The organism is Streptosporangium sp. NPDC049078, assembly GCF_040648855.1.
Classification (GTDB): domain Bacteria; phylum Actinomycetota; class Actinomycetes; order Streptosporangiales; family Streptosporangiaceae; genus Streptosporangium.
Genome location: NZ_JBEZEL010000005.1, coordinates 292,278 through 349,008, shown reverse-complemented (window position 1 = coordinate 349,008; position 56,731 = coordinate 292,278). Strand labels below are relative to the sequence as shown.

Sequence of the window (56,731 nt, the reverse complement as noted above, 5' to 3'; positions counted from 1 at the left end):
GGGGATGGCCCTCACCCTGACCGGCGTGGGCATCGTGACGATCCGCGGCCTCACCCTGCTGACCCACGGAACCCACCGGTGGTCACTCGCCTCCACGGCGATGGCCTGGGCTCCGGCCGCCGCCGGCCTCGCGGTCTCCTCCGCCGGAGGCCTCTACCTCGTCGCGGCCCTCGGCACCATCACCGGCTGACAGCCCGGCCGCCCATCAGGGTGCCCTCAGAACCGGACCGCGGCGAAAAAGATCGTTCTCAAGGAGCTCTCGGCCGAACGGCTGGACATGACGCGTCCGGCGTTGCTAACTTGCGCCTATGTCCAGCCCCGAGGCATCCAGACGCTAGCCACCGGTCATCCGGTGGCCGGCCACCGTCGTCGCGTTGAGGCTTCGCGGCCAATGAGGCCGCGCTCACCGCCGTCCGCGACCACTGCCACCGGATCGCCATAGCGCAGGCTGTGCTCGACCTGGACCGAGCGTCACCTCCGTGACGTCGGCAGGGTCTCCCGCGCGATGGCCGCACCCCGATCGGACGGTTCCTCTCTCCGACGCCGGCGCGGCCCATCGCCTCCTTATCGATCCACAGTGTGGTCGCGGAGTTTTGTCATGCCATTCGTTGTTCACCTGCTCGGACTGGCGGTCTTCGCCCAGGCCACGTCCGAGTTCATGCTGTCCGGCCTCGTGCCGGGCATCGCACGGGACCTGCACGTGTCCATCCCCGCCGCGGGATTTCTGACCTCGGCGTTCGCGGTGGGGATGGTCGTCGGCGCGCCGCTGATGGCGATCCTGAGCCTGCGCCGGTCGCGACGTCGCTCGCTCCTCACCTTCCTCGTCACCTTCCTGCTCGTCCATGTCCTGGGCGCGGTCACCACCAGCTACGGGGTACTGCTGGTATCCCGGGTCGTCGGGGCGCTGGCGTGCGCCGGGTTCCTCGCGGTGGCCCTGGCGACCGCGATGAGCCTGGTCGCGCCGAACGCCAAAGGACGCGCCACCTCCGTCCTGCTCGGTGGGGTCACCGTCGCCTGTGTCGTGGGCGTTCCCGGCGGCGCGTTGCTGGGGCAGCTGTGGGGGTGGCGCTCGGCGTTCTGGGCGGTGGCAATCCTGTCGGTGCCGGCCATCGTCGCGATCCTGCGGTCGGTGCCCGCCGACGGCCCCGAATCCGACCGCACGAGCGCGCGTGACGAACTGCGCTCGCTGCGCGATCGGCGGCTTGTGGTGATCCTGCTGCTGGGATGCCTCGTGAACGGCGCGACGTTCTGCTCGTTCACCTACCTCGCGCCGCTGGTCACCACCGTCACCGGAATCGAATCCGCATGGGTGCCCGCCATGCTGGCCCTCTTCGGGCTGGGGTCGTTTCTCGGGGTCACCGTCGGTGGCCGGATGGCCGACGTACGACCCGTCGCGCTCCTGGTGAGCGGCGGGGTGGCCCTGCTCGTCGGCTGGACGGTGTTCGCGGTGGCCGCCGGGAGTCCGGTGGCGACGACGGTGCTCGTCTTCGTCCAGGGAACCCTATCGTTCGCCGTCGGGTCGACGTTGATCTCGCAGGCACTCTACGCGGCGGCCGAGGCACCGGCCCTGGCCGGTGGGTTCGCCACGGCGGCGCTCAACGTGGGCGCCGCGCTCGGTCCCTGGTTCGGCGGGATCTCGATCGGCGCGGGACTCGGTTATCGCTCGCCGCTGTGGGTCAGTGCGCTGCTGGTGGCCCTGGCACTCGCCGTCGCCGGTGTCGCCTGGGGGATTCGGCGCGGGGCGGCCGGCTCCCACGAGGAAGTCGTCGCGCCGTAGCCGACCGGGATCGAGGCGGCGCCGGGTCGATCCGATCGTCCGGCGGCGCCGACGGATCAACATGAGGGAAGCCCCCCGGCCTGGCCGGCCGGGGGGCTTCTCATCGGTGTGTCTCATATGCCGCCGAGGACGCTGCGAGAGTCCTCAGTTGCCGGTGGACAGTTTTTCCAGGTCCGATCGGGTGAGCTTGATCGTGTTTTCCCGGAGGGATTCCAGGTTGCCCGCCGCGTCGATCGGATACTTTCCCTGTTCCGAGTTGAGCAGGGCGGCCGGTGAGTTCGGGTAGGTCTCCAGGAACAGGACGTAGGTCCGGCTCCTCTGAAGTGACGAGGCGCCCGCCTCCTCGTACTTCGTGCCGTTGAGGGTGCCCCCGAGTTCTTTGACCTCGATGGTCTCCCCGGGCTTCGCCTCCCCCTTGAAGACCTTCACCACCTGGGCCGGATAGACCGTGGTGACCAGAGGCTCCTCCTGCGGGGCGGCCTCCGTCCCCGCCTTCGGCGCGCCGGCGTTGGGGTTGGAAAGCGGGTCGGTGTTCTGGCTGTCGGGGATTCCCTTCTCCAGGACGGTGCGCGCCGTGTCGCCGAGGCGGACCTCCACGACGAGAAGTGCCTTCTTGTAGAGCTCGGCGGCGCTCTGGTAGGCGGGATAGTCGACGTGATAACTCACCGTGGGCTGCTCGGCGGAGCAGGCGGTGAGAAGAACGGCGGCGAACGCGGCCGCGACGAGTTTTCTTGGAAGCGTCTTCATCCGTCTCACTCCCCACGTTTCCTAGTAGTAGGCGTTAACGTCGCTGACGTCATGCGACTGGGGTGTGGTCATAGTGTTCCTAGGGCGGCCGTGGTTCATTATGGATGTGAGGTCGTTGTGCGCGAGAGAAAGGGCGTGGCCCAGCTCGTGAACGAAGACGCTCGTCACGAAGTTCGAGAAGTTCGAGGCGTCGGCGCTGATCGTGCGCGAGTTGAGCTGGATTTTGAAGTAACTACCGTAGGACGTGTAGAGCCCGTACCAGGTGTTGCTGTAGGACGCCGCGACGATCGTCGACGAGGATCCGGAGGACTTCCCGATGTAGGCGGGGGTGGCGGTCGCGTTCCAGTTGCTCAGCGCCCGGTCCATGGGGCCCTGCCAGGAACTGTTGTAGCTGTACGGGCGGACCGTGAAGTTGGGTGCCGCCATGCCCACGTTGTAGTAGTGCGCGGCGGCCGGGGTGGCGCCGGCGACCACGCAGAGTGTTCCGGTGAGACCGATCGCCAGGATCTGCCCGGCCCGTGGCCTCACCTTTTTCAGAAATACTTTTGACAGCCTCATTGAATCAACTCCGTCCCGTGACGATGAATCGGGTGAACAGGGGAGCAAAAAACGGCCGACCCCGTATCGGCGATCACTCCCACCCGCGTTCACATGATCGAAAAAGTTTCGAAGAAAATCAAGGGATCTCAGGGGTTTCTTCCGGGCGGATTTCGGTGGACGGTTGAGGCCGAAACCTCATGCACGACTACGCTGTGTTTCAGGTCGAACGCGTTTCGAGAAAAGAGGCCGGCGTGCGCCCCGGCGTGCGTGGTCCGTCCGTTCGGAACCGGCCCGCGTGCGCCCCGCGTATGCGGTCGCCCGTTCGGAACCGATCCGCGCGTCCCGCCCCGTGGGGTCCGCCCGTTCGGAACCGACAGGAAAGGGGCCTCGACATCCGCTCTCCGATCCGGCCTCGCCTCTCTCCTCCCGCTCCGCCGCGGACGACCGCTCCAAGGTGCGGGCGTGCCCCCGTCGCGGGTTTTCCGAGGTCCTGGGGGTCGGATAGCGAAGGAATAGGGGGCCGATGCCAGGCTTTCCTACGTTTCGGACATGAGCACTCCGATCTTCGCGCTTTGCGATGAGTACGTCACCCGCTGGGCGGCACTGGACCCGATCGCGACAGGTGCCGAGGGCATCGTGTCCGACTTCGTAGCCGCCACCGACCACAGCCCCGCCGGGAGCGCCGCCCGGGCCGAGATGATCCGTTCGACCCTGAAGCGCCTCGACGAGCTGGTCCCGACCGGTGAGCCGGACGTCAGGGCGGCCACCCACCTGCGGGAGCGGCTGGAGGCCGAGCTCGCCTGGCACGACACGGGCGAGCCGCTGCGCTGGGTGGCGGCGCCGTACGGGCTGCCCTACCGGGTGCGCTCCAGCGTCGTCCTTCTCCCCCACGGCAACGACGACGAATGGCGTGATGTCGCCGCCCGCCTCGCGGCGATCCCGGGGATGCTCGCCGGGTGGCGGGAGAGCCTGGAGACCGGTCTGGCGATGGGGCTGCGGGGCGCCCGCAGGCAGGCGCTGGCCATGGCGGACCAGGCCGACCAGTTCTCCGGCGCCGGCGGGACTCCCCCGGCCCACGACGCCTTCGTCGCCACCTACGGTGAGGGCCCGGTCAAGGAGGAGCTGCTCAGCGCCGCGGCGGCGGCCCACGCCGCGTACGCCGACGCCGGGCGCTACCTGCGCGAGGAGTACGCCCCGAGGGCGGACGAGGCCGACGGGGTGGGCCCCGAGCGCTACGCGGTCGTCGCCAGGATCAGCCTGGGCGCCGACATCGACCTGCGCGAGGCCTACGAGTGGGGCTGGGCCGAGCTGGAGCGCATCGGAGCCGAGACGGCCGCCGAGGTCGAGCGGATCAAGCCCGGGGCGACCATCGAGGAGGCGACCGCGATCCTCAACGAGACCCAGGCCGTCGACTCGCTCGAGGAGTACCAGGCGTGGCTGCAGGAGCGCCACGACCGGGCGATCGAGCAGTTGAACGGCACGCACTTCGACATCCCCGAGCCGCTGCGGCGCATCGTGGCCGAGGTCGACGTGAGCTCCACCTCCGGTGCGGCCTCCTACAACGCGCCCAGCGAGGACCTGTCGCGGCCGGGTCGCACCCTGTGGCCGGTCGGGGGCCGGACCCGCTTCGCCACCTGGAGCGAGCTGACCACGATCTTCCACGAGGGCGTGCCCGGCCACCATCTGCAGTTCGGCGCGATGCGCATGGCCGGCGACACCCTGTCCAGGTTCTCCAAGGTCTCCTGGGTGGACGGCCACGGCGAGGGGTGGGGCCTGTACGCCGAGCGGCTGGCCGACGAGCTCGGCTGGTTCACCGACCCCGGTACCCGGCTGGGCATGCTCAACTGGTCGGCGCTGCGTGCCGCCCGGGTCGTCATCGACCTGGGCGTCCACCTCGACCTTCCGCTGCCCGACGGTTCGTCGTGGACCTTCGAGAAGGCCTGCGAGGTGCTGCGTGAGCAGGGCCGCTGCGAGCCGCATCGGGTCGAGGCGGAGGTGGTGCGCTACTTCGGCTGGCCTTCCCAGGCCATCTCCTACAAGCTGGGCGAACGAGCGTGGGTGCAGGCCCGCGAGGAGGCCAAGCTGCGCCTGGGCGACGCCTTCGACCTGCGTGCCTGGCACACCGCCGCGCTGGAGCTGGGACCTGTCGGCCTGTCCAGTCTCGCGGAGGCTCTGCGCCGCATCTGCTGAGCACCGGCGATCCGGCGCCGATGGTCTCGTGACCGGCCGGCACGACCGGTCACGACCGCCCGGAGAGGTCCCTTCCGGACCTCTCCGGCGGTTCGTCGCTCACGTCTTCGGAGTGCGACGGACCGCTCGGCTCAGGGCACCGACATCCCTTCGCTTTCGACCCGGTCGAGTTCAGGACATTTCGCCCCGGTCGGGTTCAGGACAACGATGCCCTCGCCCCGGGGCGCCCAGGAACTCGGAGCCCTCGACCGTACGGGGCTCAGGACGCCGGTACCCTCCGTGCCCGGCCGGGCAGGCGCGCATGACCGGGCGAAGGAAGGTTCTCCAGCTGGGCGCGCACCCTGGCGGCGATCGCGGGGGGCATCGTGTCCGCCAGTTCGAGCGCCTCCTCGGAGACGCTCCGCGCCGCCTCCTCCTCGTCGACGGCGAGGTACGCCGCGGTGAGCATGACCAGGACGCGCACCTGGTGGAGCGGCGCGTCGATCTTGTGGAACAGGCCGAGGGCCTGGTGGAAGCGGCCGATCGCCTGTTCGGTCTGGTCGCCCGCGAGCGCCAGCTCACCGAGCCCGAGCACGACCCTCGCCTCGGCGAGTCTCTCCCCCGCGGTGCCCGCCACCTCCAGGGCGTTCTGGAGAGTGGTCTCGGCCTCCTGGAGGTCCCCCTGGCGCAGCTTCGTGATGCCCAGGCCGTGCAGGGCGTACGCCTCGCCGGTCGGGTCGCCGATGTTGCGCACGGTCGTGAGCGCCTGCTCGAAGACCTCCGCCGCCGACGCGAACTCCTCCAGCCTGAGGTAGGTCTCGCCCAGCCGGTGCAGGACCTGTGCCTCCACCCTGCGGCTGCCACCGATCCTGCTGAGTTCCAGCGCCTCGCCCAGCAGACGTCTGGCCTCTTCGAGTTCGTCGCAGTCGAGCCTGATCTGGGCCATGCTGTGCAGCACGTAGGCGGAGGCGACCTGGTCGCCGGTGCCGCGGAAGATGCCCAGCGCGCGATCGTAGCGTTCCACCGCGTCGTCGAGCTGGCCGCTCATCCGGTCCAGGAAGGCGATGTTGCGGATGACGAGGGCAACCCCCAGGTCGTCCCCGGCCTCCTCGAACAGCTTGGCCGCCGACTCGAAGTCGCGCCGCGCGTCCCCGAAGCGCTGCTCGGCGATGTAGAGCGACCCTATTGAGTAGAGCATCGCCGCCTGCCCTCGGCGGTCCCCGGCCTGCCGGGTGGCCGCCAGCGCTATCTGGTGGGTCTCCCGCCAGTCGTCGAAGTAGATTCTCGACTCGAACAGGGTGACCGCGCTGATCGCGAGGTCCCAGCACAGCTCGACGAACCCGGCCTGCGCCGCCTGGCGGATGCCCGAGACCAGCGTCAGCCGCTCGCGCTCGTACCAGGGCAGCGGGGCCATGACCAGCTTCTCGACCAGCCGTCCCGGCAGCGGCCAGCGTGGTGCGTCGCTGTGGACCTGCACGTAGTCTCCGCCGTACTCTCGGCGGTGCGCCTCACCGGTCAGGAAGAGCAGGCCACCGAGCACTCTCTGCAGCGCGGCGTTGCGGTCGGCGATCGCCTCCTCGCCGGCGAGACGCTCGCGGGCGAACACGTGGATCAGGTCGTGGAAGCGGTACTGGCTCTGCACGCCGTACCCGGCGTCGGTCGTCTCGACCAGCTGGGCGTCGGCCAGGTCGTCGAGCAGGTCCTGCGCGTCGGAGGGATGGCAGTCGAGCAGCGCGGCGGCGACCCAGCCGGAGAAGTGCCGGGACTCCAGGATGGCGAGGCGCCTGAACAGGCGGCGTGCGTCCTCGCTCACGCTCTCGTACGTCAGCGAGATGCTCGCCCTGATGCCCAGGTCGCCGTGTTTGAGCTCGTCGAGCCTGCGGGTCTCGTCCTCCAGTCGTCCCACGAGCTGGTCGATCGTCCAGTGCGGCCGGGCGGCGAGCCGCGCGCCCGCGATGCGCAGCGCCAGCGGCAGGTGGCCGCAGAGGTCCGCCAGCTCGGCCGCCGACTCCCGCTCCGCCTGCACCCGCTCGATGCCCGCGATTCTGGAGAGCATGTCCACCGACTGCCTGGAGTCGAAGAGCCCGACGTCGAGGTGGGCCGCGCCCGGCAGGCCCGCGAGCCGGCTGCGGCTGGTGATGATCACTGCGGCCTCGGGGTTGCCGGGCAGCAGGGGCAGCACCTGGCTCTCGCTTCTGGCGTCGTCCAGGACGATCAACATCTTGCGCCCGGCGAGCAGCGCGCGGTACATCTCCGCCCGTTCGTCCACCCCGTCCGGGATCGCGTTGCCCGGCACGCCCAGCGCGCGGAGGAAGCGTTCGAGCACCTGCCCGGAACCGATCGGATGGGACTCCCCTCCGTGCAGGTCGGCGAAGAGCTGGCCGTCCTCGTAGCGTCCGGCGACGCTGTGCGAGACGTGCACCGCGATCGTGGACTTGCCGATGCCCGGTTTGCCGACGACGGCGATGACGGGGACGGCGAGCCGCTGGCGGTCCTCCGCGGCGAACGTGAGCTGGCGGCGGATGGCCTCGACCAGCTTGATCCGGCCGGTGAAGTCGGCGATGTCGGTGGGAAGCAGACGGGGAACCGTCCGGCGGGCGGCCGGCGCCTCCTGCGTCTCCGGGTGGCGCTGGGAGGTTTGCTGTTGCTGTTGCTGTTGTTGCTGCTGTTGCTGCCGCCCCGGCGCGTCGATGCTCTCGTCGGAGGTGAGGATGGAGTACTCGAGCTGCTGGAGGCTCTCGTTGGGTTCGATGCCCAGCTCGTCGATCATCGTCTGGCGGGCACGACGATAGACCGTGAGCGCCTCGGCCTGGCGTCCCGAGCGATAGAGCGCGAGCATCAGCAGGCCGCGCAGCCGCTCCCTGAGCGGGTGTTCCTCGACGAGCTCGCTGAGTTCGCCCACCAGCTCGTGGTGCCTGCCCAGTTCCAGTTCGATCTCGACGCAGTCCTCGTTCACCGTGATCCGGCGCTCGCTCAGCCTGCCGACCGCGGCCTGCACGAGCCGGCTCTCCTGGCCGTCGAGGGCGGGCCCTCGCCAGAGGGCGAGCGCGGTCCGATAGTGCCTGACGGCGTCCTCCAGCCGGCGGTCGTCGCGAGCCTGGCGGGCCTGGTTCAGCAGGCCCTCGAAGTTCTGGGAGTCGAGTTCTCCCTCGGCGACTCGCAGCGTGTATCCCTGGGAGTGGGTCGCGATGACGTCGGCTCCGCCATTGGCGGCGAAAAGCCGCCGCAGCGAGGAGATACAGATCTGCACCTGCGCGCGGGACGTGCTGGGAAGATCCTCACCGTAGATCGCGTCCGTCAGCCGTCCAATGGTGACCATTCGGTTGGCCTCCAGCAGGAGGCAGGAGAGGACGACCTGTTGCCGAGGCGCGCCCAGATCCAGGCGGCGCGCGTCGGCGAGGACCTCCAGGGGGCCGAGGATTCGATACTCCACCGAATCTCCTTGCAGAATCGCGGCCTGACCAGGAATTCTCCGCACGGTTGGTGTAAGGGAGACATCAGGGATCTAACCGCTGCCTTAAAGCAGGCAACAATAGACTCAACCCCCACCTCTCCGCGATCTTCGGACATATAACCCGGCGATCACGGCGAGCAATTTTATATGCATGAAACGTGTTCTGTCCGGGATCATACAACGTCACTGATGGGAGAACCAGTGGGGTTTGTGAAGGTCTGGCCCAACTTGCGACTAACGTGCGGGTTTGTGACATGAACAAGCGGCCGGGCCCTGGAAGGCTCCGACCGCTCCGGTGAACTCCCACCGCCGGCGACCCCGCCGGGTGGGGGTGTGCTTCAGCCCCAGGGGGTGTTGCTGGCGAGCACGGTGGTCTTCGCGGCCCCGTCGGCGACCGAGGGGACGACGGCGGCGAGACCGAGGCATCCGAGAACCGCGATGGCGGAGACGATGATCCGGAGGGTGTTGATGCTCGCGAATTCCCGCATTTCCTGTACCTCTTCTTCGTGTCTCGCAGGCCGTTCACTGCTGTCCGCCTGTCTGCTTCAAAACGTAAACAGCCCCCCTATCCACGCCTTATCCGATCTCTTCTGATCCGATATCCGGCGCAAAGATAGGCTCGGGTAGCCGATGGATAGCGGGCCGAAAGCGGACGGATAGCACTCCCATGGAGCCTGATAGGGCCGAGGTCGCGCGATACGGGTCACGCGGCCCCGAACCAGAAGATGGGTATCCTCACCATGAGCATCGCCACGCAGGCACTTGACGGCGTCTACGGCCGATCCGCGGCCGGTGTCCGAGCTCGCCTGGAGCGCGCCTCGGGTAACGGCTGGGAGCCGGTATCCGAGGGCGAGACCGACATCGACGGAAATGTTAAAGAATGGGTGGACGAATTCATGGAGCGCGGGCTCTATCGTCTCATCCTCGCCACCGACCACTATTTCGCCGGGCTCGGCATGACCACCTCCTACCCGGAGATAACGGTCATGTTCAGAATGCACGACGATCGCATGCCTTATCAGGTCCAGGTCGTGCTGGCTCCACACTCGTACTCGACGTGCTTCGGCGTCCGCGGGTGAGTCCGCGAGCGGCGGAGTCCGTCCTCCCAAGGGAAGCGAACATGCCCGTTCAACAATTGGCGAAAGCCGGCCCCCACAACCCCGGGCAGGACGAGGGCACCCCCTCGGTCATCGCCCGATGCCTGAGCAACTTCCGCCTGGAGGTCGACGGGCAGGCCGTCTCACACTGGCGGGCCGGCAAGTCGCGGGCCCTGTTTCAGTACATGCTGGTCAACCGTGAGCGGTTCGTCCACAGGGACCGGTTGCGCGAGGTGCTGTGGCCGGAGCGGGAGGGCCACCCCTCCAGCTCGCTCAAGGTCGCCGTGCACGGCGTGCGACGGGTGCTCAACGAGTTCGAGGGGAGGGACGGCTTCTCCCTGCTCCACCAGGACCACGGGTACGTGCTGCGGACGAACAGCGCGTGGGTGGACATCGAGGAGTTCCAGCGTGCCTTCGACCGAGGCCGGAGCGCGTGGGTGGCCAAGGACTACGACACCGCGATCGCGTGGTTCCAGCGGACCGCCGACCTGTACGTCGGGGACTTCCTCTCCGGCGAGACCGGCGGCTGGATCAACGAGCAGCGGCAGTGGATGCGCGCGACCGCCCTGCGTGCCCTGACCTCGCTGCGCACCGAGGCTCTGGAGCGCGAGGACTGGCCGGCCGCGATGCACTGGTGCCGCAGGGCCCTCGACGTCGATCCCCACCACGAGACCACCTACCAGACCCTGATGATGATGCACGGCGAGCTCGGCGAGCTCGGCCGCGTCCTGAGCTGGTACGAGGTGTGCCGCCACCGGTTGCGCACCGACCTCGACGTGGAGCCGAGCGAGCGCACCGAGCGGCTGCTGGCCACGCTCATGCGCGGCCGGAGCCGGCCGCCCCTGACAGGTCAGCACCGGTGAAGATGCCCGCGACCTCCCTTGACCGGGGGCCCGATCTGGAACGCCTGCGCGCGGCGGTCGGCGAGTTCGCCCGCTACGACGCGGCCGACAGGTCATGGGAACGGCTGCTGCTGGCGACCGGGCCGCGGGTCGACCCCGCGCTCGCGGCCCATCGCCGGGCACTGCTCGCCTGGTTGAACGCGTGGGGGTGCCGGCTGCGCTATCCGCGTGACGGCGAGCCCGATGTCTTCGGCGCGGAGACCGCGGCCTGGTGGGAGCGCTGGAGGGAGCACCTGCCCGGCCAGGACGCCACGCTCGCGACGCTGGGCGACCCGGAGATCGACGTGCTGGGCGGGTGTTACGCGGATCTGTCGGCGATGCGGGCGACTCCGGGGGCCAGACCCCGTTCCCTGGGGCCGACCGCCGCGACCAAGATGCTGCACGCCCTGCGCCCGGGGGCGCTGATGCCCTGGGACGCGGCCATCGCCGAGGCCCTGCACGGGGCGCGTACGGCGGACGCCTACCGTGCGCACCTGCGGATGGGCCGGGACTGGGCACGGCGTCTGCTCGAGGAGGCGGGTCTCGGCGAGCGGGAGCTGGCGGTGGAGCTGGGCCGCCCCGGGCGTCCGCTCGCGAAGATGCTGGACGACTACTGCTATCTCGCGTTCACCGCGGCGACCTGACAGTCCTCGCCGCGACCGGCGAACCCGCCACACGGCCGCGGAGACGAGCGACCCCACCGGGCTCCTCTGCACCGCGGCGCTCACGACCGGCGACCCCGCCGGATGGCCGCCGAGACAGGCGCCCCCACCGGGCTCCCCCTCACCGCGGCGCTCACGACCGGCGATCCCGCCGGATCCCGTCTTCGGAGCGGCGGGGACGCGACCCGCACGGGCCGCGTCCCCGCGCTCAACGCAGCGACCTGACCAGGCTTCGCGCGGCCGTGCGGCTCGCGGCGAGCACGGTCTTGCCCGCGCCGCCGCTCCCTCCGGTGAAGGTGTAGACGCCCTTGGCCAGGGGACGCAGTGACAACCCTCCCGTGGGGTGGTAGCACTCGACCGCGGTGACGGCCTTGACCGACCCGTCGGCCGGCCGGTATCCGATCCTGGCCTCGGCGACGTCGAGGATCCTGCTGGTGAGCACGGGGTCGGTCGGTACGGTTCCAGGGGTGATGTCCCATCTGTCGGTCGGCAGCCCGAGCAGGACCCGCCCCTCGGCGTAGGACCTGCCGTACAACCCGGACGTCTCGTCGACGAACGCGTTGGGTCCCCTGCCCGAGGTGGGGCCGAGCACGTACTGGATCACCTTGGTGCGCAGCCCCGCGTCCGACAGGCCCGTACGGGCGAGAAGGCTCTGGGTCCACGCCCCGGCGGCCACCACGACGGCGTCGAACCTGGCCGGGCTGCCCTCGGCGGGGCGGACCTCGGCCTCGGCGGTGATGCCCTCCACCTGCCCGTCGGTGACGAAGGCGCCCGACCTGGCGAGCTCCACCAGGAGCCGGTCGCGGAAGGCGTTCGGGGAGAGGTATCCGGCGCGCTTCTCGACGACGGCCACGCTCCCCTCCGGTAGTTCGCGGAACGTGCCGCGGCTGCTGAGCTCCTCACCGCTGACCAGGGAGATCGAGCCGGGCAGGCGGCTGCGTACCAGCTCGACCAGGCCCTCGGTGCCCGGCCCGAGGCCGGGCAGCAGGTACACCGAGCCGGTCTCCCGGTAGGAGGCCCATTCCCGCAGCTCCCGGTTCGAGTGGAGCTCGGCCAGGCTGTCGGCGGCCTCCAGGCACAGGGCGGGGTCGGGCTCGAAGGCCCTGGTCAGGCCCCCGGAGGCGGCGCTGGCGTCGGCCCTCCTGTGCGGTTCTCCGGTGTAGAGGTGGACGGAGCTGCCCCTGACGACCTCGCACAGGCGCCAGGCGAGCATCGCCCCGGCGATCCCACCGCCCACGACGGCGATTCTGATCATGTAACTCCTCCGTTCATGTCGCCGAGGCGGTCGCGGTGCGCGACTCGTCGGCCTTGTTCGGGTCCCGCATGCCGATCAGGCCCGCCACGGTCGCGATCGCGGAGAGCAGGGCGGCCCACAGCCACACCGAGCGCCCCACCTGGAACCACACCAGGGTGCCGATCACCGGCCCGATCGCGGTACCGAGCCCGAAGACGCTCTGCATGGCGCCGATGTAGCGTCCGCGGAGCCGCTCGGGGCCGGCCAGGGCGGGGTAGGCGAACGTGGTGGGTCCGCCGATGATCTCCGAGAGCGTCCAGACCAGGGTGCCGAGCATGAACCAGATCGGGAGCGGGGAGATCGCGTAGATGGCGTAGCCGACCGAGACGAGACCGAGGCCGAGCAGCGCGGTCAGCCGGATCGGCCACTTCTGCACGACCTTCGTCATCGCCAGCTCGCAGGTGATGACGATCAGGCCGTTCAGCGAGACGGCCGCGCCGTACCACCACAGGCTGAGGCCGGCCGCGGAGATGTCCAGCGGGAGGGTGGCCGTGTACTGGCAGTAGACGATGGAGGTGAGCAGCATCGCGAGCAGGTAGACGCTGTAGCGCCAGTCGGCGAAGACCGCGAGGTAGCCGGAACGGCCCTCCATCGCCCCCGCCTCCGCCGCCTTCGCCGCCTCGGCCTGCCTGGCCGCGACGCGCACGGCCTTCGGCGCGCGCCGGGGCAGCGCGAACATCACGATGCCGCCGAAGATCAGTGCCGCGGCGGCCTCTCCCCAGAAGAGCGCGTTGTAGGAGACGGCGAGCAGCGCGGCGCCGATGAGCGGGGCGGCGGTCATGCCGAGGTTCAGGCCGAGCCGGTACATCGCCGTGATCATCACGACCCGGTGTCTCGGGGTGAGCTCGGTGAGCATCGTCTGGGCCGCGGGCCGGTAGAACTGGCCGACCGTGCTGACCATGAAGACGGCGGCCAGCAGCAGGGCGTAGGTCGGGGCGTAGAGGATGGACACGATCAGCAGGGCCGAGCCGCCCATGCTGATCAGGGTGACCGCCCGGGCGCCGAGCCGGTCGGAGAGCGAGCCTCCGGCCAGCGAGCCCACCACCGCGCCGGCACCGTACACGCCCAGCGCGAGCCCCGCCTGGGTGGCGGAGAAGCCCCGGTCGGTCAGGAACAGCACCAGGTAGATCTGGATGAACGCGGCCAGCCTGCTGATGAAGCCGCCGAAAAGGAGTGCCTTGACGGCGCGCGGGGCCTCTCGCAGGGTGACGAACACCCCGTCGTCCTGCTTGCGCGGGGGTGTCCCGGACAGTTCGTTCTCGTTCTCGATAACGGCGGTCATGCGGCTGCCTTCACCTTCAGGTGTGCCTCGGCGGCGTCCAGCGCGGCCCGGCACTCGTCGACGGTCGGGGATAGCGCGGTGGCGTAGGCGATACGCCCCCACAGGGTGCCCTTGGGCGGTGGTGAGACGGTCGCGCCCGCGGCGACCACCGGGATCGCCCGGTCGATCTCCGCGGGCAGGCCGGTCTCGTCGAACTCGATCGACTCGATCGTGGTGTCGTCCTCGGCGACGTAGAAGAAGCGCACGCCGCCGACGAGCTTGCGCTCGGGGGCGATGTCGGGGGTGCGGCCACAGGCCACCGCCGCGGCGGCGAGGCCGGGGTCGATCCCGGTCGTGATCATCCCGAGGTAGGGGATCATGTCCCCGCCGAGGCGCGCGTTCACCTCGATGACGCGCAGTCCCCTGGAGGAGAGCTTGACCTCGGTGTGGGTGAAGCCGTCGGTGAACCCGAGCGCGGTGTGCGTGTCCTGCAGGACGCGGCAGAACTCGGGGTCCTGCAGCAGCTCGTCCTGGGCGTCGACGAAGTGGCCCACCTCCTCGCAGTAGGGCTCGTAGCCGAGGACCTTCCTGCCGAGGAAGAGCGGGGTCACCACACCGTTCTGGACGACGGCGTCGACGCTGACCTCGGGGCCGTCCGCGAACTCCTCGACCAGGACGGGGATCTCGAACGTCGCGCCACCGGGGACCCTCAGGTCGTGGACGAAGGCGAACCGCTCCGCCAGTTCCTCCGGGTCCTCGACCTTGATGACGCCCAGGCTGCCGCCGAGGCCGCGCGGCTTGAGGATGGCCGGGTAGCCGACCGTCTCGGCGGCGCGCAGGGCCTCGTCGAGCGTGGAGACCGCGAGCGACCTGGGCTGCGGGACGCCGAGCGCGTCGAGCGCGACGCGGGTGAGGTGCTTGTCGCGGCAGCGGCGCACCATCTCGGGGTCGCCGCCCGGCAGGCCGAGGGCCTCCGAGACGTGCGAGGCGGCCAGGATCGTCGCCTCGTCCCAGCAGAGCACCCCGTGCACGGGCTCGCGGGCGGCGAGCTCCAGCGCGGCGGCCGCCAGCGCGGGGCCGTCGGCCAGGTCGGCGACGACGGTCCAGCCGGTGACGTACTCCCGCTCCCAACCGGGCTCCGCGGTCACCATGAGGTGGACGCGGTACTCGGTGGCGATGGAGCGCAGCAGGTATTCGCGGTAGTGCCGCATTCCCGTCGCGACCACGAGGAGCAGCGGCCTGGTGTCGGTGATCATGTCACGCCTCCTTGGCGGTGGTCACGAGCTGTCTGTCGGCGCCGTCGGCGCCGTCGGTGCCCTGCAGGGTGTCGAAGAACTCCTCGCGGACGGCCTCGCCCTCGGTGGGGGCGATCCTGGCCGCCGCGAAGCGCAGCAGGGGCGGCGCCATCATCGAGGTCACGACCGCGACCAGGACGATGACCGTGTAGGACGCCGTGGTGAGCACGCCCAGGCGGAGGCCCACCATCGCGATGATCACTTCGATCACGCCGCGGGAGTTGAGGCCCGCGCCGAGCGCGAGGGCCTCCCAGCGGGTTCTGCGGGCGATGCGCGCCCCGAGGTAGGCGCCGCCGAACTTGGCGGCGATGGCGACGGCGAGCACCACGATCCCGGCCACCAGCACGACCGGGTTGGCCAGTTCCGTCAGGTCCATCCGCAGGCCCGCCGTCGCGAAGAAGATGGGTGCGAGCACCGCGGCGACGAGCGTCTGCAGGGGCGCCAGCCTGGCGACCTTCAGATCAGGAGAGGAGCCGACGAGCGCGCCGCAGACGAAGGCGCCGAGGATGGCCTCGAAGCCCATCGCCTGGGTGGCGGCGGCCGAGAGCAGGATCATGATCGTCACCGCGGCGATCGTGGTGACGCTCCCGCCCCTGTCCGCGAGGCGCAGCACCTTGGCGACCACCCTGCGGCCGAGCAGGACCGACACGACCACGAGCCCGACGAGCAGCGCGATCGCGGTGAGCGCGGCCTGCCCGGTGCGCGCCCCGGCGGTGGCGAGCGCGGAGACCACCGAGAGCAGGAACCAGCCGACCACGTCGTCGATGACGGCGCTGCTCAGGATGAGCTGGCCGATGTCGCGGTGCAGCAGGCGCATCTCCATCAGCACCTTGGCGATGACGGGGATGGCGCTGACGCAGAGCGCGACGCCGAGGAAGAGGGCGAAGACGGTGTGGTCGACGCCTTCGGCGATCATCTCGGAGGGGGCGAGGAACCCGATCCCGACGCCGAGGACGAGCGGGACGGTCAGTCCCGCACCGCTGATCACGGCGGCGGTCTTCCCCTGCCGGCGGATGAAGCCCAGGTCGAGGTGCATGCCCGTCAGGCCCACCAGCAGCAGGACGCCGACCTGGCCGACCGCGTCGATCATGTGGAATCTGGCCGGGTCGGTGGGCAGCAGCCAGGCGGAGAACTCGGGGGCGACGTTGGCGAGCAGCGAGGGCCCGACCAGGATTCCCGCGCTGAGCTCACCGAGCAGGGCGGGCAGGCCCAGCCGGACGGAGAGACGCCCCAGGACGGTGGCCAGCCCCAGGAGCAGCCCGAGCTGCAGCAGGAGGATCATGAGGTTCTCGGCGGGGATGACGGCGACGGGAGCCATGGCGATCGGCGCGGCGATCGGCGCGGGGATCGGCATGGGGATCAGTCACCGTTCTCGACGTAGTACCAGTTCTCCGGGCTGATCATCCCGAAGGGGTTGATCGGCTCGAAGCCGCGGAGGTTGTTGGCGACCTCGAACAGCCGCAGCGAGAAGTTGGGGATGAAGATGACGGGGACCTGCTCGGCGATGTAGTCCTGGTACTCGTAGAGCGCGGCGGGGTCGTCGCTGGTCAGGGTGCGGTCGATGAGCTCGTCGGCCTTCGGGTCGGTGTAGTGGCCGAAGTTGCCGCCGGCGTCGGTCCGGAAGAGGATCTCGCCGCTCGGGTAGTGGTAGACCCAGCCGCCGCCCCAGGTGCTCAGCTCCCACAGGCAGGGACTGTCGGGTCCGACGACGCAGGGGGCGTCCTCGGCGACCAGGACCGAGCCGTAGACCTCCTGCAGCCGCAGCTCGATGCCGGCCTTGACCGCGTCGTCACGGAACTGCTCCATCAGCCGGGTGAGCGCGGGACGGCCCTCGGCGTACCTCAGCGAGAAGCTGAGCTTGGTTCCGCCGGGGATGCCCTCCCCGGCCTGGCCGGGGCCGGTGCCGGGGTTGACGCAGACGGCCGGCGTCGTGCTGGTGTCCCAGCCGTTCGCCTCCAGCAGCTCGCGGGCCCGCTCGGCGTCGAAGGGCAGGATCGGCGCGCCCTGCAGGGTGGGCGAGACCAGGTCGCTCACCGGGTAGCGGGGCACCGGCCCGTCCTGCCGGTAGGCGTAGCCGTGGTAGATGTCGCGGGCCGCCCGGTCCTGGTCGAGCGCGTGCTGCATCGCCTGCCTGATGTAGGTCTGGGCGAGCATCTTCCCCGCGACGGTCGGGTTGTTGTAGTTGAGCGGGATGTAGCGGATACAGAAGGCCGCCTGCGGGACCAGCGTGTAGTTCTCACCCAGTGGGTTGGGGCCGCCCTTGGTGGGGTCGTCGGTCGGCTCGGTGCTGAAGCTCAGCGGGAGGTAGCCGACCTGGATGCCGTCGGGTCCGTCCGGTCCCTCCAGCAGTTTCTGGTACTCCTCCCCGTCGGACATGAAGGGGATCTGCCGGAACTCGTCCAGGTGCGGCTTGTTCGGCCCGGAGTAGTGCTCGTTGGGGACGAAGGTGACGACGCCCTCCATGGTGTAGCTCTTCAGCCGCCACGGGCCGCTGACCACGCTCCACACCGGGCTCGTCGCCCAGTGCACCCGGTCGGAGTTGTCCTCCTCGATGACGCCGCCGTTCTCGCCCATCAGGAAGTCGTAGACCGCGGCGACGTTCTCCAGGCTGTACGAGGCGTCGGAGGGCCCCTCGGCGGTGCGGTCCCAGGCCTTGGGCATCGGGGTGATGGTGCTGAGCTGGTTCATCAGCACCCAGCGCTTGGAGTAGACCTTGTCGAAGGTGAAGTAGACCTTGTCCTCGGCGAGCTTGCCGTAGGAGACGAGGTTGTCGGGGAAGCAGCCCGGCACGTACTCGCCGTAGCGCTCGCCCTTGACCGCCATCATGTTCACCCAGAACAGCACGTTGTCCGCGCAGATCGTCTCGCCGTTGGACCATTTCCAGGGCTTGACGGTGACGGTGACGGTGAGACCGTCCTCGCTCCACTGCGGGGGCTCGCCGATGCTGAGGTCGTAGTCGACCTCGGGGGTGCCGTGGGTGCCGAAGAAGTAGAGCGGCCGGTACATCAGGATCTGGAACTCGAGCAGGTTGCGGGTGCCGAAGCGCTCGGGCGGGGTGAAGGGGAAGATGATCGAGGGGGGGAATCCGGGGGCGCAGGCCCAGGTCACCGTGCCGCCCTTGACGGGCCGCTCCACGTTCGGACGGGCGATGGTGTTCAGGGTCATGATCAGCTCTCAGTCCTCTGGTGGGGCAGGGCGAAGGTCTCGGGGTCGATCTCTTCGAGCAGCGACACACCGCTGCTCGCGTGGGCTCCGTAGCGCTCCCACGTCTCGTGGAGCAGGACGCGGCCGTCCGGGAGGAGTTCGGGGGTGCTGCGGCAGTGGCCCGACACGACGGCGCCGGTGTCGAGGACCATGGTGTAGGCGAAGTCGAGGGTGCCGTCGGGGGCGCAGAGCCCGGTGAGGGTCCCCCGGCGGGCGTGGCCGCCGGAGAACTCGCCCCACAGCAGGTCGCCGTCCTGGCGGTACAGGGCGATCGGGTGCTCCTCCCCCGCCGGGACGCCGCCGGTGGTGAAGCGGCGTCCGTTGTAGTCGATCATGAGCGGGCCGCCCGGAGTTCGAGGGTGCAGCACTTGGCGCTGCCGCCGGACTTCAGCAGCTCGGAGAGCTCGACGCCGATGGGCTCGTAGCCGCGCTCGCGCAGTTCGCCCATCAGGTGGGTGGCCGCGGGCGGCAGCAGGACGTGGCGGCCGTCGGAGACGGCGTTCAGCCCGAACACCTCGGCGTCGGCCTCGTTGGCGATGATCGCGTCGGGGTACAGGACGCGCAGCACGCCCTGGCTCTCCCTGGAGAAGGCCCCCGGGTAGTACATGATCTGGTCGCGGTCGAGCACCGCGAGCGCGGTGTCGAGGTGGTAGAAGCGCGGGTCGACCAGTCTCAGCCCCGCCACGGGCATCCCGAAGAACCTCTCCGCCTCGCGGTGCGAGCGGATGTCGGTGCGAAAGCCGGTGCCGGCCAGCAGGTACCGTCCCGCGTGCAGGTAGTCGCCCTCGCCCTCGTTGACGAAGACGGCCTCGCGGGTCTGGTAGCCGCGGGCGCGGAACCACTCCAGGTAGGCGGGGCCTTCGGCGGCCCGCTCCTCGTGACGGAACCTGGCCGACAGCACCTTGCCGTCGATGACCGTCGCGCCGTTGGCGGCGAAGACCATGTCGGGGTTGCCGGGCAGCGGTTCGATGAACTCCACCTGGTGTCCCAGGGCGCGGAAGGCGCGCAGCAGGCCGTCCCACTGGAGCCTCGCCAGCGCGCCGTCGACCGGTTTGCCAGGGTTCATCCAGGGGTTGATGGAGTAGACGACGTCGAAGTGGGTGGGAGGGCACATCAGGTAGCGGCGGGTGCGGGCGACCCTCAGGGTCCGCTGCGGCGCCTCCTCGGCCAGCTGTGTCATGACGCTTCTCCGTCCTGGACGAACGTGACGTTGATCTTGGAGGCGTAGTCGAGCATCGTCTCCCTGGCGTCCTCCAGGGAGGTGCCGGTGGTGCCCAGGAAGCCGAGGATGCTGTTGCCCTCCGGCGGGCGCCGGACGACGTCCCCGGGCTTGGCGGTGATCTTGAGGAAGAAGACCCGCTCGGACTCGGAGACCTCCTCCGGCACGTCGATCGCGGCGATCTTGCCGGCGTCGCACATCAGGCACATCGCGGTGATGTGGACACCGGTCGGCCGGTAGTGGCGCACCCTCGGCGCCGCGCCGCGGGCCACGTCCATCACGGCGCGGATCGGGTTGTGCGCGGCGGTGATCCCGGCGATGAGGTCCAGCCCGCCGCCACCGGGCCTGATCGCGATCTCCAGCAGGTACGGCTCGCCCTGGTGGAAGCGCACCTCGGCGTGCAGCACGCTGCGGCGCAGCCCCTGGGAGTGAGCGCCGGCCCTGACCACGCGGTGGACCGCGTTCACCTGCTCGGGGGTGAGGGCGGTCGGCCCGTGGTGCACGTCGTCGTCGAAGGTGCCTCCCTCGACGGTGATGCGGTCCACGATGGAGCCGAGGTAGACCTCGCCGTCCCAGGCCACCGCCTCGATGAGGAACTCGTCGCCGTCGAGGAACGCCTCGACGAGCAGGCCGTGCGGGCCGAGATCGAGGCCGTGCGCCTCCATCTCGAACCACGACATCCCCTCGATGCCCTCCAGCGCCTGCGGGAACAGCTCCGCCATCTCCTCGGCGTCGTCGACCTTGAACACGAAGTTGCTCGCGGCACCCAGGGTGGGCTTGAGGATGACCGGGTAGCCGAAGTCGCCGGCCGCGCCGAGCGCGGCCTCCAGGTCGGTGACGAAGCGGAAACCGGGGTGCGGAGCGTCGTATTTGCGGTGCGCCTCGCGCATCAGCAGCTTGTTGCGGCTGGTCCTGGCCGCCTCGACGCCCACGCCCGGCAGTCCGAGCGCCTCGGCGACGGCCGCGACCGTGGTCACGGCCGACTCCGAGAAGGTGATGATCCCGTCGAAGCGCTCCTGCTCGTGCCACTCCTTGGCCTCGGTGATGAGGTCGTCGATGTTCTGGGAGCCCACGACGCGGTAGCGGTCCTCCGGCCAGAAGTCCGGGGTGCCGATGCCGTTGAGGACGTAGAGTTCGGCGCCGTAGTCCTGAACCTGCTGGTAGCGGGAGTGGTAGTAGGTGGCGTTCTGGCGTGCTTCCATGGCGAGGAGTTTCATCGGGGGCTCCCGGGCAGTCGCGGTAGCGTGAAGGCGTCGATCGTCTCCGCGGAGGTGTCGAGGGTGAGCTCGACACCGGCCGCCTCGGCCTCGGCCGCGACGTCGATGAGGACGGGGGCGGCGCAGGAGAGGAAGGCGCGCACCTCCATCAGGAGGTCGCCGGGCTCGTCGCGCTCGGCGGTCAGCAGCCTCGCGAGCTGGGTGACGATGTTGTCCGCCGCCCGGGTGAGGCTGAACGAGGTGAGGTCGTAGCAGAGCCGGAACCTCTCGACGACCACCGCGGCCCGGCGGCGTCCGGCGTCGGTGACCTTCAGCTCCTCCCCCGGGTCGGTGACGAGGGCGTCGAGGCGGTCGGCGAGCGCGTTCCACGGCTCGCGCAACCTGCGGGAGGTGACCTTGTCGAGCCCCTCCCTGGTGAAGTTGGCCCGCTGGTCCTCGGGGCAGGTCAGGGCGAGGTAGAACCGGACGAGGTCGCGCGGCACCTCGGCGACCAGGTCGGCGCCGCGGATGAGGTGGTTGCGGCTGGTGGAGAACTTCTCGTTCTCCAGCTCATAGAACTCGTTGCAGATGTTGGTGTCGGGGGTGATGTAGCGGTCGCCGTGGGCGAGCAGCATGACCAGGTCGACCATGCCCCAGAAGTAGACGTTGTCGAATCCGTGGAAGTAGACGAGGCTGTTGCCGCTCTCGGCGAGCCATGCCTGGTCGACGGGGCCCGCCGGCTCGCCGGCCGCCTTCCAGGTGCTGTAGATCGAGGCGGGCATCGCCTCGACCCACGGGTAGAGGATCTGGCCGGGCGTCTCGGCGAAGGGGGCGTCGATCCCCCAGCCCGGCGAGGGCACCGTGATCGGGATCTCGGGGAGCGGCCTGGCCAGGATCTCGCGGATGAGCTGCTTGCTGTGTCCCCTCCAGGTGCTCTCGCGGGCGGCGTAGTAGGCGGTGAGCTCCTCCCGGTAGTTCTCGATGGGCAGGACCAGGACGGTGACCTCGCGCGAGGTCACCGGGTCGGCGGGGTCGAGGACCGAGCGCGGGTCGCCCAGGTCGTCGAAGTGGTTGGGGTGGCCGCAGCCCTCGCACGACCCGCCGCAGCTCTCGGTCAGGCAGGCCGGGCACTCGCCCTTGACCAGCCCGTCGAACAGGTAGGTGCCCGCGTTCTCCGCGTACGGCATGCGCACGGTCCGCGTCTCGAACCGGCCCTGCTCGTGCAGGGCGGTGACGAAGTCGAGCACGGTACGCCGGTAGACGTCGTCGATGGGCGGCATCGGGGCGAGCGAGATGCCCATCGCCTCGACCGACCGCTGGATGCGGGCGGTGGACGTCGCGCACAGCTCGGCGGGCGTGGTGCCGTGCTTGTGAGCGGTCGAGATCATGTACGACTGGCTGTCGTCGGTGCAGGTGTTGTAGTTGACCCCGCGGCCTTCGGCCCGCAGGTAGCGGGCGTAGACGTCTCCGGCGACGTAGGGACCCGCCATGTGACCGACGTGCAGGTCACCGTTCGGCGTCGGCGTCGCGGCGATGACGATCGTCTCCGTCATCTCTCCTCCTGGTGGCGGTTCTCGAACGTGCGGGTCATGTCGTGGTCCCACCAGATGCCGTACATCTCGAAGCTGGCGGTGCCGTCGTTGACGACCCGGTGGTCGGTGCCGGGCGGGAAGTAGACGACGTCTCCGGCGGAGAAGGGGCTGCTCTCGCCCTCGCTCTCCAGAACGGCCTCGCCGGAGACGGCGATGAAGATCTCGTATTCGTGGTGGGCGTGCCGGGTCGAGGCGGTTCCCGGTTCGATGACGCACCAGGCGCCTTCGAAGGGGGCGTTCAGCGTCTCCCAGGGCAGCAGCCGCTTGGCGAGCAGCCCGTTGTCCTGGCGCAGGTGGGCGGGGTCAAAGGTACGGAGGTCCACGGGGGTTCTCCTCGAAGGTTTCCGAGAGGCTCGGCAGGGGTCAGGAGGCGATCGGGAGGGCGAACGGCGTGAGGAGCTCGGCGGCGGCGTTGTTGCCCTGGATGTCGTAGACGATCTCCTCCGCCCGGTTGGCCAGCGTGCTGAGCAGGGAGTCGGCGATGCCGTGCGTGTCCTCGTTCACGCCCTGCAGGTAGCAGGCGGCGCCCGAGCCGGTGGGCAGGGACAGCTTGTAGAAGCGATCGACGCCGATCTCGCCGAGGCCGGCCTTGGTGGCGAGGTCGCGGATCAGCGTGGGCATCCGGCGGTCGAAGCCGGTGCCGAGCAGCAGGACGTCGCAGGTCAGCTCGTCGTGGTCGCCGCTCTTCCTGTCCCGGAGGGTGAGGACGATCTCGTCGCCCTCGATCCTGGCCCGGGAGATCTCGGCCATCGTGATCATCCGGATCCTCTCCTGTCCGGCGAGGCGCTCCAGGTAGATCTGCCGGTAGAGGTTTTCGAGCAGGCCCGGCGACAGCCCGGCGTAGTTGGTGCGGTGCATCTCGCCGAGGAGCTGGCGTCGTGCCTCGGGACGCGACCGGTGGAACTCGTCGACGAAGGAGGCGTAGAAGAGCTCGTTGGTGAACTTGCTGCTCTCGTAGCCGGTGAGGCCGATGGAGCGCATGATCATCGTGCACTGGGCGTTGGGCATGCTCTGGTGGGTGGCCCACAGCATCTCGGCCGCGCTCTGCGCGCCGCCGATGACCGCGACCCGGTGCGGGGCGTCGTGGTCGATCTCGGTGATCACCTGGCTGTACTCGGTGCTGTGGATGATCCGCTCGCGGGGGAGCTCGTCGAACACCTCGGGGATGTGGGCGTCACGGCCCGCGCCGACCACCAGGGTGCGGCAGCCGATGGTCGATCCGTCGGCGAGCCGGACGATCCACCGTTCGACGCCGCCGTCCTCGGCCATGACCGGCTCGACCGCCACGCAGCGCCGGCCGTACTCGATGCGCACCTGGGCGAGCGACTCCGCCACCCAGAGCAGGTAGTTCGAGATCTCCGTCCTGTACGGGGTGAAACTGCCCAGATTGACGAATTCACTGAGCCTTCCCACGGAGTGCAGGTGGTTCACGAAGGAGAATCTGCTCTGCGGGTTTCTCAACGTGACCAGGTCCTTGAGAAAGGAGACCTGGCTCTGGGCCCAGGGCAGCAGCATTCCCCGATGCCAGACCACGTTCTCGTGCTGTTCTATGATCAGCGTTCTTGTGGCCAGTTCCGGAGCGAGCTCTTCGAGGGCCACGGCGAGGGCGAGGTTGGACGGCCCTGCGCCGAGAGCGAGTAACTCGACTTCCTGGTGCTTCACGATGGTCGCCTCCCGGACGACTTCTCGGGCTCGGTGCCCGTGACGAATGGTTTTCTGGGTTTCTCCTGGTCGGCTCACTGCCAGCCGGCGCCGCCCGCCGGGGTGCGGGCCGCGGTGTGGGCCGAGGTGGCCGCGAGGCCGGCCCTCATCCCGGGCACGGCCGCGGCGACGAGAAGGGCGGTGAGAGAGTGGGCGCCGAGTGCGGGGGCTATGCGACGGACCGTGGTGCTCATTGTTCTTCTTTCCTTTCGACCGGCGATTCTCGGCGCCCTTTTTCTGTTTCGCGGGCGATCTCCGAATTTCATTTCCGGATATTTCCCGCTTCGTTCTGACACTTCGATTCTTGGGCGATCGCGGTTGGTTGCGGAAGCCCTGGAGCCTGTCAGCGCGCTGCAATGGCAGGACGCTGACAGGCCTCCTCGTCGAAGGACTCAAGACGCCCGAGCGCGAGGTCGAGGTCGGTGCCGCAGGCCACCAGCGACCACCCGGAGAGTTCGGGAACGCCGTGCAGGGCACGCAGGCACAGCCGGGCCGCGGCGCTCTCGGCCTCGTCGAGGGTGGGCCTGCGGATGAAGAGACCGAGATGGATTCCGGCGGGATGCTGCTCGCTGTAGATGTGCTCTATCCCGTCGGCGGGCTCCGCCAGCACCAGAAGAAGGTGGCGGAGTTCACGCGCGGGCATCCACCCGCCGTCCGGGGCCAGGTGGCCTTCGATCTGGGGGGCACGCAGGCGCGCGTTGATGAGATACATGAATCGACCGTGGTTCGCGCGTGGCGAATCCACCAGGTGTTTCCCCTGTCAGGTCCATGGCGTGGCAGCATCATGCCAGCGCGCCCCGCTCCCGCGGCCCGGCGCCGGCGTCCCCGCACGGCGTCCCCGCGGACCCCGCGCACCGCCCCGGCAGGCCCCTCGGAGGACGCCCCGCCACACCCCGCGCCCGAAGGGCGATCCCGGCGGACCGGCACGCCCCGGCGGGGGCGGGGCGATCGCGTAACCCGGTCATCACTGCGCCCGGCTACTTTTCAGGCTGTGATCGTCGTGGGTCCCGCCCACCGGATCGTGTCTCGGTCATGCTCGAACCGTGGAGGAGTCGTGCTCATGCTGCTTGGCATCGGGTCCGCCGAGGAAACCGTCTACCGCACCATTCTGGAGAACCCCTCCTTCGGGGTGACCGAGCTGAGCCTGGAGCTGGGATGGCCGGTCCACCGGATCCGCGCCACCCTGGACGAACTGGCCAAGTTGTCACTCCTGCGCCCATCTTGGGAGGAGCCGGACGTGCTGCGCCTGGTCCGCCCGGAGGTGGGACTCTCCGCGCTGCTGGCCAGGGAGGAGGCCGCGCTGCTGGCCAAGCAGCAGGAGATCGAGCGGAGCCGGACGGCCGTCGCCCAGATGATCGCCGCCTACGGCGACCACCACCCGGCGCGCTCGGACGGCGACTCCGAGGCGCTCGTCGGCATCGACACGATCCGCGGCAGGATCGAGGAGCTGGTCGGCGGGTGCCGGCAGGAACTGCTCGGATTCGAGCCCAAGAGCGCCCAGACCCCGGAGAACATCCTGGCGAGCCGCCCGCTGGACGAGGCTCTGCTCGACCGTGGTGTGGCGATCCGCATCATCTACCCCGACAGTGTCCGCAACGACCAGGCGACCACCGGATACGCGACCTGGCTCACCGGTAACGGCGGCCAGGTCCGCACCACCCCCGGGCTCCCGCTTCGCATGCTCATCTTCGACCGCCGGACGGCCCTGCTGCCGACGGACCCGGCGGACAGCAGCGTCGGAGCGGTTCTGCTGCGCGGGGCGGGCGTGGTCGCCGCCCTGGTCGCCCTGTTCGAGCAGACCTGGGGGACCGCCGGCCCGCTGGGCGAGGAGCGCAGGCGCGACGAGAAGGGCCTCAGCGACCAGGAGCGCGAGGTGCTCCGCCTGCTCTCGACGGGGCTGACCGACGAGGCGGTGGCCCGCAGGCTCGACGTCTCGGTGCGCACCCTGCGGCGCGTCACCGCCGAACTGATGGAACGGCTCGGGGCTCGCAGCCGGTTCCAGGCCGGGTGCCTCGCGGCGGCCAAGGGATGGCTGCCGTCCTGCCCGTGACGGCGCGGGCCGGCCGTACGGCGATCGATCAGGGTTCGTAGGCACGCGAGCGGGGCCACCAGCCCGGCACCGCCGCACGGTATCTCTCGTAGTCGGCGCCGAACGCGCGGCGCAGGGTCGGCTCCTCGTACCAGCGGACGAACGCGACGACCGGCACGGCCACGGCGACGGCGTACAGCAGCAGGACGGGGCGGCCCAGGAGCAGCGCCTGCCCGCAGATGACCGCGAGGACCGACACGTACATCGGATTGCGGACGTGGGCGTACAGCCCGCCGACGACCAGGTGCTCGGTGGGCGCGATCGGGGCGGGGGTGCCGAGACCTTCCACGACGAACCGGACGAACGCCCTGACCAGCACCGCGGTCCCGGCGAGAACGAGTGCCGCGCCCGCCAGGCGCAGCGGCACCGCGCCCCGGAGCGGCGCCGCGCGCAGGAGGTCCCCCTCCTCCCAGCGGGTGATCCACCAGGGCAGGAACCCCGCGACGGTTCCCGGCGCCAAGGCGAAGAAGATCGTGGTCCCGACCGCGGCGGATGTCCTGCGCATGGCGTCACGCTCCCTTGCCGTGGCCGCCGCAGAGGTCCCGGCCTCGCCGTACGGCAGCTAATTCACTACGCGTTGAGTTTAAGATCGCACCGGAAGGGACGTCAACGCCCGGTAGGCCCCCACTGCCCTCTGGGTGAAATATGCCCGAAAGGGAAGGTTCGTGTGGGGTACGGCCTCACGGAGGAAATGCGTTAACCCCGTGCACGTAGGCTGTCCCGGGCCCACAGGGGGCGTACACATGGGGGAAGACAGTGATTCCGTTACCGGCCGGCACCGGTGTGCCGTCGCGAGCGCTCCTGCCCGGAGGGATCGCGCCGCAGGTCAGGACGTTGCTGGACATCCTCGACCAGACCACGCGACGGCACCCCCACGCGCTCGCCCTGGACGACGGCAAGACCCGTCTCGACTACACCGGGCTGCGGGCCGAGGCGAACCGGATGGCCCTGGAGCTGCGGGCGGCCGGGATCGGGCGCGGGGACCGGGTCGGGGTGCGGATCCCCTCGGGCACCGTCGGCCTGTACGTCGCGATCGTCGCCGTGCTCACCGCCGGGGCCGCCTATGTGCCGGTGGACGCCGACGACCCCGACGAGCGGGCTGACCTGGTCTTCGGCGAGGCGAATGTCCGCGCCGTCATCGGCGACGGCGGGAAGATCTCCCCCTACGGCGACCCGTACGAGCACCTGGGCGCCCCCTCCTCCGGTGACGGCGCGGCGCACCCGGCCGGCCGCGACGGGCACCCCGGTGAACCCTCCGCCGAGCAGGGTGTCGAATGTGAGATTCACCACCCTCACGGCCCCGAACACCTCACGCCCGAGCCCCGGCGCACCGGCGGCTCCGAACTCGACTACGCGGCCGAGTTGCACGGCGGGGGCCCGTACCGCGGGCGCGGCGCGGACGCGACGGGCGGGAGAGCGGGCGAGGAGCGAAGGCGGGTCGGCGAGCGCCCCGGCCCCGAGGACGACGCGTGGATCATCTTCACCTCCGGCTCCACCGGCAGGCCCAAGGGGGTGGCGGTGACCCACCGCAGCGCCGCGGCGTTCGTGGACGCCGAGGCGCGGCTGTTCCTCGCGAAAGAGCCGATCGGCCCCGGTGACCGGGTGCTGGCGGGGCTGTCGGTGGCGTTCGACGCCTCCTGCGAGGAGATGTGGCTCGCCTGGCGTCACGGCGGCTGCCTGGTGGCGGCGCCGCGCGCGCTGGTGCGCACCGGCATGGACCTGGGGCCGTGGCTGCTGGACATGGGCATCACGGTGGTGTCGACCGTACCGACGCTGGCGGCGCTCTGGCCCGTCGAGACGCTCGACGACGTACGGCTGCTGATCTTCGGCGGCGAGGCGTGTCCCCCGGAGCTGGCCGAGCGGCTGGCCGTGCCGGGCCGCGAGGTGTGGAACACCTACGGCCCGACCGAGGCGACGGTGGTGGCGTGCGCGGCGCCGCTCACCGGCGAGGGCCCGGTGCGGATCGGGTTGCCGCTGACGGGCTGGGACCTCGCCGTCGTCGGCAAGGACGGCGAGCCGGTGGCGATGGGAGAGACCGGAGAGCTGGTCATCGGCGGGGTCGGGCTCGCCAGATACCTGGATCCGGTCAAGGACGCGGAGAAGTACGCGCCGCTCACCTCGCTCGGCTGGGAGCGCGCCTATCGCAGCGGCGACCTGGTGAGGGCGGAGCCGGAAGGGCTCGTCTTCGTCGGGCGGGCCGACGAGCAGATCAAGCTCGGCGGGCGCAGGATCGAGCTGGGCGAGGTGGACGCGGCGCTGCAGGCGCTGCCCGGGGTCGCCGGGGCGGCCTCGGCGGTCCGCACGACCGGCGGCGGACACCAGTTGCTCGTCGGCTACGTCGTGCCCGGTGAGGAGTTCGACCGGCAAGACGCCAGAGACCGCCTCCGCCACTCCCTGCCCGCCGCGCTCGTCCCCAGGATCGCCCTCGTGGACGAGCTCCCGACCCGCACCTCCGGGAAGATCGACAGGGACGCGCTGCCCTGGCCGCTGCCCGGCAGACCGGGAACGCCGGAGACACCGGACGCCGGGGTGCCGGACGTCGACCCGTGGGTGACCGAGTGCTGGACGGACATCCTGGGCGGCGTCGAGGGCGACTTCTTCGCCGAGGGCGGCACCAGCCTCGCGGCGGCGCGGCTGGTCTCGGCACTGCGGACCCGCTACCCGGCGGTCACCGTCGGCGACGTCTACGACCACCCGACGCTGGCCGGGCTCGGCAGGCACCTGTCGGCGCTCGACGCGCCGGAGATCGTGACCACCGACCGGATCGTCACGCCGATGCCGCGCCGCGCCGCGATCGCGCAGGCGGCGCTCACCGTGCCGCTGCTCAGCGTCGGCGCGCTGCGCTGGGTGGTGGCGCTCGCCGCGCTGAACAACCTGGCCGGATCTCCCTGGGCTCCCGCCGTCTCGTGGTGGTGGGTGCTCGCTGGCGTGCTGCTGTTCGTCAGCCCCGCCGGGCGGATCGCGCTCGCCGCGGGCGGCGCCAGGCTGCTGCTGCGCGGTCTTGAGCCCGGCACATACCCCAGGGGCGGCGGCACGCACCTGCGGCTGTGGTTCGCCGAGCGGCTCTCCGAGCGGCTCGGCGTGGGCGAGGTCTCCACCGCCCCGTGGCTCACCCACTACGCGCGGGCGCTCGGCGCCCAGGTCGGCGACGACGTGGACCTGCACTCGATGCCGCCGATCACCGGAATGCTCAAACTGGGCAGGTACGCGGCCGTCGAGCCCGAGGTCGACCTGAACGGCTACTGGATCGACGGCGACCAGGTGCGCGTCGGCGAGATCAAGATCGGCGCCTCCGCCACGGTCGGTGCCCGCACCACCCTGTTCCCCGGCACGAAGATCGGCAAGAACGCCCAGGTGGCGCCCGGTTCGGCGGTGGCGGGCTCGGTGCCCTCCGGGGAGCGCTGGGCGGGCGTGCCCGCGAGCCGGACGGGCAAGGCCCGTCCCGCGGCCGTCGACCGCCCCCCGCGCTCATGGCCCTGGGCGACGGCGTACGGGCTGTCCGCGCTGGTCCTGAGCCTCTTCCCGGTGATCGCCGCGCTGCCGGGCCTCGCCGTCCTGCTGCGCGACGGCGCACCCTCCCTCGCCTCCGTCCTGTACGGGGTGCCGCTCGCCACCCTCGCCTCGGCGGCCACCCTCGCCCTGCTCACCGTGGCCTCGGTGCGGCTGCTCTCGGTCGGCCTGCACGCCGGGCAGCACCCGGTGCACAGCCGCCAGGCCTGGCAGGCGTGGGCGACGGGCCTGCTCATGTCGATGGCGCGGGTCTGGCTGTTCCCGCTGTACGCGAGCATGGTCACCCCCGCCTGGCTGCGCGCCCTGGGGATGAGGGTCGGCCGTGACGTGGAGCTGTCGACGGTGCTGGCGCTGCCGTCGATGACCTCGGTCGGCGACGGCGCCTTCCTCGCCGACGACACGATGGTCGCGCCGTACGAGCTGGAGGGCGGGCGGCTGCGGGTCGGCCACGTGCGGATCGGCAAGCGCGCGTTCCTCGGCAACTCGGGGATGACCGCGCCGGGGCGCAAGGTGCCCAAGGACGGGCTGGTCGCGGTGCTGTCCGCGGCGCCGAAGAAGGCCAAGGCGGGCTCGTCGTACCTGGGGATGCCTCCGGTGGAGCTGCGCAGGGCGGCCGAGGAGGGCGACCGGAGCCGCACCTACGACCCGCCGCCGAGGCTGAGGTTCGCCCGCGCCGCGGTCGAGGTGTGCCGCGTGGTGCCGCTGATGTGCACGGTCGCCGTGGCCGTGCTCGTCGCGGCGGCCGTGGAGTGGCTGGCCGGGGCGTACGGCTTCGCGGCGGCGGCGGCCCTGTCGGGCGTGGCGGTGCTGGGCGGCGGGGTGCTCGCCGCGGCGACGGCGACCGTGGCCAAGTGGGTCCTGGTGGGCAGGATCGCGGTGGGCGACCGGCCGCTGTGGAGCTCGTTCGTGTGGCGCAACGAGCTGGCCGACACCTTCGTGGAGGTGCTCGCCGCACCCTGGTTCGCCCGGCACTGGCTGGGGACGGCGCCGCTGAACCTGTGGCTGCGCTCCCTGGGGGCGCGGGTGGGCAGGGGCGTGTGGTGCGAGACCTACTGGCTGCCGGAGGTCGACCTGGTCAGCCTGGGTGACGGGGTGTCGGTGAACCGGGGATGCGTGTTGCAGACACACCTGTTCCACGACCGCGTGATGAGCATCGATACTGTCGTCATGCGGGACGGATCCACACTCGGCCCCCACGGGGTGGTCCTGCCCGCGGCGACGATCGGGGAGAACACCACGGTCGGACCGGCGTCCCTGGTGATGCGCGGCGAGTCCGTGCCCGCCGGGACCCGCTGGTTCGGCAACCCGATCGCGGCCTGGGCCCGGCGAGGATAGCGCGCGAACAGAGGAAGCCGGTGTGGCTTTGAGCACGACCTCCACCCTCCAGCTGTACTTCCCCACGCACGGCGACGACGGCTACCGGGTGGAGCACTACGACCTCACCCTCGACTACCGGGTGGGCCCCAACCGCCTGGGCGGGGTGGCCAGGATCTCCGCGGTGGCGCTGCGGCCGCTCACCCGGGTCGCCTTCGACCTCGGCGCCCTGCGGGTGAGCGGTGTGCTGGTCGACGGCGCGCCGGTGCGTTTCACCCACCGCGGCGGCAAGCTCCACCTGTCGCCCCCCGGGCTGCGCCCCGGCCGGTTCACCGTCGAGATCCGCTACGCGGGCACCCCCCGCCCTGTGAGCAGCCACTGGGGCGGGCTCGGCTGGGAGCAGCTCACCGACGGCGTCATCGTGGCCGGCCAGCCGATCGGGGCGCCCTCGTGGTTCCCGTGCAACGACCGGCCGGACGACAAGGCCACCTACCGGATCTCGGTCACCACCGCCCCGGTGTACCAGGTGGTCGCCAACGGCGAGCTCGTCTCCAAACGCCGGGCGGCCTCGACGACCACGTGGGTGTACGAGCAGGCCGAGCCGATGTCCTCCTACCTGGCGAGCGTGCAGATCGGCCGCTACCAGCAGGCCGAGGCCGGTCCGGGGACGCGGCTGGTCTTCCCCGCCGGATACGCCACGCGGGTGCGCCACGACTTCGGGCGCCAGGAGCGGATGATGGAGGTCTTCGGCGAGCGGTTCGGCCCCTACCCGTTCGGCTCCTACACCGTGGTGGTCGTGGACGACGAACTGGAGATCCCGGTCGAGGCGCAGGGCATGTCGATCTTCGGGGTGAACCACGTGGACGGCAGACGAAGCGAGGAGCGGCTGGTGGCGCACGAGCTGGCCCACCAGTGGTTCGGCAACAGCCTCACGGTGGCCGACTGGAGCGGCATCTGGCTGCACGAGGGGTTCGCCTCGTACGCGGAGTGGATCTGGTCGGAGAGTTCCGGCGGCCTGTCGTCCGACGACCACGCGCAACGCTGGCACCGCCGCCTCTCCGCGCTCCCGCAGGACTTCACGCTGGCCGACCCGGGTCCCCGGCGGCTGTTCGACGACCGCGTCTACAAACGCGGCGCCCTCACCCTGCACGCGCTCCGGCGCACCGTCGGCGACGACTCCTTCTTCGCGCTGCTCAGGGAGTGGACGGCCGGGCACCGCCACGGGACCGTCACCACCGACGCCTTCACCGCGCTCGCCGCGCGCCGCGCGACGCGGCCGCTGGACGACCTGTTCGCCGGCTGGCTGCACGGCCGCCCCCTGCCCGCCCTCCCCTGAACCTTCACGCATCGGACGACTCGATGGCCCTGATGGAAGATCCCTCCTCCCGCACGCGCCTGCTCGCCGCGTTCGCCGCCGTGGCGACCGTCGCCGCCGGGCTCACCGTCCGCGCGGTCACCGGCGGCTGGTTCGGCAAGTACGCGGGCGACGCCCTCTACACCGTGCTCGTCCACGCGCTGGTGGTGCTGGTGTGGCCCCGGATCACGCCGGTGCGGGCCGCGATCGGCGCGCTGGCGTTCAGCTGGGCGGTCGAGCTGGCCCAGCTGACGCCCGTTCCCGCCGCGCTCTCCGAGGTGAGCGTCGTGGCCAGGCTGGTGCTCGGCAGCACGTTCGGCGCGGCCGACCTCGTGGCGTACGCGGCCGGTGCCCTGCTCGCCGCGTCGGCCCACGCCCTGGCCCGGCGCCGTTCCCGGCGTCGGCGGGAGCGGGCGTCCGCGGTGCCCTGAGCATCGCCGCGCGGATCGTATGATTCTCACAATCATGCCTGAAGGACACACCATTCATCGCCTCGCCCGAGAGCACCGGCGGGCGTTCGGCGGGCGGGCCGTGCACGCGGAGAGCCCTCAGGGACGGTTCGCCGCCGGAGCCCTGCGGATCGACGGGCGGGTGCTCACCGAGGCCGACGCCCACGGCAAGCACCTGCTGCTGGGTTTCGACGACGAGCGGTGGCTCCACGTCCACCTGGGCATCTACGGCAAGTACGCCTTCGGCCCGGTCCCCGTGCCCGCCCCGACGGGGATGGTGCGCCTGCGCCTGAGCAACACGGGCGAGTACGCCGACCTGCGCGGCCCCAACACCTGCGAGCTGCTCGACCCCGAGGGAAAGGCCGCGCTGCACGCCAGGCTCGGGCCGGACCCGCTGCGCGCGGACGCCGACCCGGAGATCGCCTGGCGGCGGATCAGCCGCAGCCGCGTCTCCGTCGGGGTCCTGCTGATGGACCAGTCGGTCGTCGCGGGGGTGGGCAACATCTACCGCGCCGAGGCGCTGTTCCGCCAGGGGGTCGACCCGTCGCGGCCCGGCCGCGACCTCACCCACGACCGGTGGGAGGCGATCTGGGCGGATCTGGTGCTTCTGATGGCCGACGGCGTCCGGGTGGGCCACATCGACACGGTCAGGCCCGAGCACACGCCGCAGGCGATGGGCCGCCCGCCCCGCGTCGACGGCCACGGCGGCGAGGTCTACGTCTACCGGCGCTCCGGCATGCCCTGCTTCCTGTGCGGCACCGAGGTCCGCACGAGGGTGCTCGCCGGGCGCAACCTCTTCTGGTGCCCTGCCTGCCAGGTCGGCTGACCTCCTCCTCGGTGGGGAGGTGCGCCGCGCGGGCCGCTGACGAGCGCGGGCGTCGGAGAATCCGGAGGATCCCGGAGGATCCCGGGGTGAGGCGCCGGGAAGCGCCTCACATCAGGGTTCTGGCCGTCCAGAGTTCGGGGAAGATCTCCCGTCGCATGCTCCGCTCCAGCCAGCTCAGGCCGCTCGACCCGCCGGAGCCCGGCTTGGCGCCCATCGAGCGGCGCACCGCCATCAGGTGCCGGTAGCGCCACTCGGAGAACTGCTCGGCCAGGTCGGTCAGCGCCTCGGCCAGCGGGGCGAGCGGACCGCCGTACACCTCGACCCAGACCGCCTCGACCTCGGGAACGGGCTCGTGCTCGGTGGCGAGGTCGCGATCGAGCACCGCACGGGGGACGGCGTGGCCCGCACGGGCGAGGAAGGCGAGGACCGAGTCGTAGAGGCTCGGCCGGTGCAGGGCCTCCACGAGCTCCTCGTACGCCTCGGGGTTGCGGCGGTGCGGCCGGATGAGCGCCTCGGACTTGTTGCCGAGCAGGAACTCCACGTGGCGGTAGAGGGCCGACTGGAAGCCGGACCCCTCGCCGAGCGCGTCGCGGAAGGAGTTGAACTGCGCGGGGGTCAGCCAGCTCAGCGCGGCCCAGGCGGCGTTGAGCGCCTCGAAGTGCCGTACGGTGCGTTTGATCGTCGAGATCGCGGCGTCGGCGTCGTCCTCGTCGAGCTGCCGCTGGGCGAGGTGCCACTCGGTGCGGAGCAGTCCGAAATAGAGTTCCATCACCTGGGTGGTGACCAGGAACGGCAGTTCCTCCGGAACGTCGGTGAGGGTGCGCTGGATACCGCGCAGGGCGGCGGTGCCCACGTAGTCGTCGTAGGGCGTGCCCTCTTCGAAGCCCAGCGTCGGCAGCCCTTCGTTGGCCTCGGCGCGCGCCTTACGGTCCTGCTCTGTGAGCTGCTTGATGCCGGTCATCACTCCTCCTCCGCCTGATACCTCCATGGTGGTCTGTATCGGTCTGTACGGAAATAATGGAAGAAAGGTGATTATTGGACTGAGCCTTCGGAACGTAAGGCATCGGGCAGATCAAGTTACGACGTGACGGAGCGTGACCGTGGACGCGATGGATTGGGCGCTGCTGGCCGAGTTGCAGGACGACGCGCGCCTGTCGTACAGCGAGCTCTCGCGCCGGGTGCACCTGTCCGCTCCGGCGGTGGCGGAGCGGGTGCGGCGGCTGGAGGAGACCGGGGTGATCACCGGCTACCACGCCCGGGTGGACGCGGCGCTGGCCGGGCGCGGGGTGGCCGCGCTGATCAGGATGTCGTGCTACGGGCCCCGCTGCGTGCTCCGCGACGATCAGGCGCTCGCCTGGCCGGAGATCCTGGAGGTGCACCGGGTGACCGGTGACGCCTGCTGCCTGCTGCGGGTGGCCGCCTCCTCGATGACGGCCTTCGAGGAGATGATCGACCGGCTCGCCCCCTACGGCCACCCGTCGAGCATGATGGTGCTGTCCAGCCCGGTCCCCTGGCGCCCGCTCTCCTCGCTCTGACGGGCCTCCGACGGGCCCCTGAGGGGCCTCTGGCGGGATGGACCGCGGGTGGTTCCGCCTGGTCGGGCGACTCGGCTCGGTGAACCTTCGCCGGTCGGCGCCGACCTTCTTCCTGCCGGGCTGCCGGGCTTCCTGCCGGGCTGCCGGGGGGACCTTTCAGGAGTCCTTCGACCGGCGAAGGCGCGTCAGGAGGGGGTGCTGTGCTCGGCGACCGCCCCGGCGGTGGCCCGCCAGATCGGTGAGGCGGGGTCGATGACGTCAAAATGATCGCCCGACATTTCGAGATATGTCACTTGATCGCCCGCCGCCTGGGCGGCTCGCGCGTAGCGGCGGCTGAAGTCCACCAGGTCCAGGTCGTCCCCGCCGCCCTGCACGATGAGCTGGGGCACTCCCACCGGAAGCCGTTCCAGCGGCCCAGAACTCCGATAGACGTCGGGCACCTCGGCGAGGGATCCGCCGAGCGCGGCGGCGACCGCGCCGGTGCCCGTGTGCCTGCGATCCCCCTCGGCCAGGTCGAGCACCCCCGCCAGGGAGACGGCCAGGGTGATCCGGTGGTCGTCTGCGGCGGCGCGCAGCGCGAGCTGTCCGCCCGCCGAGTGGCCGATCACCACGAGCGGGCCGTTCGCGTTCTCCGCCGCGAGGGCGACGCCCCGGGCGACGTCCTCGGTGGTCGCGTCCCAGCCGTGCAGGTCGGGGCGGCGGTATTCGAGGTTCCAGGCGACGAACCCGCGCTCGGCGAGGTCGACGGCGAGCGCGTCCATCAGGTCCGCACCCCAGACCGAACGCCAGAAACCACCGTGCAGCAGCACCGCGGTAGGCACCTGTTCGCCGCTCTCCCCCGGCGCCGCGAGGGCCTGCCCGTCGCCTCCGTACGGGGAGCGCACCTCCGACCACTGGTCGGGGTGGTCGCCGTAGGCGATCCTGCGCGCGGGCCGGCGCAGGCGATGGACGGCGTGCCTGATCGCCCAGGTCAGTCCCCAGATCCCCCGCCCGTGCATGTGGGTGCCCGACACGGCCCGGGTGGCTCCGGTGGCGCCCGCGCCACCGGTGGCCCCCGTGCCGCCCGTGGGGACCGCGCCGTCCGCGGTCCCGGTGCCCGCCTCGGCCGCCGGAAGGGGCGCGTCGGCCTTCGCCGGGTGGGGCCTCATCGTCAGGTCGAGCCAGACCGCGTCGGGACGCTCGGAAGCCAGGCGGCGGGCCTCCGGATCCGGGCCCGGCAGGACCACCAGGACGTCCCGCGACTCCAGCGCCGCCCGGAAGCCGGGCACGTCCGGGGTCGCCGACACCGTACCGCCGACACCGAGCGCCGCGAACTCCCGATCGGCCACCTCGGTGAGCAGGCGGAGGTCCGCGACCACACCGGGGCCGATGAGCACGATCACACGCGGATTCGGAGGAAGCATCCGCCCATTGTGCCGCATTACACCCCATTTACGGCTAGGGGATATATGCCTTTATCAGTAGTTTCTCGGCGTCGTCCAGGTAGGCCTCCAGTGCCTGCTCGGCCTCGGCCACCCGTCCGGCCTCCATGAGCTCCACCAGCTCCATGTTGCGGACCACGAAAGGCTCGTGGAAGGCGCGGGGGTTCTTCATGACGTGGAAGACCAGGCGGAGCTCGGCCAGCAGCTGACGCATCACCTCGTCCAGGCGCGGGCTGCCGTTCAGGGCGGCGAGGTTCTGGTGGAAGCGGATGTTGGCCGTCCCGACGTCCTGCCAGCGCCCCTCGCCGGCGGCACGGGACGCCTCGGCGACGGCCTCCCTGATGACGGCGAGAGTCTCCCGGGTGGCGTGCGCGCTGTTTCGCACGGCGGCGCCCTCGATCACCCTGCGCATCCGGTAGAGGTCGGCGACGTCCTCCGCCGACAGCACGCGCACGAACACACCCCGGTTGAGCCGATGCTCCAGCAGGCGCTCGTGACCGAGCAGCCGGAACGCCTCGCGCAGGGTGTTGCGCGAGACTTCGAGCGCCGCGCCGATGCTCTCCTCGGACAGGCGCTGACCTGGGACGAAGAGTCCTTCGGCGATCCGGTCACGGAGGATGTCGGCGACCACCTCCGCCGCACTGCTGCGCCCGAGACGACCGCGATCGCGTTGTAGCGCTGCGGTGACGTTTTCCACGCCCCCAAGAAATCATCAAACAAACCTATTGTCGAATTGTTGAACGATTCTTATGTTGATGGGGACCGCAACACGAAGCGAACTCACGGGACCTCCCCCGACGAGAAGCTAAGGAGCACATGCGATGGCAAGCTCCCAGACCAGACGGGTCATCGTGGCCGGGCTGGTCGGCACCTCCCTGGAGTGGTACGACTTCTTCCTCTACGGTTCGGCCGCGGCTTTGGTCTTCAACAGGCTCTTCTTCCCCACCTTCGAGCCGCTCACCGGCACGCTGCTCGCGTTCCTCACCTACGCGATCGGGTTCGTCGCGCGGCCGCTCGGCGGCATCGTGTTCGGCCACTTCGGCGACCGGGCCGGCCGCAAGAACGTACTGGTGGTCACCCTGCTGCTGATGGGCGTCGCCACCTTCCTGATCGGCCTGCTGCCCGGCTACGCCACCATCGGCGTGGCCGCCCCGCTGCTGCTCGTCACCCTGCGCTTCCTGCAGGGGCTCGGCCTGGGCGGCGAGTGGGGCGGAGCCGTCCTGATGTCCATCGAGCACGGCGACTCCCGCCGTCGCGGGTTCAACGCGAGCTGGCCGCAGGTCGGCGTACCCGCGGGAAACCTGCTGGCGGCGGGCGTGCTCGGGGTGATGTCCGCGGCGCTTCCCGAGGAGGCGTTCCTGTCGTGGGGATGGCGGGTGCCGTTCCTGCTGTCGGGCGCGCTCGTCGTCGTGGGCCTGTGGATCCGCCTGCGGATCGTGGAGTCCCCGCTGTTCGCCCAGGTCGAGCGGGCGGGCGCGAAGGCACGGATGCCGCTGCTCGAGGTGCTGCGCACGCACCCGCGCGCGCTGATCTCCGCGGGCCTCGCGCGCATCGGCGTGGACGTCGCCTTCTACATCTTCGTGACCTATGTCCTGGCCTACGTCACCGGTCCCCTCGCACTCGAACGCGGGGTCGCGCTGAACGCGGTGCTGATCGGCTCCGCCTTCCAGCTCTTCCTGATCCCGCTGTTCGGCGCGCTCTCCGATCGGGTCGGCCGCCGCCCGGTCTACCTGGCGGGCGTGATCGGGGCCGCGATCTGGGTGTTCGCCTTCTTCCCCCTGCTCGACACCAGGTCCTTCCCGCTGATCGTGCTGGCCTCCGTCGTCGCCCTCGCCTGCCACGCGGCGATGTACGGGCCGCAGGCGGCCTTCATCGCCGAGCTGTTCAGCACCCGCCTGCGCTACAGCGGCGCGTCCATGGGTTACCAGGTCGCCGGGATCTTCGGGGGCGCCCTCGCCCCGATCATCGCGTTGTCGCTTTTCGACCGGTTCGGCGGCACCCTCGCCATCTCGCTCTACGTGGTCGCCGCGCTCGCCGTCACCGCCGTGGGCCTCGCCATCGCGCCCGGGACCCACACCGACCTCCCCGGAACCCCCGACCTCGGCGGAGCCCAGGGCGGGGATTCCGGCGCCACCGGCGACGGCGTTCCGGGAACGCGCACGGGGACCGCTTCCCGGGACGCCTGAGCCCTCTCGCGGCCACCGCCCCTCCGCGGTGGCCGCGACCTTCTCCGAAGCAGGGGAACCACCCGGTGAATTCGCCGCGATTCACCGAACTCGCCGACCCGCCGGCTCGTTGTAACCCCATACAGGCCTATCGGAGTACGTCAGAACCACCAGAGCCCGCCACGAGGGGAAGCCGGGCGGGCCGGTGGCAGGGGACGGCCATCCCCGGCCACCGCCCTCCGGTGCCCTCCCCGCGAAAAAGGAGGATCGACATGTCCGTCGAAGACGGCGTCGCTCCCCGCGAAGTGAAGCGGACCCCCACGCGAGGCCGACCGCACGGGAGCCGGCCCGTGTCCGATTCCGGACACGGGCGAGACCGTGTCGCCTGAGTCATGGCACAGGAATCCTGGCCCTGGGCACATACGGAGCCATGCGTATAAGATCACTAAAATGATGGTATGTCCGCTTACCGGAAAGATCTCTAGCCGTAGGCGCTCCGAGACGTTAGCGTCTGCGCATGCGCCACGTTGAGATCTCGGGCAAGAGACTCCGGCTCAGGGAAATCACCATCGATGACGTGGACGCCCTGCACGCCGTCTACGGTGACCCGACGGCCACCGAGCACCTGCCGTTCGACCCCCGCACGCGCGAGGAGGTCGAGGAAACGATCATCGAGGCGATCAAGGCCGCGGAGGTCGAACCTCGGCGTCTCTACGTGCTGGCGGTGACCGACCTCGACAACAGCGAGGCCTTCGGCGTCGCCCGACTGCACATCGAGGCCGACCACCCGCACAGCGCGGAGATCGGCCTCGGGCTCCGTCCCGACCACTGGGGCCGGGGCATCGGCACCGACCTGATCCGGCTGATCCTGACGTTCGGCTTCCGCGATCTGCGCCTGCACCGCATCTGGGGCGCCCGCTCCCCCGCCAACACCGCCGCCCAACTCGCGATGCTGGTCGCCGGGATGGTCGAGGAGGGCAGGATCAGGCACCACGTGCGGGCCCGCGGGGTCTGGCGCGACTCCATCGTGCACTCGGCGCTGGAGGACGAGTGGGAGGGGCACCGTGACGTCTGACCTGACGGGTTTCCCGGCCGCGCACCGCCCGCCCACCCACCATGAACCGGTCACCCGCCGGCGCGCCGGTCGTGACCCGGTCGCACGCCGGACATGAGCTCACCCCGTACCGGCCGCGAGCCGGTCGCATACCGGCTGTGAGCTGGGCGCACGCCCGGTCACCGACCCGCCCGGGGGCGGGTTCCCCACCCCTTTCCACAAATGTTGTGACGGAAATGCTGCCGTTTCCGGTCACGGGAAGTGTCAAATGCCCCTAGAGTCCGCGCATGTGAGCGAGAGTCCCATCCTCCCCGTACGAGGGCGCCCGGTACGGCCCTCCGGAAGGCACCGCAGGCCCGTGCCCTCCCAGCTCCCGCCCGAGGCGCCGGCGCTCGTGCTGGCCGCGCTCGGCGACGCCTCCGGCACCGCCGCGGAACTCGCGGCCCTCATCCGAGGGGACAATCCACAGATCCAGGTCCGGTTGGCCGCGCTCGGCGAGGACGGCAAAGGACTGACCTCCGAGCTGGAGGCGGCGGCGAGGGAGCGTCCCGAGGACGCGACGGCCGCCATCGTGGTTCCGCTGCTGACCGGCCCGCACCCGGTCGCCGACCAGCTGATCTCCGCGGCGGTCGCCGCCGGCAAGGTCCCGGTGACGGTCACCGACCCCCTGGGGCCGCACCCGCTGCTCGCCGAGGCCCTGCACATCCGCCTGTCGGAGCGAAGCCTGGCGCGGGCCGACCGGATGCGGCTGCTCAACGTCTCCAGCCCGGTCGACGCGGTCATCCTCGCCACCGTCGGCGGCGAGATCGCGGCGGCGGAGGCACAGCCGACGGCGGTGCTGCTGGCCTCGCGGCTCACCCTGCCCGTCCTGGTCGCCTCCCTCGACAGCGCGCCCACCGTGGCGGACGCGGCCGGGCGGCTTCGCGGCATCGGCGCCCAGCGCATCGCCGTCTCACCCTGCCTGCTGGGCCCTGAGGCGCCTCCAGGGCTCGCGAACGCGGCCGCGGAGGAGGTCGGAGCCGAGTGCGCCGAGGTTCTCGGCGCGCACGATCTGATCGCGGACCTGGCCGCCCGCGCCTACGGGAGCATCCTGTCGGCGGATTGATCGACCCGGTGTGATGGATTCCCTCTGTCGATTATTGACCCGCGTAATCGTCAGAGGGAATAGATCACACTGTCGGGCATCGACCCGCGCAATCGTCAGAGGGGATAGATCATGCTGTTCGGAAAAGAGCATGTGGCGAGATATCAGGCGACCGACGGCGCCGAGGGACACGAGTGGCAGGGCACCACGACCCTGATCCTCACCACCGTCGGCCGCAAGTCCGGCGAGCGGCGCTCCACCCCGCTCATCTACCAGCGTCACGGCGACGACCTCCTCGTGGTCGCCTCCAAGGGGGGCGCCGACGATCCGCCGCTGTGGTACCTCAACCTCCAGGCGGATCCCGAGGTCGAGGTCCAGGTGCTGGGCGACCGGTTCAAGGCCAGGGCACGCACCGCCACTCCGGAGGAGAAACCGGAGATGTGGTCGATCATGGCCGCGGCCTGGCCCGCCTACGACGAGTACCAGACGAAGACCGAGAGGGAGATCCCGGTGGTCGTGCTGGAGCGTGCCGCGGCCTGACGGGCACCGCGTGACCGGGAAGGGCCGGGCGGGTCCCGTGGGCGACCTGGACCGGCCTTCCCTCCGTACGCGGGCCGGGACCGGGGTGAGGGCGGGTCAGACCTCCAGCCAGACGTAGCCCGCGAACCTGCCGGTCGTCCCCTCCCCACGATGGGAGAACAGGTCGGGGCTCTCGATGGTGCAGCGGGTGTCGTGGGTGATCTCCCCGACACCCGCCTTGCCCAGTTGCGAGGTGATCGCGGCCCGCAGGTCGAGGGCCGGGGTGTCCTGGCGGGTGATCGACCACGCCTCGGGAAGCATCACCGCGACCTCATCACGCATGTCCGCGGGGACCTCGTAGCAGGTGCCGCAGGCCATCGGGCCGATCAGCGCGGTCATCCTCGCCGGGTCCGCTCCGCGTTCGGCCATCTCCTCGACCAGGGCCGTGACGACGCCGGACATGGTGCCGACCCGGCCCGAGTGCGCGGCGCCGACCAGTCCGGCCTCCGGCTCGGCCAGCAGGACGGGCGCGCAGTCGGCGCAGAGCGCGGCCAGGCCGAGGCCGGGAACGTCGGTACAGACCCCGTCCAGCGGCGGCGGGTCGTCGCCGAAGGGTTCCCTGACATATTGGACATCGGCGCTGTGGACCTGCCGCATGAACACGACCCGCTCCAGGCCGAACTCGGCGGCCGTCCGCGCCCTGTTCTCCGCGACCGCGTCCGGCTCGTCGCCGCACATGCCTCCGAGATTGCGACTGCGGTACGGACCGGTGCTGACACCACCGTGACGATCGGTGATCCTCATCTGAAAGTTCACGGGCCGACCTTACCCGCCCAGGAACCTGACCCCCGGGACGTTCGTTTCACAGAGACACAGATCCCCCTACAGATTGCGAACGTCATGGCTCAGGTTGTGTACGACCGCAAGGAGCAGTACCAGCAGATCGAGAGCGGCCTCATGCCCGGCGAGCAGATCATCGCCGTCTACGACGCCATCGGTACGGGCACCGGTTTCCTGGGGCTCACCGACAAGCGGGTGATCGTGCAGGACAAGTCGTTCGTCGGCAAGAAGATCGCCATCACGAGCATCCCCTACGACAAGGTCTCCGCGGTGAGCGTGGTGAGCAACAAGTCGATCGCGGGCTCGTTCTTCTCCTCGGGGGCCATCGCGATCCACGTGGGCACCCACACCTACGAGGTGGAGTTCCGGGGCGACAACAAGGCGCATCACGTGCACAACGTGATCCTGCACTTCATCACCGCCTAGGACCCCACCTCGTCACCGCCGGAGACCACCGGGGAACCACCGGGGGAGACCACCGCCGTAGACTCCGCCCCGCGAGGGACCGTCACCCGGCGCAGGCCCGCGCCTACCGGCGGGCGACCTGCCGGTAGAGCTCCATCGTCCGCTCGGCGATGCGCTCCCAGGAGAAGTGCTCCACCGCGCGGATCCTGCCCGCCTCGCCCATCCTGGTGGCGAGGGCGGGGTCGGCGAGCAGCCGGTTGACCCGCTCGGCGAGGTCGGCGGCGAAGGCGTCGGGGTCGTGCGGGGTGCCGTCGGCGGCCTGGTCGATCGGGACCAGCAGACCGGTCGAGCCGTCGGCCACGACCTCGGGGATGCCGCCGGTGGCGGTGGCCACGACGGCGGTCTCGCAGGCCATCGCCTCCAGGTTGACGATGCCCATCGGCTCGTAGACGGAGGGGCAGACGAACACGGTGGCGTGGGTGAGGATCTGGATCACCTCGGGGCGGGGAAGCATCTCCGAGATCCACACGACGCCCTCGCGGTCGAGTCCGCGCACGAGCGCGGTCACCTCGGCGGCGATCTCGGGAGTGTCGGGGGCTCCCGCGCAGAGCACCAGCTGGGCGTCGGGGTGGAAGTCGCGTGCCGCGTGGAGCAGGTGCACGAGACCCTTCTGCCGGGTGATGCGCCCCACGAAGACGACGTAGGGCCTGCTCGGGTCGATGCCGTGCCGCTCCAGGACGTCGGTGTCCCGGTCGGGGGCGTACTCGCCGGTGTCGATCCCGTTGTGGATCACGGTGACCCTCTCCGGCGTAATCTCCGGATAGCTCGCCAGCACGTCGCGGCGCATCCCCTCGGAGACCGCGATGATCGCGTCGGCGCTCGCCAGCGCGCCGCGCTCGGCCCACGACGACAGCGTGTAACCGCCGCCCAGCTGCTCGGCCTTCCACGGCCGCAGCGGCTCCAGGCTGTGCGTGGTCACCACGTGGGGTGTCCCGTACAGCATCTTGGCGACGTGGCCGGCGAAGTTGGCGTACCAGGTGTGGCTGTGTACCAGGTCGGCGCCCTCACACCCGGCGGCCATCTCCAGGTCGACGCCGAGCACCTGCAGCGCGGCGTTGGCCGTCTCCAGCCCGCCCGGCACCCGGTAGGCCGCGACGCCCTCCTCCGGTCGTGACGCTCCGAAGCAGCGGACCCGGGTGTCGGCGAGCCTGCGCAACTCCCGGGCGAGGTATTCGACGTGAACTCCCGCCCCTCCGTAGACGTCGGGGGGGTATTCACGGGTCAGCAGATCCACTCGCATGCGATCAGCCTAGTGTTTCATCCCTGTTCATCAGGTTAAGGTCCACCTATGAGAGTCCTCGCGATCGTGCTCGCCGGTGGAGAAGGTAAGAGGCTCATGCCTCTGACAGCTGATCGAGCGAAGCCTGCGGTGCCTTTCGGGGGGATATACCGGCTCGTCGACTTCGTACTGTCCAATCTCGCCAACGGCCACTATCTCCAGATCGTTGTGCTGACGCAGTACAAGAACCACAGTCTCGACCGGCACATCTCCCGGACATGGCGCCTGTCGGCGATGCTCGGCAACTACGTCACCCCGGTCCCCGCCCAGCAGCGCCTCGGGCCGCACTGGTTCTCCGGTTCCGCCGACGCGCTGTTCCAGAATCTGAACCTCATCTACGACGAGATGCCCGACCACGTCATCGTGTTCGGCGCCGACCACATCTATCGCATGGACCCGCAGCAGATGGTGCGTCAGCACATCGAGAGCGGAGCCGAGGTGACCGTGGCCGCGATCCGGCAGCCGCTCTCGCTCGCCGACCAGTTCGGAGTCATCGAGACCGACCCCGCCGGACGCAAGATCACGGCCTTCCGCGAGAAGCCGAAGGACGCGGTGGGCCTGCCCGACGCGCCCGACCAGGTCTACGCCTCGATGGGCAACTACGTCTTCAAGACCCAGTCGATGATCGACGCGCTGAGGGAGGACGCGCTCGACCCGACCAGCAAGCACGACCTGGGTGGCAACATCATCCCGATGATGGTGAAGTCGGGCAGCGCGGAGGTGTACGACTTCGCCGACAACATCGTGCCCGGCTCCACCGAGCGCGACCGGGGCTACTGGAGGGACGTCGGAACGCTCGACGCCTACTACGAGGCCCACATGGATCTCATCTCGGCGCATCCGGTCTTCAACCTCTACAACAGCCGCTGGCCCATCTACACCGGCCACGATCCGCTCCCCCCGGCCAAGTTCGTGCACAACGACGGCGACCGGGTGGGCAGGGCGATCGACTCCCTCGTCTCCGCGGGCGCGATCGTCTCCGGCGGGCTCGCCGAGCGTTCCATCCTCTCCCCCGGCGTGGTGCTGCACTCCCACTCCCAGGTCGAGGACTCGGTCCTGATGGGCAACGTGAAGGTGGGCCGCGGCGCCATCGTCCGCAAGGCCATCATCGACAAGAACGTGATCATCCCGGACGGCGCCAGGATCGGCTTCGACCTGGAGTACGACCGCAGCCGCTTCGCGGTGACCAACGGCGGCATCGTCGTCATCGGCAAGAACGAGATCGTCGAGCGCTGACCTCTTCACCGGACACCGGCACGACCCGCGTCACCGGACGTCGGCGGCCTCGTCGAGGCCGCCGACGACGTGCGGACGCACGTCGTGGCCTTCGTCCGCGAGCCGGCCGCCGTAACGGGGGCCGGCTGCGCCGCAGGCTCCGGCGGAGCTCCCCGAAACAGAACAAACCGGACGCCCCGGCCCGCCCGTCGTCTCAGACCGGATCCGGCTGGTCTCCGCCCCGCTGGGCGAAGCCGTCCCGCTCGCCGGCGTCCCCGCCCAGGCCGCGTGACATGAGCCCCGCGCCCATCAGACCGGTGAGCGTCCCGGGAACGGTCGCGGACGGGGGTGGGGTCTCGACCCGGAAGCGGGGCAGCGCCTCGGGATACCTGTCGCGGACGAAGGCCACCATGTGCTCGCGCATGTCGCACTTGAGATCCCAGGCGCTGGCGGAGTCGGCGGCGCTCATCAGCGCGCGCAGCTCAAGCAGCCCGTTGGGAAGGGTGTCGGTGACCTGCAGGGTCCAGTCCTTCTGGTCCCAGAGCGGGTGTTCGCGCAGGGCCCGGTAGAGCTCGGCGCGCAGCTCGTCCACCGGCACCGACCAGTCGACCCGGATCATCACGTGACCGATCACCCGGCTGCTGTGCCGGGTCCAGTTCTCGAACGGGTTCGCCGTGAAGTAGGAGACCGGCAGGACGAGCCGTCGCTCGTCCCACAGCCGCAACACCACGTAGGTCAGGCTGAGCTCCTCGATCCGCCCCCACTCCCCCTTCACCACCACGACGTCGTCCAGGCGGAGCGCGTCACTGAAGGCCAGCTGGAGCCCGGCGAGCATGTTTCCCAGGGTCGACTGGGCTGCGATGCCGACGACGACCCCGGCGATACCGGCCGAGGCGAGAAGTCCGGCTCCCAGCGCCCGCACCTGCGGGAAGGTGAAGAGCATCGCGCCCAGAGCGAGCACGATGATCACCGCGGAGGCGACCCTGCGGACCAGGGTGATCTGGGTGCGGATGCGGCGGGCCCTGCGGTTGGCCTCGCCCTCGACGGCGATCAGACGTTCCAGCACCACGTCGGTGACCGCGTAGGCGGCCTGAATGACCAGCCAGGTGGCACACCCGATCATCGCCAGGCTGAGAGCGCGGTCGATCACCTGGCTGAGCGCGCCCTCCACCATCTCAGGTTCGTAGATGGTGTGGGCCGTCGCCACGGCGGCCGTGGCGAATCCCGGCCAGGCGCAGCGGTGCACGAGCGGACCGGCGAGAACCCACTTCTCGCCGATCAGCCGCGAGCGCAACACCCGTCGCACCACCTCCACCGCCACGACGGCGGCGACGATGGAAACGATCATGATGATCCAGCTGGACACGTGAGGCGTCCCCCTCGACGTCTTTCTGCCTCGTCGTTCTCTTTTCCGGACCAACAGCTAATCAGAAGGATTCGTCGAACGTGACATTCCCTTCGACGGCTACCTGGTAGGCGGAAACCCGGCGTTCGAAGAAGTTGGCCAGCTCCTGCACGTCCTGCAACTCCATGAACGCGAACGGGTTGGCCGTGCCGTACCTGACGGGCATCCTGAGCCTGACCAGGCGCTGGTCGGCCACGTACTCCAGATAGCGGCGCATCTGGTCCACGCTCATCCCGAGCAGGCCGTCACCGCACAGGTCGGCCGCGAAGGCCAGCTCCGCCGCGACCGCCTCCTCGATCATCCGGGTGACCTGTTCGACGAGCTTGTCGTCGAACAGGTCGGGCTCCTCGGCCCGTACGGTCTCCACGACGCCGAAGGCGAACTCCATGTGCATGGACTCGTCGCGGAAGACCCAGTTCGTCCCGGTGGCCAGGCCGCCGAGCAGGCCCCGGGAGCGGAACCAGTAGACGTAGGCGAAGGCCCCGTAGAAGAACAGCCCCTCGATGCACGCCGCGAAGCAGATCAGGTTGAGCAGGAACGCCCGCCGGTCCTCCCTCGTCTCCAGCCGGGTCAGCCCGCCGAGCGAGTCGATCCAGCGGAAGCAGAACTCCGCCTTGTCGCGGATCGAGGGGATGTGCTCGACCGCGGCGAACGCCTTGACCCGCTCGTCGGGATCGGGCAGGTAGGTGTCCAGCAGGGTGAGGTAGAACTGGACGTGCACCGCCTCCTCGAACAGCTGCCTGCTGAGATACAGGCGCGCCTCGGGGGCGTTGAGGTGCTGGTAGAGGTTGAGGACGAGGTTGTTGGCCACGATCGAGTCGCCGGTGGCGAAGAAGGCCACGAGACGGTTGATCAGGTGACGCTCCTCGGGCGTCATCCTCGCCAGGTCCGCCAGGTCGGAGGTGAGGTCCACCTCCTCGACCGTCCAGGTGTTGCGGATCGCGGCCCGGTAGCGCTCGTAGAACTCCGGGTAGCGCATCGGCCGCAGGGTGAGATCCATGCCGGGGTCGAGCAACATCGGAAGAATCGCCTTTCTGAAGGCTGCTGAGGACTGCTGAGGGTTGTCGACGGACCGGACGGCTACTGGCAGGCGTCGCAGTACTCGGGGTTCTCCAGGGAGCAGGCGACGGCCTCGGACACGACTTCGGACACGACTTCGGACACCGCCCCGGGCTCGGCCGCGGCCCGTTCCGCCGGGGCCGCCACGGTGGCCTGCGCGATCCGGGTGGCCGGGCGCGAGCGCAGGTAGTAGGTGGTCTTCAGGCCCGACTTCCACGCGTAGGCGTACATCGAGGAGAGCTTGCCGATGGTCGGCGTGGCCATGAAGAGGTTCAGCGACTGCGACTGGTCGATGTACGGGGTGCGCGCGGCGGCCAGGTCGATCAGCGCCTTCTGCGGCAGCTCCCAGGCGATCCGGTAGAGCAGCCGCAGGTCGGCGGGGATCTCGGGGATGTCCTGGACCGAGCCGTCGGCGCGCTTGATCGCGTCGCGGATCGGCGCCGTCCACAGGCCGCGGGCCTGGAGGTCGCGGACGAGATAGCGGTTGACCTGCAGGAACTCCCCCGAGAGGGTCTCGCGCTTGAAGACGTTGGAGACCTGCGGCTCGATGCACTCGTAGCAACCGGCGATGGAGGCGATCGTGGCCGTCGGCGCGATCGCGATCATCAGCGAGTTGCGCAGGCCGGTCTCCGCGATCCGCCCCCTGAGCTCCGTCCACGCGGCCGACGTCGCGGCCCCGTAGTGGTCGGGGTGCAGCACCCCGGCGGCGGCCCTGGTCTCCTCGTACGAGGGATGGCGGCCACGCTCGACGGCCAGGTCCGAGGAGGTCCGGTAGGCGGCGAGCGCGATCTCCTCGGAGATCCGGGTGGACAGCTCCAGCGCGCGCGGCGAGTCGAACGGCAGCCGCAGCGCGAACAGCACGTCGGCCAGGCCCATCAGGCCGAGCCCGATCGGACGCCACCGCCGGTTGGCCGCCTCCGCCTCGGGAGTCGGGTAGAAACCCAGGTCGATGGTCCGGTCGAGGAACCGCACCGCGGTACGGACCGTCGCGCGCAGCCGCGCCCAGTCGATCCCGCCCTCGAGGTCCCCTGACAGGTGGGCGGCGAGGTTGATCGAGCCGAGGTTGCAGACGGCGGTCTCGGCGTCGCCGGTGACCTCCAGGATCTCGGTGCAGAGGTTCGACAGGTGGATGACGTTCTCGGGCCTCGCCGTCTGGTTGGAGGTACGGTTCGCCGCGTCCTTGAAGGTCATCCAGCCGTTGCCGGTCTGGGCGAGCGTGCGCATCATCCGCCCGTACAGGGTGCGGGCGGGGATCCGCCGGGTGAAGCGGCCCTCGGCCTCGGCCACCCGGTAGGCGTCGTCGAACGCGGCGCCGTACAGGTCGGTGAGGTGCGGGACCTCCTTGGGGTCGAACAGCGACCAGAGGCCGTCGGCCTCGACCCGGCGCATGAACTCGTCGGGGATCCAGTTGGCCAGGTTCAGGTTGTGCGTGCGGCGGGCCTCCTCGCCGGTGTTGTCGCGCAGTTCCAGGAACTCCTCGACGTCGGCGTGCCAGGGCTCCAGGTAGACGCAGGCCGCGCCCTTGCGGCGGCCTCCCTGGTTCACCGCGGCGACGCTGGAGTCGAGCGTGCGCAGCCAGGGCACGATGCCGTTGGAGTGTCCGTTGGTGCCCCGGATCAGCGAGCCCCGCGAGCGGACCCTGGTCCAGGCGATCCCGATGCCCCCCGCGTACTTCGACAGCCGCGCGACCTGCCCGTAGCGCTCGTAGATGGACTCCAGCTCGTCGCGGGGCGAGTCGAGCAGGAAGCACGAGGAGAGCTGGGGCCTGCGCGAGCCCGAGTTGAACAGCGTGGGCGAACTGGGCAGGTAGGACAGGGTGGCCATGAGCGCGTACAGCTCGGCGGCCTCCTCGACGGTCTCGGCCAGGCCGCAGGCCACCCGCAGGAAGAAGTGCTGCGGGCGCTCCAGGACCTTGCGGGTCCTCGGGTGGCGCAGCAGGTAGCGGTCGTAGACGGTGCGCAGCCCGAAGTACTCGAACCTGGCGTCCGCCTCCGGATCGACCAGCGCGTCCAGGACCGCGGCGTGGGCGGACACGAACCTCGCGAGCCCGTCGGCGACCAGCCCCGCCTCGTGGGTCGCGGCGACGGACTCGGAGAAGGCGCGGACGCCGTGCTCGGCGGCCTCGTCGGCGATCAGCTCGGCCAGCATCGCGGCGGCGACCCTGGAGTTCTCGGGATCGGTGATCACCCGGGCGGCGGCCTCGTCGATGGCCAGCCTGCGGGCGTCCGTGGCGCTCCCGACGCTCCCGGCGCCGTCGTCGCCCGTCGCGGCCACCGCGGCGCTCCGCGCGTTCCCGGTGTTCCCGGTGTTTCCCGTGCCGCCATGGCCCGACGCGGTCACCACCGCGCCTTCGACGCCGCTGTCGCCCGTCGCGGTCGCCGCCGTGCTCCCCGTCGCGGTCTCCGCCAATGCCTGTGTCACCTGGTGCCCCTCGCTCGATCGGACTCGCCCCAGGCTCCGCCGGATGGCACGCGTCCGCGAGCGATCCCGGGCACGCCGGATCGCCTCGTTCCGCGGGCCCTCCCACGAGGCCCTGGACATTCACGTCACCGGCAGGTCTTCGGACTCACGGGCGCGACGCGCATGCCTACCGGCCGTCGCTTCCCAGGTATGGATCACCCAGTGCTCAATGACGGCTTTCGTTCCCGTTCACCGCTGCGGGGCAGTCCCGGAATCTCACCGGGTTCCCTCTTGCCTCGCCCCCTGCGGGGCGAACCAGCAACGAGCAGGATCCTACATCTAGGGGCGCCTGACGCAACTACCCCAACAGGTTGTGTCGGAGGACTTCAGTAGCCCGAGCTCGTGAAGCACACCGCGGGTGCGGGCCGTCTCGGTGGCGAGCCACTGGCGAAAGTCGTCGCCGCTGAGATAGACCCGGCTCCAGCCGTGGGCCGCACACAGGGAGCGCCAGCGTGGCGCGGCGTCGAGCCTGTCGCACAGGGCGATCGCGGCGTCCCTGTCCTCCGGGCTCATGTCCTTGGGCCCCAGCAGGCCGCACCAGTCGCTGTACTCCAGCCGGACGTCGACCTCTCTGAGCGTCGGCGCGTCGATCCCGTCGATCCTGTCGCCGGAGGAGACCGCCAGGGGCCGCATACGGCCCGCGGCGATCTCGGAGCGCAGAGCACGCGCCGATCCCAGCAGGGCCGCCACCTGGCCCGCCTGGAGCGCCTCCACGGCGTCCTCGGGGGTAAGGTATCCGGCATACTCCAGCAGCCGGGTGTCCACCCCGAGGCACTTGCCGATCATGCCGTAGAGCACGTGCTCGGAGCCCCCTTCCGACCGGCCGCCGACCGCGAGCCCCGCCGGGTTCCGGCGCAACCCCGCGGCGAAGTCCTCGAAGGTCAGCAGGCGGGAGTCGGCGGGGACGACCAGGACCGCCCAGTCGCCGACCAGGCGGGCGATGGGGGTGGCGGCGTTCACCACGGCGACGGTGTTGGCGATCTCCGCGGCCGCCACCATCGGCATCGCGGTGACGAGCAGCCTGCCCTCTCGCGCGAAGGGGCCGCCGAAGGCACCGAAGGCGCCGAACGCGTCGCGAGGGGCGGAGCCCAGGGCGCCGCCCCGCTCGACGGCCATCGCGGTGCGCGCCAGTCCCGCCTGGACCGCGACGGTCGCCAGCCTGCCCGCGATCCTGTCCCAGCCGTGGCCGTCGGCGGTCGGTTCGAGGAGGAGCAGGCGCTTCACCACCGAGCCGGCGTCGTTCGCGCCGCACCCCGCGGCGAGCAGCACCCCCGCCGCCAGCGCGAAAAACCCCCTACGGCGCATAAGCGCCCCTTCCCCCAAGAACCCCCCATACCACAGGTTAGTACTCCATCACTATCTGTGACGAGACGGGGGGAGGGAAAGGGCGCGGGGCTCACTCCACCGTGACGCTCTTGGCCAGGTTCCTGGGCTTGTCGACGTCGCGGCCCAGGGCCACCGCCGCGTGGTAGGCGAAGAGCTGCAGCGGGATCGAGAGCAGGATCGGGTCCAGCTCGGTCTCGTTCTTGGGCACCACGACGCAGTCGTCGGCGAGCTTGGGGTCGGCGTCGCGGTGGCCCACCATGAGCACCCGGCCGCCCCGGGCGCGGATCTCACCCAGCGTGGTGAGGTTCTTGTCCAGCAGCTCGTCGTCGGGAACGATCGCCACCGTCGGCATGTCCGGGCCGATCAGCGCCAGCGGCCCGTGCTTCAGCTCGCTCGCCGGATAGGCCTCGGCGTGCACGTACGAGATCTCCTTGAGCTTCTGCGCGCCCTCGCGGGCCACCGGATAACCCCTCACCCGGCCCACGAACATCATGCTCGGCGACTCGGCGTACTTGCCCGCCAGTTCCTTGATCTGCGACTCCAGCGCCAGGATCTCCTTGATCTGGTCCGGCAGCCTGCGCAGGCCGTCGCAGATCCTGCGGCCGTCGGCGGGAGACAGGTCGCGCACCCGGCCCAGGTGCAGCGCGAGCAGCGCGAAGGCCACGGCGGTCGAGGTGAACGCCTTGGTGCTCGCCACCGAGACCTCGGGGCCCGCGTGCAGGTAGACACCGCCGTCGCACTCGCGGGCGATCGCGCTGCCCACCGTGTTGACGATGCCCAGCACCCGGCCGCCCTTGCGCTTGAGCTCCTGCACGGCGGCGAGGGTGTCGTAGGTCTCGCCCGACTGGCTGATCGCCACGTAGAGGGTGTCGGCCTCCACCACCGGGCTGCGGTAGCGGAACTCGCTCGCCGGCTCCGCGTCGGCGGGGATGCGCGCCAGCTCCTCGATGAGCTGCGCGCCGATCTGGCCAGAGTAGTACGCGGAACCGCAGCCGATGATCTTCACTCGGCGGAACGAGCGGCTCTCCCGCGCGTCCATGTTGAGACCGCCCAGGTGGGCGATGTGGAAGCGGTCGTCCAGCCGCCCGCGCAGCGTCCTGGCCACCGTGTCGGGCTGCTCGGAGATCTCCTTGAGCAGGTAGTGCTCGTAGCCGCCGGTGTCGTAGTGCCCGGCCTCCCAGTCGACGGTCAGCGTCTCCTTGGCCGTCTCCCGCGCGTCGCTGGCGAAGGTGTTGAACCCGTCGGCCCGCAGCACGGCGATCTCGCCGTCCTCCAGGTGCACCACCTGGCGCGTGTAGCGAACCAGCGCGGCCACGTCGGAGGCGGCGAACATCTCCTTCTCGCCGATGCCCAGCACGATGGGGCTGCCGTTGCGCGCCACGACCACCTCGCCGGGACGCTCGGAGTCGATCACCGCGATCCCGTACGTGCCGACGACCCGCTTGAGCGCGGTCCGCACGGCCTCCTCCAGCGAGTCGGCCTCCTTGACCGTGCGGGCGATCAGGTGCGACAGCACCTCGGTGTCGGTCTCCGACAGGAAGATCGCGCCGTCGGCCTCCAGCTTGGCGCGCAGCTCGTCGGCGTTCTCGATGATGCCGTTGTGCACGACGGCGATGCGCTCGTCGGTGGACAGGTGCGGGTGGGCGTTGACGTCGCTGGGCGCGCCGTGGGTGGCCCAGCGGGTGTGACCGATGCCCAGGCCGCCCTTGAACCGCGAGGGCACGACCGCCGCCAGGTCGGCCACCCGGCCCTTGACCTTGCGCATCCTGAGGCCCTTGTTGGAGATCACCACACCGGCCGAGTCGTAGCCCCGGTACTCAAGACGCTGCAGGCCCTCCAGCAGGATGGGCGCCGCGTCCTTGGGCCCTACATAGGCCACGATTCCGCACATGTAACCGCTCCTTATCCATGAACATCGCTAAACGATCGAGGTGCCGTCGCCTGCTACCCATAGACGATCCGGCGAAGCTGTCGCAGGGAGAGCTCGGGTGCCGCGACACGGCGTACCGCCAGCTCGGCGGCGACCCTGGGGAAGATCTCGTCGTTGACCAGCCCCCTGGCCCTGAGCTCCGTGTGGCGCCGCCGGACGAACTCGTCGACGGGCTCGGAGAAGTAGGCCAGCACGTCCGCGACGACCCGCGCCGCCTCACCGGGACCGAGCGCGCTCGTCCGGATCAGGTGGGTGATCAGATCCTCATGCGGATTCCGTGCCGTGGACACAGATCAGGACCATACGCATCCGGGGGGGAACACACCAAGTTTCCTGCCCGATTTCGGGCAGAGAATCTCTTCGACATCACAACCCCACCGCAATGCGCGACAGTCGGTAATCTCTGATAACTCTAAGTAGTTGCCAGAGGGGGAGGAACCGCCATGCGCCGCCTGCCAGGGATCACCGTCGTCACCGCTCTCGCCGTCCTCGCCTCGGTCGCCCCCGCGCAGGCGGCACGTCCCGAGGACCGGCCGGCGCACCCCCGGACGTCCCCGGCCCTCTCCGCGACCACCACACCGCCCGGCACGACGACGACGGGAACAAGGACGCGGTCCGGCAGGCAGGCCGCATTCACCAGGGCCGCACGGACGTACGGGGTGCCGGAGAGCGTGCTGCTCGCGGTCTCCTACCTGGAATCCCGCTGGGAGGGCCACGACGGGCGGCCCAGCGTCTCCGCGGGATACGGCCCGATGCACCTGGTCGACGGCCGGGCCGCACCCGGACGGCCCCACGGCACCGGGGAGGACCCGCGTGGCGACGAGACCCGGCCTCGCCTGATCGCCGTTCCTTCCATCGCGAAGGACCGGCCGCGAGACACCCTGCGGCGGGCCGCCGAACTGACCGGCCTGCCCCCCGACCGGCTGCGCGAGGACGCCTCCGCCAACATCATGGGCGGCGCCGCGCTGCTCGCCGACTACCGGCGCCGTGCCGGCGGGAGCCCTCGCGACGACCCGGCCGGCTGGTACGAGGCCGTCGCCCGATACCCCGGCACCCGGGAGAGGGGCGCGGCGGACGAGGATGCCGCGTTCTCCTTCGCCGACGAGGTCTACGCGACGATCAGGGCCGGTGCCGCCCGGGTGACCGACGACGGCGAGCGGGTTGTCCTCCCCGCCACACCCGACCTGCCCGCGCCCCTCTCGCCCCCTGCGCCTTCTGCACCTTCTGCGCCTCCCGCGCCCTCCACGCCGCCTTCCGTGTCTCCCGCGTCGTCTCCCGCGTTCCTCGCGGCCTTCGCGCGGCCCGCCCCGGCGAAGCCCTCGGGACCGTCCGAGCCACGAGCACCGCTCCCCCTGGAACGGCGCGCCTCGCCCACCGAACCACCCGCCGTGCCACCCACCGAACCACCCGCCGTGCCGCCCTCCGCGTCACCCACCCCCACTCAGGCCGCCACCCCGACGCCCATCCCCGCCAAGAAGATCGCCATGATGCCCGCTCCGGGGCCCGACTGCCCGAAGAGCGTCTCCTGCGAGTGGCTCCCCGCCGCCTACGAACGGCTCCCCGGCGGCGGGTACGGCAATCACGACCGCTCCGACGGCCCTCGAGAGATCGACTACATCGTGATCCACGACGGGGAGACGAGCTACGACGCGATGACCCGCCTGGCCAAAGACCCCACCTACCTGAGCTGGCACTTCACCATCCGCTCCGCCGACGGCCACATCGCCCAGCACCTGCGGGCCAGGGACATCGGCTGGCACGCGGGAAACTGGTACGTCAACTCCCGTTCCATCGGCCTGGAGCACGAGGGCTACCTGGCCAAGGGCGGCGCCTGGTACACCGAGGCGATGTACCTCGCCTCGGCCAAACTGGTCCGCCACCTCGCGGCCAAGTACGACATCCCCCTCGACCGGGCCCACATCCTGGGACACGACAACGTGCCGGCCACCACCCCGGAGACCGTGGCAGGCATGCACGAGGACCCCGGCCCCTACTGGGACTGGGCCCACTACTTCGAGTTGCTCGGCAGGCCGCTGCGCGCCTCGGGCGGCGACGCCGCGCGCTCGGTGCTGATCAGGCCCGACTACGGCACCAACAGACCGGGGTTCACCGGCTGCGGCGGGGGGTGCCGTGACCTGGGCGCCGCCTCGGTCTGGCTGCGCACGCGCCCCTCCGCCACCGCGCCGCTGGTCAAGGACATCGGCAAGCACCCCACCGGCGACTCCACGTACAGCGTCTACGACCACGCCGCCCGCGCCTCCACCGGCCAGCGGTACGCGCTCGCCGAACGCAGGGGCGACTGGACCGCGATCTGGTACCTCGGCCAGAAGGCGTGGTTCCACGACCCGGCCACCGCCCCCACCTCCGTGCGCGCGTCCGGCCCCCTGGTGACGCCCAGGCCGGGCCGTTCCCCGATCAAGGTGTACGGCAGGGCCTATCCGATGAAACCCGCCTACCCGAGGGGCGTTCCCGCGCAGGCCCTGACCCCGCTGCAGTACTCGATACCGGCCGGGCAGGCCTACAGCTCCGGCCCGGCGACACGGGGCTCGTACCTCAGGGCGGCCTCCTTCGACCCGTCGGAACACCGCGTCGTCACGGGCGACGCCCGCTACCGGCAGATCCAGTTCGGGCACCGGATCATGTTCGTCCGGGCCTCCGACGTCCGATCGGTCACCGGATGAGGCTCTCCGATGATCCGGCCCGTTGCGCACATCCGCCCTGCGGAGGCGCTAGAGTTTTCACGTGCCCCGGAGCCGTTTCCCGGGGATCACGCGGAAGTGGCTCAGTGGTAGAGCATCACCTTGCCAAGGTGAGGGTCGCGGGTTCGAATCCCGTCTTCCGCTCCGGCGGGCCTCCAGGGGCCTGACCGGTGGAGTGGCCGAGAGGCGAGGCAACGGCCTGCAAAGCCGTCTACACGGGTTCAAATCCCGTCTCCACCTCAACGCACGACCATCGGACCCTCCGGGATCCGGTAAAGTGGTGCGAGCGCCGAGGGGAAACCCGAAGCGAATACGCGGAAGTGGCTCAGTGGTAGAGCATCACCTTGCCAAGGTGAGGGTCGCGGGTTCGAATCCCGTCTTCCGCTCTGATTCACCCGAGGACGATTAGCTCAGCGGGAGAGCGCTTCCCTGACACGGAAGAGGTCACAGGTTCAATCCCTGTATCGTCCACCACCCCCATGGAATCCATGGGTCGATCACGTCGAATGGCCGCCAAAATCCCTGCTCAGGGGCGTTGGCGGCCTTCTGCTTCGTATAGCCCGCCGGAATCCGGCCACCCCCGTCCGGCGGGGACGCCCCCTGGAGCCGGCCCGCCGAGGGCGGACCGGCTCCGGAGTCACGTC

48 protein-coding genes, 4 tRNA genes and 1 riboswitch (1 of these 53 running past the window's edge) are annotated in these 56,731 nt (G+C 70.5%); of the genes, 23 read left to right on the top strand and 29 right to left on the bottom strand.

Features of this window, described 5'->3' with window-relative positions:
* A protein-coding gene (locus AB0B90_RS10685) for a hypothetical protein (protein WP_362922118.1) crosses the window boundary here: on the top strand, positions 1–190 show its 3' end. The gene continues 632 nt to the left of window position 1, outside the view; the window shows 190 of its 822 coding nt (coding positions 633–822); the start codon falls outside the window, past its left edge; it ends in the stop codon at positions 188–190.
* A gap of 408 nt (positions 191–598) precedes the next feature.
* A complete protein-coding gene (locus tag AB0B90_RS10680) occupies positions 599–1,777 on the top strand; it encodes a Cmx/CmrA family chloramphenicol efflux MFS transporter (protein WP_362922116.1) in 1,179 nt (392 codons plus the stop codon).
* A gap of 144 nt (positions 1,778–1,921) precedes the next feature.
* On the opposite strand, the gene AB0B90_RS10675 is transcribed toward AB0B90_RS10680, so the two are convergent.
* Together AB0B90_RS10675 and AB0B90_RS10670 are read right to left on the bottom strand one after the other, a co-directional pair.
* Positions 1,922–2,524 (bottom strand): hypothetical protein, encoded by a 603-nt coding sequence (locus AB0B90_RS10675; RefSeq protein ID WP_362922114.1) that lies wholly within the window; start codon positions 2,522–2,524, stop codon positions 1,922–1,924.
* A gap of 21 nt (positions 2,525–2,545) precedes the next feature.
* Positions 2,546–3,052 (bottom strand): hypothetical protein, encoded by a 507-nt coding sequence (locus tag AB0B90_RS10670; RefSeq protein WP_350943807.1) that lies wholly within the window; start codon positions 3,050–3,052, stop codon positions 2,546–2,548.
* A 561-nt stretch (positions 3,053–3,613) separates the two neighbouring features.
* On the opposite strand from AB0B90_RS10670, the gene AB0B90_RS10665 reads away from it, so the two are divergent.
* Positions 3,614–5,254, top strand: a complete 1,641-nt coding sequence (locus AB0B90_RS10665) for a DUF885 domain-containing protein (protein WP_350943808.1) — start codon at positions 3,614–3,616, stop codon at positions 5,252–5,254.
* 259 nt (positions 5,255–5,513) lie between these two features.
* Here AB0B90_RS10665 and AB0B90_RS10660 read toward each other — a convergent pair whose 3' ends face one another.
* Together AB0B90_RS10660 and AB0B90_RS10655 are read right to left on the bottom strand one after the other, a co-directional pair.
* On the bottom strand, positions 5,514–8,666 hold the full coding sequence (locus AB0B90_RS10660) for a BTAD domain-containing putative transcriptional regulator (protein WP_350943810.1): 3,153 nt from the start codon (positions 8,664–8,666) through the stop codon (positions 5,514–5,516).
* A gap of 359 nt (positions 8,667–9,025) precedes the next feature.
* Entirely contained in the window at positions 9,026–9,175 is a 150-nt protein-coding gene (locus AB0B90_RS10655; protein ID WP_350943812.1) for a hypothetical protein, read from the bottom strand.
* Between the two features lie 252 nt (positions 9,176–9,427).
* Here AB0B90_RS10655 and AB0B90_RS10650 point away from each other — a divergent pair, with 252 nt between their 5' ends.
* The 3 genes from AB0B90_RS10650 to AB0B90_RS10640 are packed head-to-tail and all read left to right on the top strand — an operon-like array spanning position 9,428 to position 11,309.
* Entirely contained in the window at positions 9,428–9,766 is a 339-nt protein-coding gene (locus tag AB0B90_RS10650) for a hydroxyisourate hydrolase (RefSeq protein ID WP_350943813.1), read from the top strand.
* A gap of 41 nt (positions 9,767–9,807) precedes the next feature.
* Entirely contained in the window at positions 9,808–10,647 is an 840-nt protein-coding gene (locus AB0B90_RS10645; RefSeq protein WP_350943815.1) for a BTAD domain-containing putative transcriptional regulator, read from the top strand.
* The gene (locus tag AB0B90_RS10640; RefSeq protein WP_350943817.1) at positions 10,644–11,309 is read left to right on the top strand and encodes a hypothetical protein; all 666 of its coding nucleotides are present in this window, start codon (positions 10,644–10,646) and stop codon (positions 11,307–11,309) included. Before AB0B90_RS10645 ends, AB0B90_RS10640 begins: the two co-directional genes overlap by 4 nt.
* Before the next feature lie 226 nt (positions 11,310–11,535).
* Here the strand turns inward: AB0B90_RS10640 and AB0B90_RS10635 are convergent, their stop codons facing one another.
* The 13 genes from AB0B90_RS10635 to AB0B90_RS10575 form a co-directional block, all read right to left on the bottom strand.
* Entirely contained in the window at positions 11,536–12,582 is a 1,047-nt protein-coding gene (locus tag AB0B90_RS10635; protein WP_350943818.1) for an FAD-dependent oxidoreductase, read from the bottom strand.
* 13 nt (positions 12,583–12,595) lie between these two features.
* Positions 12,596–13,903 carry an MFS transporter gene (locus AB0B90_RS10630; RefSeq protein WP_350943819.1) on the bottom strand — a complete coding sequence of 436 codons (1,308 nt, stop codon included), beginning with the start codon at positions 13,901–13,903 and terminating at the stop codon, positions 12,596–12,598.
* Complete coding sequence (locus tag AB0B90_RS10625) at positions 13,900–15,138, bottom strand: ATP-grasp domain-containing protein (protein ID WP_350943820.1); 1,239 nt, start codon at positions 15,136–15,138, stop codon at positions 13,900–13,902. The genes AB0B90_RS10630 and AB0B90_RS10625 overlap by 4 nt, the downstream gene beginning before the upstream one ends.
* 1 nt (position 15,139) lies before the next feature.
* Positions 15,140–16,531 (bottom strand): cation:proton antiporter, encoded by a 1,392-nt coding sequence (locus AB0B90_RS10620; RefSeq protein ID WP_350943822.1) that lies wholly within the window; start codon positions 16,529–16,531, stop codon positions 15,140–15,142.
* Between the two features lie 5 nt (positions 16,532–16,536).
* Complete coding sequence (locus AB0B90_RS10615; protein ID WP_350943823.1) at positions 16,537–18,342, bottom strand: ABC transporter substrate-binding protein; 1,806 nt, start codon at positions 18,340–18,342, stop codon at positions 16,537–16,539.
* A 2-nt stretch (positions 18,343–18,344) separates the two neighbouring features.
* The gene (locus AB0B90_RS10610; RefSeq protein WP_350943825.1) at positions 18,345–18,716 is read right to left on the bottom strand and encodes a hypothetical protein; all 372 of its coding nucleotides are present in this window, start codon (positions 18,714–18,716) and stop codon (positions 18,345–18,347) included.
* A complete protein-coding gene (gene ddaH, locus AB0B90_RS10605) occupies positions 18,713–19,561 on the bottom strand; it encodes a dimethylargininase (RefSeq protein WP_350943826.1) in 849 nt (282 codons plus the stop codon). Before ddaH ends, AB0B90_RS10610 begins: the two co-directional genes overlap by 4 nt.
* Complete coding sequence (locus tag AB0B90_RS10600; protein ID WP_350943828.1) at positions 19,558–20,802, bottom strand: ATP-grasp domain-containing protein; 1,245 nt, start codon at positions 20,800–20,802, stop codon at positions 19,558–19,560. Before AB0B90_RS10600 ends, ddaH begins: the two co-directional genes overlap by 4 nt.
* An 11-nt stretch (positions 20,803–20,813) precedes the next feature.
* Positions 20,814–22,349 carry a class I tRNA ligase family protein gene (locus AB0B90_RS10595; protein ID WP_350943830.1) on the bottom strand — a complete coding sequence of 512 codons (1,536 nt, stop codon included), beginning with the start codon at positions 22,347–22,349 and terminating at the stop codon, positions 20,814–20,816.
* Entirely contained in the window at positions 22,346–22,711 is a 366-nt protein-coding gene (locus tag AB0B90_RS10590; RefSeq protein WP_350943832.1) for a cupin domain-containing protein, read from the bottom strand. The genes AB0B90_RS10595 and AB0B90_RS10590 overlap by 4 nt, the downstream gene beginning before the upstream one ends.
* 40 nt (positions 22,712–22,751) lie before the next feature.
* Positions 22,752–24,050 carry a SidA/IucD/PvdA family monooxygenase gene (locus AB0B90_RS10585; protein WP_350943834.1) on the bottom strand — a complete coding sequence of 433 codons (1,299 nt, stop codon included), beginning with the start codon at positions 24,048–24,050 and terminating at the stop codon, positions 22,752–22,754.
* A gap of 74 nt (positions 24,051–24,124) precedes the next feature.
* Positions 24,125–24,283 carry a hypothetical protein gene (locus AB0B90_RS10580; protein WP_350943836.1) on the bottom strand — a complete coding sequence of 53 codons (159 nt, stop codon included), beginning with the start codon at positions 24,281–24,283 and terminating at the stop codon, positions 24,125–24,127.
* A 149-nt stretch (positions 24,284–24,432) separates the two neighbouring features.
* Complete coding sequence (locus AB0B90_RS10575) at positions 24,433–24,801, bottom strand: hypothetical protein (protein WP_350943838.1); 369 nt, start codon at positions 24,799–24,801, stop codon at positions 24,433–24,435.
* A 348-nt stretch (positions 24,802–25,149) separates the two neighbouring features.
* Between AB0B90_RS10575 and AB0B90_RS10570 the strand changes: the two genes are divergently transcribed.
* Positions 25,150–26,139 (top strand): LuxR C-terminal-related transcriptional regulator, encoded by a 990-nt coding sequence (locus tag AB0B90_RS10570; RefSeq protein ID WP_350943840.1) that lies wholly within the window; start codon positions 25,150–25,152, stop codon positions 26,137–26,139.
* 28 nt (positions 26,140–26,167) lie between these two features.
* Here AB0B90_RS10570 and AB0B90_RS10565 read toward each other — a convergent pair whose 3' ends face one another.
* Positions 26,168–26,683: a methyltransferase gene (locus tag AB0B90_RS10565; RefSeq protein WP_350943841.1), complete on the bottom strand. Its 516-nt coding sequence runs from the start codon at positions 26,681–26,683 to the stop codon at positions 26,168–26,170.
* A 251-nt stretch (positions 26,684–26,934) separates the two neighbouring features.
* Here AB0B90_RS10565 and AB0B90_RS10560 point away from each other — a divergent pair, with 251 nt between their 5' ends.
* Genes AB0B90_RS10560 through AB0B90_RS10545 form a run of 4 tightly spaced genes read left to right on the top strand, consistent with a single transcriptional unit; the run spans position 26,935 to position 33,631 of the window.
* A complete protein-coding gene (locus AB0B90_RS10560) occupies positions 26,935–31,023 on the top strand; it encodes a Pls/PosA family non-ribosomal peptide synthetase (RefSeq protein WP_362922107.1) in 4,089 nt (1,362 codons plus the stop codon).
* 22 nt (positions 31,024–31,045) lie between these two features.
* Positions 31,046–32,338, top strand: a complete 1,293-nt coding sequence (locus AB0B90_RS10555; protein WP_362922105.1) for a M1 family metallopeptidase — start codon at positions 31,046–31,048, stop codon at positions 32,336–32,338.
* Between the two features lie 32 nt (positions 32,339–32,370).
* Positions 32,371–32,787, top strand: coding sequence for a DUF2809 domain-containing protein (locus tag AB0B90_RS10550; protein WP_350943846.1), 417 nt, complete (start codon positions 32,371–32,373; stop codon positions 32,785–32,787).
* Between the two features lie 34 nt (positions 32,788–32,821).
* Entirely contained in the window at positions 32,822–33,631 is an 810-nt protein-coding gene (locus AB0B90_RS10545; RefSeq protein WP_350943848.1) for a DNA-formamidopyrimidine glycosylase family protein, read from the top strand.
* 106 nt (positions 33,632–33,737) lie between these two features.
* On the opposite strand, the gene AB0B90_RS10540 is transcribed toward AB0B90_RS10545, so the two are convergent.
* Positions 33,738–34,592, bottom strand: a complete 855-nt coding sequence (locus AB0B90_RS10540; RefSeq protein WP_350943850.1) for a tryptophan 2,3-dioxygenase family protein — start codon at positions 34,590–34,592, stop codon at positions 33,738–33,740.
* Positions 34,593–34,740: 148 nt separating this feature from the next.
* On the opposite strand from AB0B90_RS10540, the gene AB0B90_RS10535 reads away from it, so the two are divergent.
* Entirely contained in the window at positions 34,741–35,166 is a 426-nt protein-coding gene (locus tag AB0B90_RS10535; protein WP_350944243.1) for an Lrp/AsnC family transcriptional regulator, read from the top strand.
* Positions 35,167–35,351: 185 nt separating this feature from the next.
* Here the strand turns inward: AB0B90_RS10535 and AB0B90_RS10530 are convergent, their stop codons facing one another.
* Together AB0B90_RS10530 and AB0B90_RS10525 are read right to left on the bottom strand one after the other, a co-directional pair.
* On the bottom strand, positions 35,352–36,569 hold the full coding sequence (locus AB0B90_RS10530; protein ID WP_350943851.1) for an alpha/beta hydrolase: 1,218 nt from the start codon (positions 36,567–36,569) through the stop codon (positions 35,352–35,354).
* Positions 36,570–36,603: 34 nt separating this feature from the next.
* Positions 36,604–37,284 (bottom strand): GntR family transcriptional regulator, encoded by a 681-nt coding sequence (locus tag AB0B90_RS10525; RefSeq protein ID WP_350943853.1) that lies wholly within the window; start codon positions 37,282–37,284, stop codon positions 36,604–36,606.
* 124 nt (positions 37,285–37,408) lie between these two features.
* On the opposite strand from AB0B90_RS10525, the gene AB0B90_RS10520 reads away from it, so the two are divergent.
* From AB0B90_RS10520 to AB0B90_RS10505, 4 genes are all read left to right on the top strand, one after another.
* The gene (locus AB0B90_RS10520) at positions 37,409–38,773 is read left to right on the top strand and encodes an MFS transporter (RefSeq protein ID WP_350943855.1); all 1,365 of its coding nucleotides are present in this window, start codon (positions 37,409–37,411) and stop codon (positions 38,771–38,773) included.
* Positions 38,774–39,269: 496 nt separating this feature from the next.
* Entirely contained in the window at positions 39,270–39,827 is a 558-nt protein-coding gene (locus tag AB0B90_RS10515; protein ID WP_350943857.1) for a GNAT family protein, read from the top strand.
* 268 nt (positions 39,828–40,095) lie between these two features.
* A complete protein-coding gene (locus AB0B90_RS10510; RefSeq protein WP_350943858.1) occupies positions 40,096–40,911 on the top strand; it encodes a CbiX/SirB N-terminal domain-containing protein in 816 nt (271 codons plus the stop codon).
* Between the two features lie 111 nt (positions 40,912–41,022).
* Positions 41,023–41,430, top strand: a complete 408-nt coding sequence (locus AB0B90_RS10505) for a nitroreductase family deazaflavin-dependent oxidoreductase (protein ID WP_350943860.1) — start codon at positions 41,023–41,025, stop codon at positions 41,428–41,430.
* 96 nt (positions 41,431–41,526) lie between these two features.
* Here the strand turns inward: AB0B90_RS10505 and pgeF are convergent, their stop codons facing one another.
* The gene (pgeF, locus tag AB0B90_RS10500; protein WP_362922223.1) at positions 41,527–42,213 is read right to left on the bottom strand and encodes a peptidoglycan editing factor PgeF; all 687 of its coding nucleotides are present in this window, start codon (positions 42,211–42,213) and stop codon (positions 41,527–41,529) included.
* 96 nt (positions 42,214–42,309) lie between these two features.
* On the opposite strand from pgeF, the gene AB0B90_RS10495 reads away from it, so the two are divergent.
* Positions 42,310–42,675, top strand: a complete 366-nt coding sequence (locus tag AB0B90_RS10495; RefSeq protein WP_350943862.1) for a PH domain-containing protein — start codon at positions 42,310–42,312, stop codon at positions 42,673–42,675.
* Between the two features lie 103 nt (positions 42,676–42,778).
* Here AB0B90_RS10495 and glgA read toward each other — a convergent pair whose 3' ends face one another.
* Complete coding sequence (gene glgA / locus AB0B90_RS10490; RefSeq protein ID WP_350943864.1) at positions 42,779–43,954, bottom strand: glycogen synthase; 1,176 nt, start codon at positions 43,952–43,954, stop codon at positions 42,779–42,781.
* A 48-nt stretch (positions 43,955–44,002) separates the two neighbouring features.
* Between glgA and glgC the strand changes: the two genes are divergently transcribed.
* Complete coding sequence (gene glgC / locus AB0B90_RS10485; RefSeq protein WP_350943866.1) at positions 44,003–45,229, top strand: glucose-1-phosphate adenylyltransferase; 1,227 nt, start codon at positions 44,003–44,005, stop codon at positions 45,227–45,229.
* A 193-nt stretch (positions 45,230–45,422) separates the two neighbouring features.
* Here the strand turns inward: glgC and AB0B90_RS10480 are convergent, their stop codons facing one another.
* The 6 genes from AB0B90_RS10480 to AB0B90_RS10455 form a co-directional block, all read right to left on the bottom strand.
* Positions 45,423–46,574 (bottom strand): mechanosensitive ion channel domain-containing protein, encoded by a 1,152-nt coding sequence (locus AB0B90_RS10480; protein ID WP_362922100.1) that lies wholly within the window; start codon positions 46,572–46,574, stop codon positions 45,423–45,425.
* A gap of 61 nt (positions 46,575–46,635) precedes the next feature.
* Complete coding sequence (locus tag AB0B90_RS10475; protein ID WP_350943870.1) at positions 46,636–47,631, bottom strand: ribonucleotide-diphosphate reductase subunit beta; 996 nt, start codon at positions 47,629–47,631, stop codon at positions 46,636–46,638.
* Positions 47,632–47,693: 62 nt separating this feature from the next.
* Positions 47,694–50,093, bottom strand: a complete 2,400-nt coding sequence (locus AB0B90_RS10470; protein ID WP_362922098.1) for a ribonucleoside-diphosphate reductase subunit alpha — start codon at positions 50,091–50,093, stop codon at positions 47,694–47,696.
* A 112-nt stretch (positions 50,094–50,205) separates the two neighbouring features.
* Positions 50,206–50,407: riboswitch (cobalamin riboswitch) on the bottom strand.
* A gap of 4 nt (positions 50,408–50,411) precedes the next feature.
* On the bottom strand, positions 50,412–51,437 hold the full coding sequence (locus tag AB0B90_RS10465) for a tripartite tricarboxylate transporter substrate-binding protein (RefSeq protein ID WP_350943873.1): 1,026 nt from the start codon (positions 51,435–51,437) through the stop codon (positions 50,412–50,414).
* A gap of 91 nt (positions 51,438–51,528) precedes the next feature.
* Positions 51,529–53,349 carry a glutamine--fructose-6-phosphate transaminase (isomerizing) gene (gene glmS, locus AB0B90_RS10460; RefSeq protein ID WP_362922095.1) on the bottom strand — a complete coding sequence of 607 codons (1,821 nt, stop codon included), beginning with the start codon at positions 53,347–53,349 and terminating at the stop codon, positions 51,529–51,531.
* A 53-nt stretch (positions 53,350–53,402) separates the two neighbouring features.
* Positions 53,403–53,678, bottom strand: coding sequence for a hypothetical protein (locus AB0B90_RS10455; RefSeq protein WP_350943877.1), 276 nt, complete (start codon positions 53,676–53,678; stop codon positions 53,403–53,405).
* Between the two features lie 153 nt (positions 53,679–53,831).
* Here AB0B90_RS10455 and AB0B90_RS10450 point away from each other — a divergent pair, with 153 nt between their 5' ends.
* The 5 genes from AB0B90_RS10450 (at position 53,832) to AB0B90_RS10430 (ending at position 56,561) form a co-directional block, all read left to right on the top strand.
* A complete protein-coding gene (locus tag AB0B90_RS10450; RefSeq protein WP_362922093.1) occupies positions 53,832–56,069 on the top strand; it encodes a peptidoglycan recognition family protein in 2,238 nt (745 codons plus the stop codon).
* Positions 56,070–56,159: 90 nt separating this feature from the next.
* Positions 56,160–56,231: transfer RNA gene (locus AB0B90_RS10445), tRNA-Gly, on the top strand.
* A gap of 25 nt (positions 56,232–56,256) precedes the next feature.
* Positions 56,257–56,327: transfer RNA gene (locus AB0B90_RS10440), tRNA-Cys, on the top strand.
* Positions 56,328–56,401: 74 nt separating this feature from the next.
* A tRNA-Gly gene (locus AB0B90_RS10435) sits at positions 56,402–56,473 on the top strand.
* 13 nt (positions 56,474–56,486) lie between these two features.
* Positions 56,487–56,561 (top strand) — tRNA-Val (locus tag AB0B90_RS10430).
* Positions 56,562–56,731: the final 170 nt, after the last annotated feature.

Coding starts and splice junctions, on each gene's coding strand:
- AB0B90_RS10680 (WP_362922116.1), top strand. CDS start 599: ATGCCATTCGTTGTTCACCTGCTCGGACTGGCGGTCTTCGCCCAGGCC.
- AB0B90_RS10675 (WP_362922114.1), bottom strand. CDS start 2,524: ATGAAGACGCTTCCAAGAAAACTCGTCGCGGCCGCGTTCGCCGCCGTT.
- AB0B90_RS10665 (WP_350943808.1), top strand. CDS start 3,614: ATGAGCACTCCGATCTTCGCGCTTTGCGATGAGTACGTCACCCGCTGG.
- AB0B90_RS10655 (WP_350943812.1), bottom strand. CDS start 9,175: ATGCGGGAATTCGCGAGCATCAACACCCTCCGGATCATCGTCTCCGCC.
- AB0B90_RS10650 (WP_350943813.1), top strand. CDS start 9,428: ATGAGCATCGCCACGCAGGCACTTGACGGCGTCTACGGCCGATCCGCG.
- AB0B90_RS10645 (WP_350943815.1), top strand. CDS start 9,808: ATGCCCGTTCAACAATTGGCGAAAGCCGGCCCCCACAACCCCGGGCAG.
- AB0B90_RS10635 (WP_350943818.1), bottom strand. CDS start 12,582: ATGATCAGAATCGCCGTCGTGGGCGGTGGGATCGCCGGGGCGATGCTC.
- AB0B90_RS10630 (WP_350943819.1), bottom strand. CDS start 13,903: ATGACCGCCGTTATCGAGAACGAGAACGAACTGTCCGGGACACCCCCG.
- AB0B90_RS10625 (WP_350943820.1), bottom strand. CDS start 15,138: ATGATCACCGACACCAGGCCGCTGCTCCTCGTGGTCGCGACGGGAATG.
- AB0B90_RS10620 (WP_350943822.1), bottom strand. CDS start 16,531: ATGCCGATCCCCGCGCCGATCGCCGCGCCGATCGCCATGGCTCCCGTC.
- AB0B90_RS10615 (WP_350943823.1), bottom strand. CDS start 18,342: ATGACCCTGAACACCATCGCCCGTCCGAACGTGGAGCGGCCCGTCAAG.
- AB0B90_RS10610 (WP_350943825.1), bottom strand. CDS start 18,716: ATGATCGACTACAACGGACGCCGCTTCACCACCGGCGGCGTCCCGGCG.
- ddaH (WP_350943826.1), bottom strand. CDS start 19,561: ATGACACAGCTGGCCGAGGAGGCGCCGCAGCGGACCCTGAGGGTCGCC.
- AB0B90_RS10600 (WP_350943828.1), bottom strand. CDS start 20,802: ATGGAAGCACGCCAGAACGCCACCTACTACCACTCCCGCTACCAGCAG.
- AB0B90_RS10595 (WP_350943830.1), bottom strand. CDS start 22,349: ATGACGGAGACGATCGTCATCGCCGCGACGCCGACGCCGAACGGTGAC.
- AB0B90_RS10580 (WP_350943836.1), bottom strand. CDS start 24,283: ATGAGCACCACGGTCCGTCGCATAGCCCCCGCACTCGGCGCCCACTCT.
- AB0B90_RS10575 (WP_350943838.1), bottom strand. CDS start 24,801: ATGTATCTCATCAACGCGCGCCTGCGTGCCCCCCAGATCGAAGGCCAC.
- AB0B90_RS10570 (WP_350943840.1), top strand. CDS start 25,150: ATGCTGCTTGGCATCGGGTCCGCCGAGGAAACCGTCTACCGCACCATT.
- AB0B90_RS10565 (WP_350943841.1), bottom strand. CDS start 26,683: ATGCGCAGGACATCCGCCGCGGTCGGGACCACGATCTTCTTCGCCTTG.
- AB0B90_RS10550 (WP_350943846.1), top strand. CDS start 32,371: ATGGAAGATCCCTCCTCCCGCACGCGCCTGCTCGCCGCGTTCGCCGCC.
- AB0B90_RS10545 (WP_350943848.1), top strand. CDS start 32,822: ATGCCTGAAGGACACACCATTCATCGCCTCGCCCGAGAGCACCGGCGG.
- AB0B90_RS10540 (WP_350943850.1), bottom strand. CDS start 34,592: ATGACCGGCATCAAGCAGCTCACAGAGCAGGACCGTAAGGCGCGCGCC.
- AB0B90_RS10535 (WP_350944243.1), top strand. CDS start 34,741: ATGGATTGGGCGCTGCTGGCCGAGTTGCAGGACGACGCGCGCCTGTCG.
- AB0B90_RS10530 (WP_350943851.1), bottom strand. CDS start 36,569: ATGCTTCCTCCGAATCCGCGTGTGATCGTGCTCATCGGCCCCGGTGTG.
- AB0B90_RS10520 (WP_350943855.1), top strand. CDS start 37,409: ATGGCAAGCTCCCAGACCAGACGGGTCATCGTGGCCGGGCTGGTCGGC.
- AB0B90_RS10515 (WP_350943857.1), top strand. CDS start 39,270: ATGCGCCACGTTGAGATCTCGGGCAAGAGACTCCGGCTCAGGGAAATC.
- AB0B90_RS10505 (WP_350943860.1), top strand. CDS start 41,023: ATGCTGTTCGGAAAAGAGCATGTGGCGAGATATCAGGCGACCGACGGC.
- pgeF (WP_362922223.1), bottom strand. CDS start 42,213: ATGAGGATCACCGATCGTCACGGTGGTGTCAGCACCGGTCCGTACCGC.
- AB0B90_RS10495 (WP_350943862.1), top strand. CDS start 42,310: ATGGCTCAGGTTGTGTACGACCGCAAGGAGCAGTACCAGCAGATCGAG.
- glgA (WP_350943864.1), bottom strand. CDS start 43,954: ATGCGAGTGGATCTGCTGACCCGTGAATACCCCCCCGACGTCTACGGA.
- glgC (WP_350943866.1), top strand. CDS start 44,003: ATGAGAGTCCTCGCGATCGTGCTCGCCGGTGGAGAAGGTAAGAGGCTC.
- AB0B90_RS10475 (WP_350943870.1), bottom strand. CDS start 47,631: ATGTTGCTCGACCCCGGCATGGATCTCACCCTGCGGCCGATGCGCTAC.
- AB0B90_RS10465 (WP_350943873.1), bottom strand. CDS start 51,437: ATGCGCCGTAGGGGGTTTTTCGCGCTGGCGGCGGGGGTGCTGCTCGCC.
- glmS (WP_362922095.1), bottom strand. CDS start 53,349: ATGTGCGGAATCGTGGCCTATGTAGGGCCCAAGGACGCGGCGCCCATC.
- AB0B90_RS10450 (WP_362922093.1), top strand. CDS start 53,832: ATGCGCCGCCTGCCAGGGATCACCGTCGTCACCGCTCTCGCCGTCCTC.